The 57671-nt window shown below is 37.5% G+C and carries 54 protein-coding genes (2 of these 54 cut by a window edge); 35 read left to right on the forward strand and 19 right to left on the reverse strand.

What is annotated here, in order from left to right; genetic code table 11:
• Nucleotides 1-14, forward strand: the 3' portion of a protein-coding gene (locus BD809_RS15950) for a hypothetical protein (RefSeq protein ID WP_262712876.1). It extends 109 nt beyond the left edge of the window; 14 of the gene's 123 nt are visible here — the last part of the coding sequence; its start codon lies beyond the left edge, outside the window; its stop codon occupies nucleotides 12-14.
• A gap of 308 nt (nucleotides 15-322) precedes the next feature.
• Here BD809_RS15950 and BD809_RS04440 read toward each other — a convergent pair whose 3' ends face one another.
• The 5 genes from BD809_RS04440 to BD809_RS04460 are packed head-to-tail and all read right to left on the reverse strand — an operon-like array spanning nucleotide 323 to nucleotide 9193.
• On the reverse strand, nucleotides 323-979 hold the full coding sequence (locus BD809_RS04440; RefSeq protein WP_148781736.1) for a hypothetical protein: 657 nt from the start codon (nucleotides 977-979) through the stop codon (nucleotides 323-325).
• Nucleotides 979-1335, reverse strand: a complete 357-nt coding sequence (locus BD809_RS04445; protein ID WP_148781737.1) for a hypothetical protein — start codon at nucleotides 1333-1335, stop codon at nucleotides 979-981. Before BD809_RS04445 ends, BD809_RS04440 begins: the two co-directional genes overlap by 1 nt.
• Nucleotides 1336-1348: 13 nt before the next feature.
• Nucleotides 1349-4888 (reverse strand): DUF6443 domain-containing protein, encoded by a 3540-nt coding sequence (locus BD809_RS04450; protein ID WP_148781738.1) that lies wholly within the window; start codon nucleotides 4886-4888, stop codon nucleotides 1349-1351.
• Nucleotides 4889-4907: 19 nt separating this feature from the next.
• Nucleotides 4908-7040 (reverse strand): PKD domain-containing protein, encoded by a 2133-nt coding sequence (locus BD809_RS04455; RefSeq protein WP_148781739.1) that lies wholly within the window; start codon nucleotides 7038-7040, stop codon nucleotides 4908-4910.
• 29 nt (nucleotides 7041-7069) lie between these two features.
• The gene (locus BD809_RS04460; RefSeq protein ID WP_148781740.1) at nucleotides 7070-9193 is read right to left on the reverse strand and encodes a hypothetical protein; all 2124 of its coding nucleotides are present in this window, start codon (nucleotides 9191-9193) and stop codon (nucleotides 7070-7072) included.
• Between the two features lie 487 nt (nucleotides 9194-9680).
• Between BD809_RS04460 and serS the strand changes: the two genes are divergently transcribed.
• The 6 genes from serS to mgtE all read left to right on the forward strand — a co-directional run bounded on the left by serS (nucleotide 9681) and on the right by mgtE (nucleotide 16695).
• Nucleotides 9681-10952, forward strand: coding sequence for a serine--tRNA ligase (gene serS / locus BD809_RS04465; RefSeq protein ID WP_148781741.1), 1272 nt, complete (start codon nucleotides 9681-9683; stop codon nucleotides 10950-10952).
• A gap of 151 nt (nucleotides 10953-11103) precedes the next feature.
• The gene (locus tag BD809_RS04470; RefSeq protein WP_211356692.1) at nucleotides 11104-11466 is read left to right on the forward strand and encodes an endonuclease domain-containing protein; all 363 of its coding nucleotides are present in this window, start codon (nucleotides 11104-11106) and stop codon (nucleotides 11464-11466) included.
• A 435-nt stretch (nucleotides 11467-11901) separates the two neighbouring features.
• Nucleotides 11902-13692 carry a tetratricopeptide repeat protein gene (locus BD809_RS04475; RefSeq protein WP_148781742.1) on the forward strand — a complete coding sequence of 597 codons (1791 nt, stop codon included), beginning with the start codon at nucleotides 11902-11904 and terminating at the stop codon, nucleotides 13690-13692.
• A 292-nt stretch (nucleotides 13693-13984) separates the two neighbouring features.
• Nucleotides 13985-14302, forward strand: coding sequence for a DUF4286 family protein (locus tag BD809_RS04480; protein ID WP_148781743.1), 318 nt, complete (start codon nucleotides 13985-13987; stop codon nucleotides 14300-14302).
• Between the two features lie 25 nt (nucleotides 14303-14327).
• Nucleotides 14328-15203, forward strand: a complete 876-nt coding sequence (gene rsmA / locus BD809_RS04485) for a 16S rRNA (adenine(1518)-N(6)/adenine(1519)-N(6))-dimethyltransferase RsmA (RefSeq protein WP_148781744.1) — start codon at nucleotides 14328-14330, stop codon at nucleotides 15201-15203.
• 136 nt (nucleotides 15204-15339) lie between these two features.
• Complete coding sequence (mgtE, locus tag BD809_RS04490) at nucleotides 15340-16695, forward strand: magnesium transporter (protein ID WP_148781745.1); 1356 nt, start codon at nucleotides 15340-15342, stop codon at nucleotides 16693-16695.
• A 177-nt stretch (nucleotides 16696-16872) separates the two neighbouring features.
• On the opposite strand, the gene BD809_RS04495 is transcribed toward mgtE, so the two are convergent.
• Nucleotides 16873-17052 (reverse strand): hypothetical protein, encoded by a 180-nt coding sequence (locus BD809_RS04495; protein ID WP_148781746.1) that lies wholly within the window; start codon nucleotides 17050-17052, stop codon nucleotides 16873-16875.
• A 55-nt stretch (nucleotides 17053-17107) separates the two neighbouring features.
• On the opposite strand from BD809_RS04495, the gene BD809_RS04500 reads away from it, so the two are divergent.
• Both BD809_RS04500 and BD809_RS04505 read left to right on the forward strand, forming a co-directional pair.
• On the forward strand, nucleotides 17108-17497 hold the full coding sequence (locus BD809_RS04500; protein ID WP_148781747.1) for an acyl-CoA thioesterase: 390 nt from the start codon (nucleotides 17108-17110) through the stop codon (nucleotides 17495-17497).
• A gap of 13 nt (nucleotides 17498-17510) precedes the next feature.
• A complete protein-coding gene (locus BD809_RS04505) occupies nucleotides 17511-17876 on the forward strand; it encodes a cupin domain-containing protein (protein ID WP_148781748.1) in 366 nt (121 codons plus the stop codon).
• A gap of 138 nt (nucleotides 17877-18014) precedes the next feature.
• Here the strand turns inward: BD809_RS04505 and BD809_RS04510 are convergent, their stop codons facing one another.
• Nucleotides 18015-18467 carry an SRPBCC family protein gene (locus BD809_RS04510; RefSeq protein ID WP_148781749.1) on the reverse strand — a complete coding sequence of 151 codons (453 nt, stop codon included), beginning with the start codon at nucleotides 18465-18467 and terminating at the stop codon, nucleotides 18015-18017.
• 85 nt (nucleotides 18468-18552) lie between these two features.
• Here BD809_RS04510 and BD809_RS04515 point away from each other — a divergent pair, with 85 nt between their 5' ends.
• The 5 genes from BD809_RS04515 (at nucleotide 18553) to BD809_RS04535 (ending at nucleotide 21500) form a co-directional block, all read left to right on the forward strand.
• Nucleotides 18553-18957 carry a winged helix-turn-helix transcriptional regulator gene (locus BD809_RS04515; protein ID WP_148781750.1) on the forward strand — a complete coding sequence of 135 codons (405 nt, stop codon included), beginning with the start codon at nucleotides 18553-18555 and terminating at the stop codon, nucleotides 18955-18957.
• Between the two features lie 82 nt (nucleotides 18958-19039).
• Complete coding sequence (locus tag BD809_RS04520) at nucleotides 19040-19981, forward strand: 2-hydroxyacid dehydrogenase (RefSeq protein ID WP_148781751.1); 942 nt, start codon at nucleotides 19040-19042, stop codon at nucleotides 19979-19981.
• On the forward strand, nucleotides 19975-20604 hold the full coding sequence (locus BD809_RS04525; protein WP_148781752.1) for an HD domain-containing protein: 630 nt from the start codon (nucleotides 19975-19977) through the stop codon (nucleotides 20602-20604). The genes BD809_RS04520 and BD809_RS04525 overlap by 7 nt, the downstream gene beginning before the upstream one ends.
• A 31-nt stretch (nucleotides 20605-20635) precedes the next feature.
• Nucleotides 20636-21094: a DUF1801 domain-containing protein gene (locus BD809_RS04530; RefSeq protein WP_148781753.1), complete on the forward strand. Its 459-nt coding sequence runs from the start codon at nucleotides 20636-20638 to the stop codon at nucleotides 21092-21094.
• Between the two features lie 19 nt (nucleotides 21095-21113).
• Entirely contained in the window at nucleotides 21114-21500 is a 387-nt protein-coding gene (locus BD809_RS04535; RefSeq protein WP_148781754.1) for a VOC family protein, read from the forward strand.
• Nucleotides 21501-21551: 51 nt separating this feature from the next.
• Here BD809_RS04535 and BD809_RS04540 read toward each other — a convergent pair whose 3' ends face one another.
• A complete protein-coding gene (locus BD809_RS04540; protein WP_148781755.1) occupies nucleotides 21552-21941 on the reverse strand; it encodes a DUF805 domain-containing protein in 390 nt (129 codons plus the stop codon).
• A 138-nt stretch (nucleotides 21942-22079) separates the two neighbouring features.
• Here BD809_RS04540 and BD809_RS04545 point away from each other — a divergent pair, with 138 nt between their 5' ends.
• The 4 genes from BD809_RS04545 (at nucleotide 22080) to BD809_RS04560 (ending at nucleotide 23811) form a co-directional block, all read left to right on the forward strand.
• Nucleotides 22080-22427 (forward strand): TM2 domain-containing protein, encoded by a 348-nt coding sequence (locus BD809_RS04545; RefSeq protein WP_148781756.1) that lies wholly within the window; start codon nucleotides 22080-22082, stop codon nucleotides 22425-22427.
• 83 nt (nucleotides 22428-22510) lie between these two features.
• Entirely contained in the window at nucleotides 22511-22834 is a 324-nt protein-coding gene (locus BD809_RS04550; protein ID WP_148781757.1) for an ArsR/SmtB family transcription factor, read from the forward strand.
• A 19-nt stretch (nucleotides 22835-22853) separates the two neighbouring features.
• A complete protein-coding gene (locus BD809_RS04555) occupies nucleotides 22854-23336 on the forward strand; it encodes a DUF6428 family protein (protein ID WP_148781758.1) in 483 nt (160 codons plus the stop codon).
• Between the two features lie 10 nt (nucleotides 23337-23346).
• The gene (locus BD809_RS04560; RefSeq protein WP_317130850.1) at nucleotides 23347-23811 is read left to right on the forward strand and encodes a GNAT family N-acetyltransferase; all 465 of its coding nucleotides are present in this window, start codon (nucleotides 23347-23349) and stop codon (nucleotides 23809-23811) included.
• 464 nt (nucleotides 23812-24275) lie between these two features.
• On the opposite strand, the gene BD809_RS04565 is transcribed toward BD809_RS04560, so the two are convergent.
• From BD809_RS04565 to BD809_RS04575, 3 genes are read right to left on the reverse strand one after another with little or no spacing between them, the layout of a single operon-like run.
• A complete protein-coding gene (locus BD809_RS04565; RefSeq protein WP_148781759.1) occupies nucleotides 24276-26084 on the reverse strand; it encodes a GNAT family N-acyltransferase in 1809 nt (602 codons plus the stop codon).
• A gap of 53 nt (nucleotides 26085-26137) precedes the next feature.
• The gene (locus BD809_RS04570) at nucleotides 26138-27391 is read right to left on the reverse strand and encodes an aspartate kinase (protein ID WP_148781760.1); all 1254 of its coding nucleotides are present in this window, start codon (nucleotides 27389-27391) and stop codon (nucleotides 26138-26140) included.
• 9 nt (nucleotides 27392-27400) lie between these two features.
• Nucleotides 27401-27889: a GNAT family N-acetyltransferase gene (locus BD809_RS04575; RefSeq protein ID WP_148781761.1), complete on the reverse strand. Its 489-nt coding sequence runs from the start codon at nucleotides 27887-27889 to the stop codon at nucleotides 27401-27403.
• Nucleotides 27890-28052: 163 nt separating this feature from the next.
• On the opposite strand from BD809_RS04575, the gene fbp reads away from it, so the two are divergent.
• From fbp to BD809_RS04600, 5 genes are all read left to right on the forward strand, one after another.
• Nucleotides 28053-29054, forward strand: coding sequence for a class 1 fructose-bisphosphatase (gene fbp / locus BD809_RS04580; RefSeq protein ID WP_148781762.1), 1002 nt, complete (start codon nucleotides 28053-28055; stop codon nucleotides 29052-29054).
• Nucleotides 29055-29201: 147 nt separating this feature from the next.
• Nucleotides 29202-29561: a fructose 1,6-bisphosphatase gene (locus BD809_RS04585; protein WP_148781763.1), complete on the forward strand. Its 360-nt coding sequence runs from the start codon at nucleotides 29202-29204 to the stop codon at nucleotides 29559-29561.
• 19 nt (nucleotides 29562-29580) lie between these two features.
• The gene (locus BD809_RS04590) at nucleotides 29581-30405 is read left to right on the forward strand and encodes a cell envelope biogenesis protein OmpA (RefSeq protein WP_148781764.1); all 825 of its coding nucleotides are present in this window, start codon (nucleotides 29581-29583) and stop codon (nucleotides 30403-30405) included.
• Nucleotides 30392-30883, forward strand: coding sequence for a Rab family GTPase (locus tag BD809_RS04595; RefSeq protein ID WP_148781765.1), 492 nt, complete (start codon nucleotides 30392-30394; stop codon nucleotides 30881-30883). Before BD809_RS04590 ends, BD809_RS04595 begins: the two co-directional genes overlap by 14 nt.
• A gap of 3 nt (nucleotides 30884-30886) precedes the next feature.
• On the forward strand, nucleotides 30887-32431 hold the full coding sequence (locus BD809_RS04600; RefSeq protein ID WP_148781766.1) for a response regulator: 1545 nt from the start codon (nucleotides 30887-30889) through the stop codon (nucleotides 32429-32431).
• 38 nt (nucleotides 32432-32469) lie between these two features.
• On the opposite strand, the gene BD809_RS04605 is transcribed toward BD809_RS04600, so the two are convergent.
• A complete protein-coding gene (locus tag BD809_RS04605) occupies nucleotides 32470-32901 on the reverse strand; it encodes a tellurite resistance TerB family protein (protein WP_148781767.1) in 432 nt (143 codons plus the stop codon).
• 273 nt (nucleotides 32902-33174) lie between these two features.
• Between BD809_RS04605 and BD809_RS04610 the strand changes: the two genes are divergently transcribed.
• From BD809_RS04610 to BD809_RS04640, 7 genes are all read left to right on the forward strand, one after another.
• Nucleotides 33175-34200, forward strand: coding sequence for a ligase-associated DNA damage response exonuclease (locus tag BD809_RS04610; RefSeq protein ID WP_148781768.1), 1026 nt, complete (start codon nucleotides 33175-33177; stop codon nucleotides 34198-34200).
• Nucleotides 34197-35804, forward strand: coding sequence for an ATP-dependent DNA ligase (locus BD809_RS04615; protein WP_148781769.1), 1608 nt, complete (start codon nucleotides 34197-34199; stop codon nucleotides 35802-35804). Before BD809_RS04610 ends, BD809_RS04615 begins: the two co-directional genes overlap by 4 nt.
• Nucleotides 35801-38278 (forward strand): ligase-associated DNA damage response DEXH box helicase, encoded by a 2478-nt coding sequence (locus BD809_RS04620; protein ID WP_148781770.1) that lies wholly within the window; start codon nucleotides 35801-35803, stop codon nucleotides 38276-38278. The genes BD809_RS04615 and BD809_RS04620 overlap by 4 nt, the downstream gene beginning before the upstream one ends.
• Before the next feature lie 34 nt (nucleotides 38279-38312).
• Nucleotides 38313-38546: a hypothetical protein gene (locus tag BD809_RS04625; protein WP_148781771.1), complete on the forward strand. Its 234-nt coding sequence runs from the start codon at nucleotides 38313-38315 to the stop codon at nucleotides 38544-38546.
• The gene (locus BD809_RS04630; RefSeq protein WP_148781772.1) at nucleotides 38531-38824 is read left to right on the forward strand and encodes a type II toxin-antitoxin system RelE/ParE family toxin; all 294 of its coding nucleotides are present in this window, start codon (nucleotides 38531-38533) and stop codon (nucleotides 38822-38824) included. The genes BD809_RS04625 and BD809_RS04630 overlap by 16 nt, the downstream gene beginning before the upstream one ends.
• Nucleotides 38825-38832: 8 nt before the next feature.
• Nucleotides 38833-39471, forward strand: a complete 639-nt coding sequence (gene pdeM, locus BD809_RS04635; RefSeq protein WP_148781773.1) for a ligase-associated DNA damage response endonuclease PdeM — start codon at nucleotides 38833-38835, stop codon at nucleotides 39469-39471.
• A gap of 91 nt (nucleotides 39472-39562) precedes the next feature.
• Entirely contained in the window at nucleotides 39563-40360 is a 798-nt protein-coding gene (locus BD809_RS04640; protein ID WP_148781774.1) for a tryptophan-rich sensory protein, read from the forward strand.
• A gap of 321 nt (nucleotides 40361-40681) precedes the next feature.
• On the opposite strand, the gene BD809_RS04645 is transcribed toward BD809_RS04640, so the two are convergent.
• Nucleotides 40682-42031, reverse strand: a complete 1350-nt coding sequence (locus BD809_RS04645) for a dihydrolipoyl dehydrogenase family protein (RefSeq protein WP_148781775.1) — start codon at nucleotides 42029-42031, stop codon at nucleotides 40682-40684.
• Nucleotides 42032-42893: 862 nt separating this feature from the next.
• Between BD809_RS04645 and mfd the strand changes: the two genes are divergently transcribed.
• Entirely contained in the window at nucleotides 42894-46253 is a 3360-nt protein-coding gene (gene mfd, locus BD809_RS04650; protein WP_148781776.1) for a transcription-repair coupling factor, read from the forward strand.
• Between the two features lie 104 nt (nucleotides 46254-46357).
• Nucleotides 46358-47266 carry a helix-turn-helix domain-containing protein gene (locus tag BD809_RS04655; protein WP_211356693.1) on the forward strand — a complete coding sequence of 303 codons (909 nt, stop codon included), beginning with the start codon at nucleotides 46358-46360 and terminating at the stop codon, nucleotides 47264-47266.
• Here the strand turns inward: BD809_RS04655 and BD809_RS04660 are convergent.
• Both BD809_RS04660 and BD809_RS04665 read right to left on the reverse strand, forming a co-directional pair.
• Nucleotides 47263-47622 carry a YraN family protein gene (locus BD809_RS04660; RefSeq protein ID WP_148781777.1) on the reverse strand — a complete coding sequence of 120 codons (360 nt, stop codon included), beginning with the start codon at nucleotides 47620-47622 and terminating at the stop codon, nucleotides 47263-47265. The two genes, BD809_RS04655 and BD809_RS04660, sit on opposite strands and share 4 nt — an antisense overlap.
• A 2-nt stretch (nucleotides 47623-47624) precedes the next feature.
• On the reverse strand, nucleotides 47625-48521 hold the full coding sequence (locus BD809_RS04665; protein WP_148781778.1) for a S66 peptidase family protein: 897 nt from the start codon (nucleotides 48519-48521) through the stop codon (nucleotides 47625-47627).
• A gap of 102 nt (nucleotides 48522-48623) precedes the next feature.
• On the opposite strand from BD809_RS04665, the gene BD809_RS04670 reads away from it, so the two are divergent.
• The 3 genes from BD809_RS04670 (at nucleotide 48624) to metG (ending at nucleotide 53912) form a co-directional block, all read left to right on the forward strand.
• Nucleotides 48624-50117 (forward strand): DUF1800 domain-containing protein, encoded by a 1494-nt coding sequence (locus BD809_RS04670; protein WP_148781779.1) that lies wholly within the window; start codon nucleotides 48624-48626, stop codon nucleotides 50115-50117.
• Between the two features lie 12 nt (nucleotides 50118-50129).
• Nucleotides 50130-51746, forward strand: coding sequence for a DUF1501 domain-containing protein (locus BD809_RS04675; RefSeq protein WP_148781780.1), 1617 nt, complete (start codon nucleotides 50130-50132; stop codon nucleotides 51744-51746).
• Between the two features lie 99 nt (nucleotides 51747-51845).
• The gene (gene metG / locus BD809_RS04680) at nucleotides 51846-53912 is read left to right on the forward strand and encodes a methionine--tRNA ligase (protein ID WP_148781781.1); all 2067 of its coding nucleotides are present in this window, start codon (nucleotides 51846-51848) and stop codon (nucleotides 53910-53912) included.
• A 60-nt stretch (nucleotides 53913-53972) separates the two neighbouring features.
• Here the strand turns inward: metG and BD809_RS04685 are convergent, their stop codons facing one another.
• From BD809_RS04685 to BD809_RS04700, 4 genes are all read right to left on the reverse strand, one after another.
• Nucleotides 53973-54884, reverse strand: coding sequence for a bifunctional metallophosphatase/5'-nucleotidase (locus tag BD809_RS04685; protein WP_148781782.1), 912 nt, complete (start codon nucleotides 54882-54884; stop codon nucleotides 53973-53975).
• Complete coding sequence (locus BD809_RS04690) at nucleotides 54874-55632, reverse strand: 5'-nucleotidase C-terminal domain-containing protein (protein ID WP_148781783.1); 759 nt, start codon at nucleotides 55630-55632, stop codon at nucleotides 54874-54876. Before BD809_RS04690 ends, BD809_RS04685 begins: the two co-directional genes overlap by 11 nt.
• Before the next feature lie 30 nt (nucleotides 55633-55662).
• On the reverse strand, nucleotides 55663-56739 hold the full coding sequence (locus BD809_RS04695; protein ID WP_148781784.1) for an isoaspartyl peptidase/L-asparaginase family protein: 1077 nt from the start codon (nucleotides 56737-56739) through the stop codon (nucleotides 55663-55665).
• Between the two features lie 102 nt (nucleotides 56740-56841).
• A protein-coding gene (locus BD809_RS04700) for a toll/interleukin-1 receptor domain-containing protein (protein WP_148781785.1) crosses the window boundary here: on the reverse strand, nucleotides 56842-57671 show its 3' portion. The gene runs 145 nt beyond the window's last position; 830 of the gene's 975 nt are visible here — the last part of the coding sequence; its start codon lies off the right edge, out of view — the gene reads right to left on this strand; it ends in the stop codon at nucleotides 56842-56844.

Below are 57671 nucleotides of genomic sequence, written 5' to 3' on the forward strand. Positions count from 1 at the left end.
AATCTATTCTATAAAACAAAAAACCAGCTACAAATCATTGTAACTGGTGCTTGTCTTTTATTTCTTACTCGTACCCGTCAAGCTTTGACGGCACCCGTCACAGACGAGCGCTAGCGGGGTGGTCCATCGCTCCAAAAAGGGTAGCCTTGGTATTGACATGTCCTTTTCTATGAAGGGACAGGATATTACCCATCCTATCATAGGTAAGATTGCTCAGGTTATAGTTCCCACTACTGCTGTTGCCTGCGGTGATGCGATTGAGCGGATGTAATAATGCTTCTCTTCTCTGATTTCATGGCGCAATTCCCCGCGATCGGGCTAGTTATATTTTTGTTAGCTGTTTCTCCATTACTATACCATTAGAAAATTTAAACACTACGACTATAACATTGCTAGTGTTTTTTTTGGCTCTAACTTCTATTATCTCATCTGGTTTATAATAGTCATTAAAAAAAGAATCATTTGATTCAACAAATCTAAGCTTTGTACTATTTTCATTCATTATTAAATTAAAAGAAACCATATTTCCCGATGAAGTCAATTTTTCTCTCCATCTTGACTCATTTACTGTTACTACTATTGAGTCATCAATAAAATCTTTATAGTAAAAATTATTATCCTCAAAATCTTGGAAATATTTAAAAAAATTATCTTTAGATTCATACGATTGCTTGTTAGATACTTTTAAATCAGAATTAGTTTTTTGTTTACTAATTAAACTTATATATTCAAAACAATTTTTCTGTAGATAAGTATCAGACTTGCTAGCATATACACCTTGTATTGAATCGTTTTTTAATGCGGATAACCCCTTGGATAAAACATATCCACACTGATCAATTCTAACAACATCTTGCTTATCTGCATTCTCTCTTAAACAATCGCATAGAACATCCCCAATAACTTTTACTTTATAAAAATCCTGAGGATGGACTGATAAGCAAAAAAAGAATATTAAGATTGTAAAAAACCTATTCATTATAATAACTTTAAAAAAAGGATTGCTGAAAAAATAGTATAGACTAATGATATAAAACAAACAATAAACTGCTTTTTTTGACCTAAACTTCTATAACCTATAATCATCTTTTCTTTTAAAGATTTATTCGTAAAATATTTGTAAAAAGCAAAGAATGAGATAATAAATGAAATAACCATAATATATCTATTCACACTAAGCACTTTAATACCTAATAGTTCAAGAACTATTCCAAGATTTAATAAAAAAACAATAGTAAAAATTATTGTCGCTCTTGAATCTTCATTTGTTAGTTTGAAACCTGTATAGCTTGTGAAAACTAATAAACAAGCATAATATTTATAAATCAAATTCATAAAGTATTGATTATTATTTAGGGACACCTGTTACATTCAACCAAAATTTTGCAAATGAATCTCCTTTAGCCCTATCGCTTGCCGATTGAAGTCTTTCACCATGTGATCTTGAATCTGTATTTCTTTGGTTTCTCATAGTAAAATTTTTATAAATATATGCATTTCTTTGATCCCCAGAGCTCGAATATGACTTATTCAAATTATTAGAATTAGTAACTCCGTCCTCTTCTTTACCATTATTTATTACCATTTCTGTAGCTGGTCCAACTGGACCTGTAGCATTAGCTATTGTTTCAGTAGCAGCATCCTGAACTAATTGTTCGGATACTCCATTTTCTGCAAATTCCATTGTTAACTTTACCCCTACTAGAATATCACTAATAACCCCTGCATTCTTGGCAATATTTTTTGAAGTTTTGGTGTCAATAGAATTACTTGAGGTTTCAACGATATCAGCTGCATCATCATTAAATACGGGCTCAACATCTTCTTTAAATAATGAAGCTATTTTATGCGCTGCCGAATTTAATTTTTGATTTATTTGATTTATCTCACTTTCAACTGCTCGAGCTATTCCTGTGCCTATACCGCTTATTGGATTATTATCACAGCAAGTTCCTTCTTTCACAAATGGTTTCATCCCATCAGGATCGATAAATCGTAATGGATTATCAAAAGCATAGTTATAAGGTGAGTGCCGACGCATTTGTTCTGCCAGTGGATCCAGATTCATCCATCTTCCTAATTCTGGATTATAATTTCTAGCAGAGAAGTCCAACCATCCTAAACCAAGTTCGTCCTGTTCTTCCTTCCTATTAAATCCATACCTATGTGGAATTCCTGATATCGCAGAGCTAGGGTGATCTACGCCAAGTTGTTGTTGCATTCCAAAGGGATAATAATGCTTCTCTTCTCTGATCTCATGTCCCAGATCCCCATCTCCATCAACGTCTACGTTATTTCTAAGTAGGTCAATCATACCGTCCCTATCCTTGTCTGAATACGATAATCGGATATTCCCTAAATGATCTTTGTACTGATAGATATAGTCATACCCGCCCAGTGCGTTGGGTTCAATATAGCCTTCGGGTTGATTAAAAAACTGCAAGGTGTCTCTTTCATAAATATAATTCCCAGCATATTCAGTTGTTAAAGAACTTCCCTCGGTACTGATCTTTTTTAGTTTAGCTCCGGTGGCATCGTAAATATAACTAATATTTCCGGTATGAGCAGCACTGTTTACAGTAACGGTTTCGGGTAAATTTAAATGATTATAGGTAATACCGGTAATCCCTTTATTGGCATCACTAGTCATATTCCCATTAGCATCATATGCGTAGTCATCTCCTGTACTATTGCCATCTTTAAATCCAAAGGTCGTGTTTCCGCTATCGGTAACCGCCAGTAGTTTATTACCTGTATCATAGCGATAGTTTAGGTAATCCATCGCTCCAAAGAGGGTCGCCTCTGTATTGAGATGCCCTTTTCTGTGAAGGGACAGGATATTGCCCATGGTATCATAGGTAAGATTGCTCAGGTCATAGTTACCGCTACTGCTGTTGGCTGCGGTGATACGATTGAGCGGATCATACTGGTAGCCATAAGCGCGCGTGATCTGATCACTTGCCGTTTGCCAAAGGGTCTCGCTGATGTTTCCATTGTAGAGCGCAGTGGCTCCCAGAGTGGTTTGTGTTGGGGTATTATAATTAATCCCAAAACCAAAAAGGTCATTGCCGAGGCTATTGGCATTATTAATGCCGGTAAGCCAGCCGCGTATGTTATAGCGGTAATCGACTTCTTGCAGGCCTTTTGTAGGTTGTAGACTGTCATAGATGCCACCCACATATTTCTTTTGCAATTGTCCCAGTGCCTCATAGGTAGTGTAGGCGATCTGTTCTACGGTACCGCCATCGAGTTGTTGGTTGTGACTCAGCAATCTTCCCATATGATCGTATGTAAAAGAATCGATGGTTACTATAGCAGCATTGCTGCCTTTGGTATGGGTGGTTTTACTTTTTTCTACCTTCCCTACAAAATCCAGCTTATTTTCTATGACATCGGTAGCCTCTAAATACTCATTCTGACTGGCGATATAAATGGGTCGTGCTTTTTTATCGTAATACGTTACGGTAGTGGTCCAAAAAGAGGTGCCTAATACTTTGACCCGGCTTCCTGTAGCGAGTGTCTTCGTGCGATCGCTTACGGGCTGGCCATAGACACTTACGGGTGGTGCAAAAGGAGCTGTCGGAGTAGGTCCTAAAAAGTCATAATTGTCATAGTAATTCACCGTCAGGACTTCACCGCTTTGTACTTTGGGATAGCCACCATCGTCATAATAGAGGGTGGTACCGCCAACAAGTGCCGGGGCTGCACGTGATACCCATAAAGGCTGGCTGTATGCATTGGCTTCGGTCTGGATTTCTTTTCTGGTTTTATTGGGAATAGTGAGTTTCCCGGTAAAGGCGACTCTGCCAAAGGCATCATACTTCGTAAACAACCAGGCAGATCCTGCCCTTAGTAATGTATCCTGAGTTAAGATGGGTTGGTCGAGCTTGCTATAGACGATATACTCCCATCCCTTGCCAGGAATCTTTTTCTCGATTAGGCGGTTTCGGTAATCGTAATGGTACTGGTAACAGAGCTCGGATAATTCTGTGGCACTTACACCATCACTTGTGGTAACTTTGGGTGGAATGACATAAGTAAGATTTCCAAAAACATCATATACATAATAGGTATCAAGGGTTTGAGAGGTGCTACCGGTTGCTAATGGTGAGGAAGCGTCAAAGGTTCTTTTTAAAACGACTCTCCCCTGCTTGTCTTTAAATTCTTCGGTGGTATGAAGCTGCCCATCGGTGGGCGTCCAGTTTTCATCTTTCGTGATGGTAATATGTAATTCGCTTGACCCATAAAATCCTGCTTTTATAAGTGTCGGCACCTCTGTGTTACTTGTATCCAAGAACTGTACTTTAAAACGTATAATACTGTCTGAAACTTTATTGGTCTTCCAATCAAATTTGATGGTATGATCGCTATCACTGGCAGGATTGGCTTTCCAGGCGGCTCCCGGAGCCCCTTGTTCTAAGACTCTATTCAGTGGTGAGGGTTCAAAAATACTTTCTGAATAAGCATTCACTTCCGCTGGATTTGTAATCCCCGGAAAATCCTCGGGATAGGTATTTAAGTAATAGCTGTTAATATCGTTGTTGATATTCACCGTTTTATAACTACCTGCCGGAGTGCTTGAAACAAAGGGCAGGTATTGCTTGTCTTGTCTGCCATAGCTGTCGTAAGGTATATGCGTTACGATATCTCTTTCATTTGAAGAACCTTTGATAGCGATTTGCTGCTTGGCTCTGCCCAGTCCGTCATAGTAGGTAATGCTTTCTATGACTTCTGTGACTACACCAAAGCATTGTGTTACTTCTAATTCTGCTTTAGTTACTCCTTGTTGTGGTACGATAGTATGTACATAGTTTTTATCAGTCAAATCTACTTGCCCCGAAAGGTGCAAGGATAAAGCTAAGAAACAATATAATATATAATTTTTCATTTTTGGGTTTTAAAATTGTTTACCAAGGGGTTGCTGGATCGTCGCCACCTTGTGGGATATTCACAATAACAGGCATAGCTTTTAAGACGCTTTGACCGGTCTTATCATCACGAATGGTTGCTGTAATTTCGTACTCTCCGTTGGTGTTAGTAGAAAACGTAAAGGATGTCCCAGTACTATTTGAGGTGGTCACATTGGAGGTAGGACTTATTTGTCTAATTGTCCATTGTACTGGAGCTATAGTACCTGAACCACCAGTTGTTGATAGCATAAAGGTTATACTTCTAACAGTCTCATTTATGTTACCACTTACCGGCGATGCTGAAACATACATAGGATTGTATACATATACCTTAGCTGTACCATTATCTAAAACGGAGTGACTCGTTATCTTTAAATCTATGACTTTAAAGCGTACCGTATAGGTACCTGTAGTACTGAATTTATATGAAAAAGTAGTTCCGGAGGCACTTTGTTTTACATTATTAATATACCATTCGTAGCTGCGACTTCCAGAGCCTCCTGATATTCCTGAGGTAGTAAAACTAACGGTAGCTCCTTTTACTATATGCCGTTTGAAAACAGTAACTATAGGTGCCGTTAAAGGTGCATATGAGTAAACAACCACTGTATTACTTTGAACAAACTTGCCTGTTATTTTGTCTATAATTTTAACAAAAACTGCATGTGTTCCTTGGGTGGTATTGGTATAGTTATAAGTACCCTGATCCGTCTGTTTAGTACCATTACGATACCAATCGTATCTAAAATCCCCCGAACCACCAACAACGCCAGATAATGTAAAAGGTACACTAGATCCATTTAAAACATTATTGCTGTTTACCGCAAGGGTAGGTTGAGTTAAAGGAGGATACTTAACATCAACTAGCTGTTTTTTGGTTACTGATTTATTTGCCTCCTTATCATAAATTGATACTTTAACCGTGTATGTCCCCTCGGTTTGAAAAGTTTTATTGAATGTAGCATTTGTACCACAACTTTCTTGAAGATCATTTACATACCAAGTATATACCAAATTAGACGATGTTACTGTACTTGATGTTACTGCAGAAAAAGAGATGCCTTTTCCCGGAGTGATACCCTCTGGACTATTTACATGTATTGATAGATTAAAAGTAGAGGTCGTTTCTCCCTGATAATTATAATTTATCTTTTTAAGTACCTGCCTATACTCATCCAGCACATAACGTAATCGATTAAAATCATCATATTCATAATAATGAATAGTTCCATTGGAGTCCGTCATGCTGGTAACGCCAATGTGTGGGTCGTAGGTAGAAGACACGACTTGGGATGATGAAAAATAAGGGTCTTCTCGTAATTCCTGCAATAAATTACGTAATGTTTCTTCTGTTGTTTTAGAATTCTCGGTGTTAGAGATATTTTTTATTGAATCGATTCGATTAAGAACAGATAACGGCATCGTATCATAACTCGCATTGTCTATTTTGGCAATTGGCAAAGTGTTTTTATATCCCCAGATAAAAATACTATGAGGACTATTTGCTTTTGAAAATTCTAAAGGATTGCCCAAAGAATCGTATTTGTGGTATATTAGACGGTTTTCTAATAGATCCGTCCCTTTAGCACTTTTAATTATCTCTGGCATAACAATTCCATTGTTCAAAACCTTGTACTTTGTTCTGTGAGAAAATGTCTTCTCTGAAGCATCAATACTCAGGTTCTTATTTTGATCTGTATAATTTTCTATGAGCCCTGGTTTTGCCAGTATATTAGCATTGATTAAAATAGTGTTATTCTCATCTGTAGGATATACTAAATGCTGAAACTTAGTGCCTCCAAGAGAATCAATAGACTTAATCTCTGAAGGGTAGTCTAAAAGGGGTTTATAATCATAGATGGTGGTACTTTTAATTTCACGACCATTATGATAGTTTGCTTGCTCCTCCTTTGTCTTATGAAAAAATTCAGAACGATGGAATATAGTTTCTTGCTGGAAATCATAGGTTCGTATAGTTACATCAGGAACACATCCAGAGAAGATATGATATCTAAATTCATGTTGTTGTGCTCTAAAACCGATAGCCAGCATATTATTGCTTAATGCATCATTGAGTGAATAAGGGTATTCTATCGTTTTTTCGAGCTTATTTTCATGAACTTTTATCAACGCATCATTTTCGTTTTTGAAATCTTCTTCTAAATGCTTTCGAAAGCGCCAACCTTTAACATCCTTGTAGGTAAAAAGAGCCCACTTCCAGAACCTCCTCCACTAAAATATTGCACTTGTTTTCCATTGCGATCATTGCCATTACTCAAAATCTCAACTCTACTATAAAAGACTGAATTTCCCTGAAAACTGGAAAAAGGTAAGTTACTGGAAGCATGTATGGTGGTGAATTTACAATTTTTGCAACCAGTATAAATCTGAGTAGCTCTCAAATAGGATTGATTACTTAATAGACCGCTACTTTTACCATCTTTTTTAAGATATTTATATCCTTTATAAATGGAGTCCTGCGCAGTGCTATAATCAACACTACTGGCAATTCGTATGCCTCCGATTGGGGAAAATAAAATAGTTCCTAGTGGCTTTCTCGCCACATAATTGATAAAAGCATATGCTCTGGCGCGTGTATTACTAGTGGAAGTGGTATTCAAGGTGATTGTAACTTTTGGATCACCTACACCGGTATAGGAAAAAATCCCTAAGCCATGTTCTTCTTTTTTAGCCACTTCATTCGGATTTGAATTAGACCCTTCCCCTCCTTGTTCTAAGGATACAAATAGATCGCGGTTATTTTGAGTTGAAGAATAATTATTTATACCTCCTGAAACTGCAACAGAAGCTTCAATAAGACCATTATTGCCATAACATCCGGCAAATAGTTGAACCGAAAATACATTAATATCCGAGGGTATGGCCACGGTACGTTCTAAGAAATTTGATATCTCTGAATAATCATCTGAGTCTAGCTCAATCATAATTGAAGCATCAAACTCAGGCGGAGAATCATCGGTGCCATTATCTATATTTGAGGTCTCAAATGGTACTTGATTCTGTTCATAATTGATCTTGGTATAGCCTTTGGTTGGATCCACTATTTTATTTAAAGCTCCAATACGAGCATGTTTAAAAGAAATAGAACGATCTCCTTCCAATAGACCCTTGTTGTTCTTCCCGTTATAAAACCCCCAATGATCTTGAGACCGGTAATCTAATACTTCCGGAAGTGTTCCATAATATTCAAAATTAAAATAAGGCAATATAGAATTACCTTTGGATTTTGTGATAGCTTGTAGTGTCTTTTTTGCTGAGGGAATTGTATTTGAATATTTATAATTAAACTGACTTATTGTATCACTAAGGGTGTTTAGAAGTTCTACTTTTTCTAACATAGATCCGTTGCTATCTGTTTTATTGAAAAAGCGTAATTCTCCATCGGGAAAAACTATCTTTTTTAGTAGCTTAGGCTGTGTAAGAGCATCAGATTGATCACTTGTGATTGAAGGATTTGCAAGTCCCTCACACGAAGATCCCGATCTAGTGGTTTTTGTCTCACGATAGCCGGTTTTGTGGTAAGTATAGTTATCATAAAAAAAAGAAATTTCCTTTGACGAGTTCGGGAATCGTATCTTACTAAGGTACCAATTCGATGTATAATTAATTAGGGATGTTGACATACTGCCTTCCTGAGTAGTATATTCAATATCTTCAAATTCATATATTATACCTAAGTCATTGTCAACAGTGATTTTTCCTGAGAAATTATTATCGAAAGTTACTTTATAGTTTTTCTGTGGCATAAAAACCGGTATTGCTCTAGCATTTAGATAAAAGGATCCCTCTGTATCTCCTGCTTTTATCATAAATTTATCCGGTTCGGTATCCCATTGACCATTGGCAGCATTTCTAAACAGTTGCTCTATCAAATTATTAGAAAGTTGTTGCTTGTAAAAAGGTTCTACATACTCAAATCCAATGCCACTAGGGGTATTCATATCTTGACCGATATAACCAAAGGAGGCTGATTCATCGGGTTTACCGTTGATTTGTCTGGTGATAAGTCCAGTTCCATTCAATGTCCAACCCAAGCCTACTGATCCAACATCCTCTTCGGTCACAAGACCTGAGTAGTTGTAGGATAAGGAGATTGGATATTCAAAATCTCCCACCTTGATGGTATAAATCGGAACAGAATAATCAATTTTTCCTGCAGCTAGGTTAACAGGAATATCTCCATATTTCATCAAGTTTGCTACTTCGGGGGCTACCGGATAAATATCTGGAAATGATAAGGAAGTCTCTTCCTGACTACTCATTTTAAAAAAATGAAATAGTAAAAGAATGAGTAATATTCTTATACGATATATTTAAGTTGGACGTTAATTTATCTTACAAACATAAAGTTAAAATTTTATTAAAAAGACTCAGGTGCTAGGGGGAATTTCCCCCTTATGTTTGATTTTTCGATGAAATGTCTAGTACTTTGGATGAACTGCTCAAAGCATACCAAGTGTTTTTTTAATATTTTACTATTTCACTATTGATTGCAGTAGTTTATTTCACATTTTTGGATAGTACCGAAGATTTGAGAATTCATTTATAATCATTTTATATGCGATATTATCTTTTTCTTTTTGGTTTCTTAAACCCCCACTTTTCTTTACATTTGCTTTTTTCATCGCGATAGGGATAGCAACAGCATCCTTTTTATGATATGATTTGGGCTATTTAGCTACTTATCTGTCCTAAAAAGATACCGTGGATAGCCCGGCATACCCGGTATGATCGCCCAAAAATTATAGCATGTTACTAGTACAGAATATCATAACACATAAAGAGGCTTACATAAAGGGGTTAGCTAAACGTAACTTTGATGCAGCTCCTGTATTTGATCAGATCATTGCATTGGATGAAAAACGTCGTGCTACTCAGGCACAATTAGATAACACTTTAGCTGATTCAAATAAATTATCTAAGGAGATCGGTATTTTATTTAAAAACGGAGAACAACAAAAAGCGAACTTACTCAAAGAAAAAACTTCTCAGCTTAAAGAGTCTTCCAAAGAACTGGCGGTAACGCTGCAAAAAACTCAGGACGAATTAGTACAGTTGTTGTATACGATACCAAATGTCCCGCATGCGTCTGTACCCGACGGACAAACCGAAGCGGATAATGAGGAGGTTTTTACCGCCGGAGAAGTGCCAAAACTAGCAGAGGGTGCTTTACCCCACTGGGAATTAGCAAAAAAATATGATATCATTGATTTTGAATTGGGGGTTAAGATTACAGGTGCGGGATTTCCGGTATATAAAGGGAAAGGTGCCCGTTTACAACGCGCGTTAATTAACTATTTTTTAGATAAGAATATTGCTGCAGGCTACAAAGAAGTACAGGTTCCGCATTTGGTAAATGAGTTGTCGGGGTATGGCACAGGTCAGTTACCGGATAAAGAAGGTCAAATGTATCACGTTACCGGAGATGACCTATATCTTATTCCGACTGCTGAAGTACCTATTACGAACATTTTTAGAGATGAATTGTTACAGGCAGCTGATTTACCGATTCAATATACAGGATATACACCGTGTTTTCGTCGTGAAGCCGGATCGTACGGCGCGCATGTACGTGGACTCAACCGTTTACATCAATTTGATAAGGTTGAAATTGTACGTGTCGAAAAACCGGAGCATTCCTATGAAGCCCTTGAAGGCATGATGGAACATATAAAAGAAATTTTGAACGAATTACAATTACCGTACCGCGTACTCCGTTTATGCGGAGGAGATACAGGGTTTGTTGCCGCCCTTACGTATGATTTTGAAGTGTTTTCAACCGCTCAGGATCGTTGGTTAGAAATCAGTTCTGTATCCAACTTTGAATCCTATCAGGCAAATCGCTTAAAATTACGTTTTAAAGATGCTGAAGGTAAAAATCAATTGGCACACACGCTTAACGGAAGCTCTTTGGCATTACCTCGAGTACTCGCCGGAATTTTAGAAAATTACCAAACTGAGAAAGGCATTAAGATTCCTGAGGTGCTCGTACCATATTGCGGATTTGATTATATTGACTAAGGGGAGTAAGAAAACATCCACCCCTTGTTTTACGCTTCAGCTCGGCTATAGTAACTGTTATGTCGTCTTTTAAGGAAAGGAATAGTTTTGAAAAGCCTGGCTTCTCAGCCGGGTTAGGGAGATGTATAATACATTTCTAGCAATGTAAGCCATGCCAATACATAATATTTTGCCATATACACCAGAAGCAAGAGCATTGTCAAAAATACTCCGATCCAATATGACGTCTTGCGAAATGCTTTTATGGAAACGGATACGTAAAGGACAACTTCACGTTTTATTCTTTCGACAATTTCCAATACTAGATTATGTTGTGGACTTTTATGCAAAAGAGATCGGTCTTGCTATTGAGGTTGACGGAACCTCACATGACCATATGTTAGAAGATAGTCACCGGCAACAGAGAATTGAAAAGTTAGGAGTTCAATTTATTCGGTTTACTAATAAAGAAATATTAGAAAACCTTGATGGCGTAGTAGATGAGCTAACAGATATGATAAATAACTATTCCTAAACAAACATCAGAAATATAACATCTATCCCATTTCCTGCGCTCCAGCTCGGCTATAGTAAATGATATCTCGTCTTCAAAGGAAGGAAATAGTATTGAAAAGCCCCGATTCTCAGCGGGGTTGGGGAGATGTAAAACAATATTATCCAGTCAACTAGGTGATACACTATTTTTTCAACGCTAGCTCAGTTTAACTTATTTTAACCAAATCAAATGGAAATAACACATCCATCCCATTTCCTACGCTCCAGCTCGCCCATAGCTTTCGCTATGTCGTCTTCAAAGGAAGGGAACTGAATAGTTCTAATAATATAAATTCATATATTATTTGAAAGCCCCGATTCTCAGCCAAGTTGGGAGATGTATCTGTATTTATTCAAACGGAAGAGTTTGCCTCCTCCCTACTTTGTTCTATCTTTACATAAAACCTTTTGTCGTATGCACCGTGTGATTTTTTGTTTACTGTTTTTACTCAGCTCGATCATTTGGGGCCAGTCAGAGCAATTGGCTAAAAACTATCTGCAACAAGGCGAGTATGAAAAGGCACTGAGCATTTACAAGCAATTATATCAACAAAACTCTTCGAGAATCACCTATGTGTTAGGTCTTGTAGAATCTCATCAACAACTCGAACAATTCGATGCGGCTGAAAAACTCATTCGCACCACCATAGCGCGTTCTCAAAATCCATCACAACTTTATGTCGAATTAGGCCATCACTTTGAGATGCAACACCGTATAGAAGAAGCTAACAAATTATACGATCAAGCCCTAGACGTTTCTAATTACCAAAATATAAATCGCGTATATACACTGGCTCAAACCTTTGAGAAATATAGCCTTTTGAACCGAGCGGCAATCACCTACGAAAAAGGCATGGCGGCTAATCCGGGTGCTAACTTTAACATTCAACTGGCTAAAATATATGGAGAGCAAGGGCAGTTAGAAAAAATGTTTAACAGCTACCTTACCCTCATTCAATTGCAGCCAAATTACCGCAATATTGTACGGCGCAATTTCAGTGCATATATTACAGAGGATTCAACTAATGAAGCTAATCAGGTTTTTAGAAAATTACTGATTAAGAAATTACAGCAAAATCCCGATATTATTTATAATGAAATGCTGAGTTGGTTATTTGTGCAGCAAAAGGAATTTAAAAAAGCTTTTGCACAAGAAAAAGCCATATTTAAACGCAAAGATGAAGGATTACAGGGAATTATTGACTTAGCACGCATCGCTATTGCCGAAAAAGATATCAAATCAGCAACTACAATTCTCGATTATATCTTAGATAATCCGGCTGCATCAAGCGATTTAAAACTTACTGCCCATAAAATTATTCTAAAATCAAAAATTGACGGGGCTACAACATCCGAATACAATGACATTGATAAACAATATACTTCGGTTTTTGAGACCTATGGTAAAGGTCGAGAAACTATAGGATTGCAGATTGACTATGCACATTTTATGGCTTTTTATCAAGATGAAAAAGTAAAAGCTTTTAAATTTTTAAAAGATTTATTAGAAACTGAGCGCCTGTCCAGATTTCAAACCTCTCGTATAAAAATGGAAATGGCAGATATTTTAATCCTGGATCAAAAGTTTAATCAGGCTTTAATCTATTACACCCAAGTTCAAAACGCGTTAAAAAATAATTTCTTAGCTCAGGATGCGCGTTTCAAAGTAGCACAGACGAGTTATTATAAAGGAGATTTCAAATGGGCACAAACGCAATTAGATGTTTTAAAATCTTCTACCTCTCAACTTATTGCTAACGATGCCATGGAACTCAGCTTAATTATAAGTGACAATTCCCTCGAGGATTCTACCCAAACCGCCCTGAAAATTTTTGCCAAAGCTGATCTGTTACGCTATCAAAATAAAACGGAAGCTGCTATTGCGATGTACGAAAAAATCCTGACAGATCACAAAGGAGAAAAAATAGAAGACGAAGCTTTTATGCGTCAGGCGCAATTGTTCGAAAAGACATCACAATATGATAAAGCAAAAACAAACTATCTTAAAATTATAGAGTTTTATGGTGATGATATTCTGGCAGATGATGCCCTGTATGCATTAGCGAACCTATATGTCGAAGTATATAACGAACCGGATAAAGCCAAAGAACTTTATGAAAAACTTATCTTTAATCACGCCGATAGTATCTTTTTTGTAGATGCTCGTAAAAAATATCGTGAACTACGAGGTGATGCAATAAAATAGTCAGATACCAAAGTGGAACAGAAAATTTGAGAATTATAACAAGCTTTGAATATTCTATTGAATATTCCTTGCCCTTTTAAGGGAAAGGTAGCTGAACAAATTGAAGTAGGAAAGGGTGTTTTTTTGAATACTGAATCTAAAATGTAAAAGTGCTGAATATTTTTATCAATTCCTCACGAACCTTTTCTGACTTATTAGTGAGACCAGGTTAACCCGTCGCGAACGCAGAGAATTTATGTATCTTTGCCTCAATTCGTCAAGTTTTACTTCAAATGTTTCTAAAATACAAATAATGCACATTTATAATGTTACTATAAATATTGAAGAATCCATACAAGAAGCCTGGTTAGCTTGGATGCAGGATACGCACATTCCTGAAATGTTGGCTACCGGAAAATTTCAGAATGCTTTAATGACCAAAGTGTTGGTCGAAGAAGATATGGGAGGCATTACTTACTCAGTTCAATATACTACGGTAGATAAAGACGCTTTACAGCGCTACTATACCGAAGATGCCGAACGCTTGCGAGCTACAACAAATCGTTTTGCCGGAAAAATGGTGGCCTTCAGAACGGAGCTAGAAATCATTAATCAGCAAACCAAACCATAAGGTTAGCGCCCCAGTTGAACGACGTATGAGCAAAAAACAAGCTTCTAATAAGAATAGAAAATTTACTAAAACCGAAAAAAGATCTTCTTCAAAAACAGCCGTAACTGCCAAAAAGCATCTAGGGCAACACTTTTTAGAAGATGAGGAGATCGCTGAAGCCATTGGAAACACCCTTACCCTTTCGGGATACACTAATTGTATCGAAATTGGGCCGGGCATGGGAGTGCTTACAAAGTATTTATTGCAAAAAGACATGCATATAATTGTCATGGATCTGGACACAGAATCTGTTGAGTACCTCAATACCTCATTTGCTTTAGAGTTTGCCAAATACATTTCGGGTAAAAATTCCTTTCAGGTTATTGAAGCAGATTTTCTCAAATATGATTTGGACTTACTTTTTTCAGGAGAAGAATTCGCAATTACCGGAAACTTCCCGTATAATATCTCAAGCCAAATTGTGTTTAGAACTCTTGCTAATAAAGAACGTATTCCTGAGTTTACAGGCATGTTCCAAAAGGAAGTTGCACAGCGAATTTGTGCCGGTCCCGGCAGTAAAACCTACGGAATTCTATCTGTGCTCACGCAAGCCTTTTATGATGCAGAATATTTATTTACGGTACCTCCTACCGTTTTTAATCCTCCCCCAAAAGTAGACAGTGGTGTGCTGCGCTTGCGACGTAAGGATGATTTTACACTACCTTGTGATGAAAAATTGCTATATACCGTTGTAAAAACAGCGTTTAATCAGCGTCGTAAAACACTAAGGAACAGCCTAAAAAGTATTCTTCCGGAACAAATTGATACTACTGAGTCTTTATTCTCAAAACGACCTGAGCAATTGGAAGTTTCGGAGTTTATAACCTTGACACAAGCGGTAGAGAAACATCAAAAAAACTAGCTAAATTGTCTGTTTAATTTTTCATTCTAAAAATGATTTTAAGGCACAGCACAAGGGTTTAACACAATCTTAAAACCTTAATCATTACTTTGATTATCTTTGTGTGCATTTTAATTCACCACTCAAACACACGTCTATGCAATTTCAGATTACGCAAGAGCTTATTGATAACGTCGAACTTCTTATAGAAGAAAAAAATGACGCCCAATTAAAGCATTTGCTTGACGAAATTCACTTTGCCGATCTTGCAGAGATTGTAGACGAGTTAAATCTCTACGAAGCAACCTATCTGATTAAATTATTAGATAGTGAAAAAACATCAGAAACGTTGATGGAGCTCGAAGAAGACGTGCGCGAACGTATTCTTGATAAACTTTCTGCCAAAGAAATTGCCGAGGAATTAGAAGAAATGGATACCGATGATGCTGCCGATATTATCTCGGAGTTACCAGAGGATCGTGTAGAGAATGTTATTGCCCAAATTGAGGACAACCAACACGCAGATAATATCGTAGAGCTTTTGGCCTACGGAGAGGATACTGCGGGGGGACTTATGGCAAAGGAATTGGTACGTGTCAAAGAAACCTGGACCGTAGCAGGTTGTGTTCGTGAGATGCGACGACAGGCAGAAAACGTCACAAGGGTGCATTCGATCTATGTTATCGATAAAGAAGGAAAACTAAAGGGTAGGCTATCCTTAAAAGATTTACTAACAGCCTCCACCAAAACACATATCAGCGAAGTTTATATTCCTAAAGTAGACTATGTAACTGTAGATACTGAAGGGGACGAAGTTGCCCGAATCATGCAAAAATATGATTTAGAAGCAATTCCTGTAATTGATAATAATGGTGTACTCGTAGGTAGAATTACTATTGACGATATTGTAGACTATATTAAAGAAGAAGCCGAAAAAGATTATCAAATGGCTGCAGGTATCTCGCAAGATGTAGAAGCTGATGACAGCATCTGGCAACTCACTCGTGCAAGGTTACCTTGGTTAATCTTAGGGCTGCTTGGTGGATTAGGCAGTGTTTTTATCATGGAAAGTTTTGAAGAAATTATGGTAAATCCTGCCTATAGAACGTTATTTTTCTATACACCACTAATTGCCGCCATGGCTGGTAATGTTGGGGTACAATCATCAGCTATCATTGTACAAGGTCTAGCTAATAATAATGTCAAAGGAAGCATACTCCAACGGCTTTTAAAAGAAATAGGCTTGAGTTTGATCAACGGCCTTGCATTGGCAGCAATTATTATAATTTTCGGCCTCATAATGGGACAAGAGTTTACGTTTAGCATTACCATTGCCTTAGCCCTTATGAGTGTCATCATTGTAGCCGCGCTGGTAGGTACCTTTGTGCCTATAATTTTGGATAAACGAGGCATAGATCCGGCGATCGCAACAGGACCTTTTATCACAACCAGCAACGATATTTTTGGTATTTTTCTTTTCTTCTATATTGCAAAAATGATGTTAGGATTTTAGGCGGACTGCAAGCACCGGGCTTTACACTATAGTTTACCAGACCTCCCAAAAAAGTCTGTAAAAGCTGTCGTTTCAATCCCTGTCCGAAAAACGAAAAAACCGAATTATTCATTAATTTAATAATCAAACAATCCGGTTCTTCTAAATTAGTTAACTAACTGTGTAAACTACCATTATCTAACATGTATACACCTGAGGGCAACCGATGTATTGACTACAATAAGCAGGGCCCGTCACTGATCCATCGCAAGAACAACCACATTTAGAAAGGTCTACTCCGGCACCCCCGGTAATAAATCGTTGACCTTCTCTGGATAATACTTTTGCTCCTTTGATACTTAAAAAATTAGTTTTCATGTGTGATATTATTTAAGGTTAATTAGTTAAATTTAAAGAAAAAATTGCACACTACATGACACAACCATTTGAAATTGAAATTATTGTACCTACCTCTGCAATAGATGATATGAATCACGTTAACAACGTGGTCTATTTGCGATGGATACAAGATGTCGCTCAACAACATTGGCAACATAAAACAGACCTTAGTATGAGAGAACACTTTGTCTGGGTGGTCATGAATCATTATATAGAATACCACGCACCTGCATTTGCAGAGCAACGCCTAAAACTAAAAACCTGGATTGACCATCATCAAGGCGCCAAAAGTGAACGAAGAACAGAAATAATTAATGTTGAAACAAATCAACTAGTAGTAACAGCCAAAACTAACTGGTGCTTATTGCAAACCAAAAATCTACGTCCAACGAGAATCACAGAAGAAATAAGCAACTTATTCTAAAAAACCCAGCACTATGCAAGTAATTAATATTAATGAGAAATTTTCGAAATTTTCACAGCAATGGCATCCGCATCGTATCGCCACTGTAGATGATAATCATGTTTTTTTGGCTAGACTATGCGGAGATTTTGTTTGGCACACTCATGAGAATGAGGATGAGCTTTTTCATGTAATCAGTGGCACATTGATCATGCAATTCAGAGATAAGACTGTCGAGGTGCAGCCGGGAGAGATTATCGTGGTGCCAAAAGGAGTGGAACATTGCCCTACAACAAAAAACAATGAAGAGGTGCGCGTATTACTTTTTGAAAAAGCCAGCACAAAGCATACCGGCGAATTACAAACTGAGCGCACTGTTACCAACTACGTGGATATATAAACAAACTAATACCTTAGCCTAAAGAATATATCCTTGTGATACTTATAAATTTTCTATGAAATTTTATTTATCATCCTAGAAGTATGGAAGTAATTTTCTGCGACGGTTTAGAGCGTATATTTGAAACAATAACTCAAACTACTTAACATACGGCTCTCCCTGTCCTGTCTCAAGATATCTTTTTAAGCTATCCATAATGTAAAAGTCCCATCCTCTGGAACATATGTCATAGCAAACTCCATCGGGAGTTAACCCCTCATGCTCCAGTGTGAGATGAACCTTATTACCGTTATTACCGATGGTCCAATACAGCATCGTACCCATCCATTCCTCATCCATGCCTTCCACATGGTGATCCTGCTGCGAATCCACACATTGCCAAGTTATCTGTTCAAAAGGGATCAACTCTACAACTTTAAAACTCCAAAACGAATCCGTGCCAAATGACACTTTAAAGACTTTACCTTCCTCATCGGGATTGGTATCACACGTACCCCACCAATCCTCAATATTTTTCGTAAGGGACTTAAATACTTTTTTTCTATGTGAACGCAACGGTACAGAGCATGTATAATGCTGTATTGTTTTCATAATAAAACCGATTTTATAATTAAACCAGTTGTAAATTACATAAACATCTAGTATTTTGCAAAAAAATATTTTGAACACTATGCAAATGTCAAAATTCCAATGTCCTCAATATTTGGCTCTCAGTATTTTTGGAGATAAGTGGACGCTTTTAATTATTAGAGATATGCTCATTGAAGGAAAACGTTATTTCAGAGAGTTTTTGCAGTCCGAAGAAAAAATAGCCTCCAACATCTTAGCTAGCAGGCTCAAATTCTTAGAAAAAGAAGGCATTATCCACAAGAAAAAAGATCCGGATCATAAGCAAAAAATAATCTACTTGCTTACTCCTAAAGGCATAGATTTGCTACCAATTCTTTTAGAAAATGCCAGATGGAGCCTCAAATATATGCCAGTAGCCAAAGAAGAGGCCAAAAAAGCTAAAGCCTTTCTTTCTATCTCCTCAGAAAAAATGAAATCTGTCCTAAGGGAATTAAGTGATATACACCATTAATGAAGTAACCATAGGCAATTCTTTTACATACTCATTATGATGTTTTATTCCGTATTTTTGAAATACAAACACGCATTAAAACATGAAAATACTGCACCTGGATAGCAATCACCCTTTGCTCATTACTCAGCTCAACGAGTTGGGTTTTCAAAATGATGAAGAGTATACCGCATCAAAAACAGAGATCGAACATATAATAGCAAACTATGACGGTATTGTGATACGCAGTCGATTTGATATTGACGCCAGTTTTTTAGATAAGGCAACGAATCTAAAATTTATAGCGCGTGTAGGTGCCGGTCTGGAGAGTATTGACGTGGCGTATGCAAAAACTAAAGGAGTCAAACTTTTTTCGGCCCCCGAGGGCAACCGGAATGCAGTAGGCGAACATACGCTAGGAATGATCCTGTCTCTATTTAATAAATTTTTAGGAGCAGATCAGGAAATTAGACAGGGGCAATGGAATCGTGAAAAAAATCGCGGAATCGAACTTGACGGCAAAACTGTGGCTATTATCGGATATGGTAATATGGGACGGGCTTTTGCCAGAAAACTTAGAGGCTTTGATGTCGAAGTAATTTGTTATGACATTAAGGATGATATCGAGGACAGTAATGCTACGCAAGTGGAGCTTGAGGAATTATTTGCAAAAACTGATGTACTTAGCCTCCATACGCCCTGGACACCACTAACAGATAAGATGATTAATTCTCAGTTTATTTCAAAATTCAAAAAACCTTTTTGGTTGATCAACACCGCACGAGGCAAAAGCGTAGTAACCAAAGATCTTGTGGCAGCCCTTAAATCGGGCAAAATCTTAGGCGCAGGCCTCGATGTTCTGGAATATGAAAAATTATCCTTTGAGACACTCTTTACCGAATCAAAGAAAATGCCCACCGCGCTGAATGAATTATTACAATTAAAAAATGTTATCTTAAGCCCTCATATAGCGGGCTGGACCGTCGAATCCAAAGAAAAACTTTCACTAACCATCGTCAATAAAATAAAGGCATCATTTTGTTAGAAGAAATTTTTATACAATTAGTTTCAAAGTATCGCTCTAACAGGAAAGCGAACACGGCTTTATGGGAAAATATTGCAAAAAAATATAATTCAAAATTGCGTTATTATCACAATATTCGTCACTTAGAACAAATTAACAGTCAGTTGCTATTAGTAAAAGACAAAATAAACAATTGGGATGTGGTTTTGTTTTCATTATTCTACCATGATTATGTATATAGTGTGCTTATCACCAATAACGAAGGAAAAAGTGCCCGGGAAGCCGTTAAAGTTATGACAGAGCTCGACGTCGCAAACAAAGATATTAAAGCCTGTAGAGCAATGATTTTGGCTACCAAAGGACACTATGTGTCCGAAACGAGTGATGTTAATTATTTTACCGATGCCGACCTCTCTATTTTAGGGCAACCTTGGGAACGCTATGATACGTATCGTAAAAACGTACGGAAGGAATATAATATATATCCCAATAGTGTGTACAATAAAGGACGTGTCAAAGTATTAAATGAGCTTGCCAATATGCCTCGACTGTATAAAATGGAACCTTTCTTTTCTATGTATGAAACACAAGCAAAAGAAAACATGAGGAAAGAAATCGAACTACTGTCTAACAGTTTACCGTAAGTAACTATATTCATGATAACTCTCGATTGATATGAAATATAAATCAGATTCTCCTGAAGCGTATATTGATCTCTTACCAAAAGAACGTCAAGCACCCATGCAAAAATTAAGACAAACTATAAAGGATGCACTTCCTATCGGTTTTGAAGAAGTCATGAGTTATAATATGATTGGATTTGTAGTCCCTCATTCAATCTATCCGGACGGATATCATTGCAATACCGAATTACCGCTTCCTTTTATCAATATTGCTTCACAAAAAAACTTTATTGCATTATATCATAATGCTATGTATGCAGATCCAATTTTACACGATTGGTTTATAAAAGAATATCCAAAGCATGTAAAAACTAAACTGGACATGGGTAAAAGTTGTGTTCGCTTCAAAAAACCGGAAACCATTCCATACGATCTAATACAAGAGTTATGTTCAAAAATTACTCCAAGCGAATGGATTTCATTGTATGAAAAAGCTATAAAAAAGAAATAATCATTTACAATAAACAGCTATGAAAAAACGAGTCACAGGTATAGGCGGTTTCTTTTTTAAAACCAAAGATCCAAAAGCAACCAAAGCATGGTATGGTAAACACTTAGGGTTACCTGTAGATGAATATGGAGCCTCCTTTTGGTGGAAAGACGATAAGGGTAACGATTGTTCAACAAATTGGAGTCCTTTCGATAAAGACACTTCTTATTTCGAACCAAGTCAGAAAGAATTCATGATGAATTTTAGAGTTGAAAATTTGGTCGAGCTTCTGGAAACCTTAAAAAAAGAGGGGGTAATGGTGGTTGGTAAAATTGAAGAATATGACTACGGGAAATTTGGTTGGATACTCGATCCTGAAGGCAATAAAATAGAACTCTGGGAGCCTGTTGACAGTGCTTTTAAATAAAAAAAGACTGTTCGATTGCACGAACAGTCCTTTTATATTTTTTTAAAAAAATTACGCCGGATCCGGTAAACTTTTAGGATCAGGACCATACTGATTGTCTCCCTGATCTCCTTCAGTAGCATAAAGTACTAACAACCAAATAGACCCGATAAAAGGAATCAAACCTATTAACAGCATCCATCCGCTTTTTCCGGTGTCATGTAAGCGTCTTACGGTTACAGCTAGCGACGGAATTAAAGCCAGCAAAGCATATACCATATAGCAACCCATAAACAAAAGGGATAATGCCTGTATATCCATAGCTGCAAAAACCCCTGCCAGTATTGCCAAACCAAAAACAATAAGACAGTTAAATAAGCAAAACATCCAATATTCTGTTCTGCGGGCTCTTCCTTCAAAATTTGCGAAATTTTCTTTAATTACTTTTAAATACCAATTCATAAAGTTAATGGTTAAGATTAGACCTCTCAAATATATAAAAAATTAACATCATGTTAACTTTTAAAAAATCGTATGATTTTCTGAAGTTTATTTATTCTTTAAAATTTCCTACCTTTAAATAATCTAATTATACACACCATGACTGACGACAAAAAAAACTTTGGAGATGATATCGAAAAAGGCGCAAAAGAGGTATTCGAAAGTGCTAAAAGAGCTGCGAATGAATTTTCGAACGAAGCAAAAAATACATTTGGCTCTGAGGAGAATAAAAAACTAATAGCAGGAATCCTAGCGATAGTACTTGGATGGACAGGCGTCCATAAATTTCTTCTCGGGTACACCAAAGAAGGTATAATTCAAATACTATTATCCTTTTTATGCGGTATTGGAGGTATTATTGGCTTAATTGAAGGTATAATCTATCTTACAAAATCTGACGAAGAGTTTTATCAAACGTATCAGATAGGCCGTAAACCCTGGTTCTAAACATAAAAAAACCGAAATAAAATACTTCGGTTTTTTTATTTCAAATTAATATCGTAATATTGCGATATTAAGATGATAAACAAATGGGAGTTACAAAATCACAAATTTTCGATAAGGAGCAAAACGAGCTTGCTCAACTTTTTAAAGTCTTAGGCCACCCTGCACGTATTGCCATATTACAATATATAAGTACTCAAAATGCCTGTATCTGTAATGATATTGTCGAAGAAATTGGTCTCGCTCAGGCCACAGTATCTCAGCATCTCAAAGAGTTGAAAAGTCTGGGGCTACTCCAAGGTGAAATCGAAGGAAAAAAAATGTGCTATTGTATCAACCTTGAAGTTTGGAATGACATTCAATTAAGACTTAATTCCTTTTTTATCACTACCAAAACGAACTGTTGTTAATTATTTAAATTATAGTATTATGAACACTTCAGATTTTTTAAGCTTATTAGCTGAACATCAGGAAAAAGAACTTTTATTCGAATACACCGAAGGGACGCTGGTGGGAACTAATTATCACATTACAGAGGTAAAGCATGTTATGGTTGATTCTGTTGATTGTGGAGCAGGAACTGATGCCTGGACAGAAACCGTCGTACAACTTTGGGAAAGTCCTTCAGAATTAGGAAAACCTGATTATATGACCGCCTTCAAAGCATTGGGCATTCTAAAAAAAGTTGGAACTATTAAACCATACATCCTAGAGGCGGAACTCAAAATTGAGTATGGAAATGCCAGATTTCATGCAACACAATTATACGTAAATTCTTTTGAGGTGAAGGAGAAACAACTGCTTCTGAAACTCTCCACGGTTCCAACTGATTGCAAAGCTAAAGAAGCGTGTGGTATCATAGAAAATACTATTCCTGAAGCTGCATGTTCTCCGGAGTCAGGTTGTTGTTAATTCCCATATCATGATGAACTTCTTGATACAACCTTTTGATCAAAACGACTGGCAAGATATTTCTAAAATATATAAAGAAGGAATCCGGACCGGGATAGCTACTTTTGAAACTGAAATTCCGACTTGGAAGCAATGGGATCAAAATCATTTGTCTTTCTGTCGTTTTAAAGCAATACACAATGAGCAAATATGGGGGTGGATTGCCTTATCTCCAAAATCAAAACGCGCGGTTTATAAAGGGGTTGCAGAAGTCAGTGTATATGTGGGTGCACAAGCACAAAATCGAAGGGTTGGTCGTTCTTTATTGAATCACCTCATTTCTGTCAGTGAGTCACACGGTATCTGGAGTTTACAGGCAAGCATATTTCCAGAAAATAAGGCTAGTCAGCATCTACACGCGAGCGCCGGTTTTAGAGTGATCGGAATTCGGAAAAAATCCCCAAATATCAAGGGAGTTGGAAGGATAATATTTTAATGGAACGTAGAAGCTCAAAAATTCACTGAATTAATTCACACAACAAAAATACTTTAGTGTATCGTGCAGGTAACTCCTGTAGAGGCTAGGTAACTGAGGGCTATTTGAGACATTTGCTGCGGAAACAACTGTTGTTCATAGCGCCGGTGTCAAAACTGGTGGGGTAAACCTAAGGCTGCCGCTATGGTAAAAAAAGATACTATAGGTAGCTCACGGTAAACGTTGCATCATCACGAAGAGTATCTAAATAAATCTTTTGATAATATTCTCACCACTTTTAAATATTCTAAAGAATACTGTTCTTTGTATCAGGAAAGGTTGCCCATCTGCATCATAAGTTTTTTGATCTATTCAAAGCTCAAGGAAACGACAATGAAATTCATGAAGCTTTTGTAAAAGCTAGAAATGAGATTAAAGCATAGTGCAAAGATTTCATTAAAAATGCTCATTTATTTGAACACCTCCTATTTATCTCCATTTTTGAAGTATTTTTCTTCGAGTTCTTCCTGAAATTCTTCCATAACAGGCTTAACAGTACTTTCAGGTAAATCGGCGATGCGTATATACATCAAACCATCTACTGCATTGTTGAACAAAGGATCTACATTAAAAGCAACTACTTTTGCATTTTGCTTAATATATTTTTTTATCAATACAGGAATACGAAGGCTTCCCGGCTCAACTTCGTCGATAATTTTATCAAACTTATTTAAGTCACTTCTACTTTCATCAAAAACAAAGTCCTTATCTGCATCCTTTAGTTTTACCTTAAATTCTTTTTTAGGACGCACATATTGTGCAACATAGGGATCATAATAATGCGATTTCATAAACTCAATCATCAGAGATTTTGAAAAGTTACTGAACTTATTACTGATACTTACGCCTCCTATCAAATACTTGTGCTCAGGAAAACGCAAAGTACAATGAACAATTCCTTTCCATAGCAAGAACAGTGGCATAGGTCGCAACTGGTATTCCTTGATAATAAAAGCTCTACCCATCTCAATAGACTGACTCATCATTTTATAAAGCTCCGGTTCAAAACGAAACAGTTTTTGTAGATAAAAACCATCTATTCCATAGCTTGCAAAAATATCAGATCCCATACCCATACGATACGCTCCTGCAATTTTTTGCTCTTTATTATCCCACAAAAACATATGATGGTAATACTCATCAAACGGATCCAGGTCAATTGATTCGTTAGTCCCTTCACCTATTGCTCTAAAAGTAATTTCGCGTAAACGCCCAATCTCGTGTAAAACAGCCGGAATAAACTCCTTTTGAGCCAAGAACACTTCGTAATTTTTACTGATTAGCAATCGTTTGTCATTATCACGACAATATTGTAATTCAGATTCAATTTTTTCAGTTTCTCCTTGTCCTGCTATTTCTTTGGGCAATCGTGGTAGTTTCAGGTTTTGGGGAATTGATTCTCTGAGCGTTTTTTTCTGGTAGGGATTTGCCAACATATACGTTTTTTTACGCAAAAAATTGGTCAAATCTTCTAACTCAGGATATTCGTTTTGGTCATTTACCGAGATAGCATGACCAATTCTAACTTTAATAACTCTTTTTTCCTGTGAGAAAAGTTCACTAGGTAATTTTGCCGTTCTCAAAGTTCCATGAATCGCGGATAGTTTATAAAACAAACGGCTATTACGTGCATGAAAATATACAGGAACAACTGGAACTTTAGCTTTTTGAACCAATTTCATCACTGCGGGTTCCCATGGCCGATCTACAATACTTCTTCCGTCTTTATGTGTTGACACTTCCCCAGCGGGGAAAATACCTAATGGCTGTCCTGATTTTACATGCAAAATGGCATCTCTTAAACCGGAATAACTTGACTTTGCCTCTTTTCGATCCTCAAATGGATTTACAGGCATGATATATCGCTTAAGGGGAATAAAATTATGAAGTAAAAAATTAGCAATTATTCTATAGTCAGATCGATGCTCTAACATTAACTTGAGCAAAAGAATTCCATCCAATCCTCCAAGTGGATGATTTGACAACGTAATAAACGCCCCATCCTTTGGTATTCTTTTTAAGTCTTCTTCCGGGATGTCGTATGTAACATTGTATAATTTTAAAACAGCTTTCAAAAAAGCTTCTCCTTTGAGATGACTTATAGCAGCATATTGTCTGTTTACTTTGGATAACCGAGTAACTTTTAGGATAATCCATCCTATAAACGTCCCGATAAAACCCAGTTTATCCAATTGAAGCCCTTTGGCTACTTCTTTTGAGGTGATTATCGCCATTAATACTTTTTTCTGCAAAGGACAAATATAGGGAAATCATTCTATTGCCTTACCTACTGTTTAGCAACCATTTGATAGGTTTCCTTTGTCAATTGTTTTAGTAAAATATCCTTATTTTGTTCTAATCGAGTAATCGCATCTTGATCAAAATGTCGAATAGTGTATAATGCTACCTCTTTTTGGTAGCTCACCTTAAATTTTGCTTGCAATTGCTGAAGTAAAACTTCAAAAGAATTAAATTTATTATCCAAACATACCGAAAAACTTATTGCAGAGTTCTGAATCAAGTCCACTTTAAGCTGATGGGTGTGCAAAAGATTAAAAAGTTCACTTATATTATCTTCAACAATAAAACTGAAATCTCTAGCGGATAAGGATAATAAGATTTGATTTTTCTTTACAATATAACAGGGAACCATAGGGTCTAGCGGCGCTCCTTTTTTGACCGTAGTTCCGCTCCCGTTTGGTTTGAGAAATGATTTGACATATAACGGAATCTCTTTGCGCTGTAATGGTTGCAGTGTTTTGGGATGAATTACAGAAGCGCCATAAAAAGCTAATTCTATAGCCTCTTCATAGGATATATGAGAAAGTAGCCGAGTCGTTTCAAACACTCTGGGGTCTGCATTAAGTACTCCTGGTACATCTTTCCAAATGGTTACATTATCTGCACCAAGACAGTATGCCAGAATACTTGCCGTATAATCACTGCCTTCTCTGCCGAGTGTCGTAGTAAAATTGTTGGCGTCAGATGCTATAAACCCTTGCGTCAGATAACAGGTGTCTGGTGTCAATAGGGTATTAATCTTATCCTGCGTTTCTTGCCATTGCACTCCTGCATCCCGATACACCGAATCAGTCTTGATGAGTTCTCTCGCATCAATCCATTTGTTCGTATAACCGCTATAGTTCAAATATGCGCTTAGAATAGTTGAAGAAAGCAACTCTCCATATCCAATAATTTGATCGTAGATAAAATCATACTGTGTTGATTTATTCCTGGAAAGTGTCATCTGCATATCTTCAAATAAACTTTCAATTCCCGCTATTACTGAATTTCCATTTTGCTCAAAAAGATCGTCAATAATGCCAATATGATATCTTTTGAGATCATGAATCAGGGTTGCAAGTACCTTATCATGGTCCAGATATGCTTTCAGAATCAACTCGATCGCATTGGTAGTCTTTCCCATAGCAGAAATGACTATAACCAAAGGTTCGCCATTAAACATTGCTAATACTTTTACCACATTCTTTACCCCTTCTGCATCTTTGGTCGATGCTCCGCCAAACTTGAAGACTTTCATACCTAGAATTTAATCTGCAAATTTTTTAGACACAAACGCCTGCAAGCCTTTTTTATCCATTTGAGCTAAGTACCAATCTTTGAGCAATACAGCACCACTTTTTTTGTAAAAATCGATAGCCGTTTTGTTCCAGTCCAATACTACCCACTCTACTCTGCGTACGCCCTTAAAATCAGCAAATCGCATCACTTCGGTATACAATGCGCTACCTATGCCAGTGCCTCGCATTGACGAAGTTACAATAAGATCCTCAAGATGAATTGAGCGCCCTTGCCAAGTAGAAAACCTGTAATAAAAGATGGCTGTTCCCACAATTTCGCCCTTCACTTCAGCTACAATACATTGAAAAAGCGGATGCTCTCCAAATCCTTCAGCTACTAATTCTTTTTCATCGATCTCTACAGCATTCGGTTCTTTTTCAAATGCAGCTAATTCACGAATTAGTTCCAAAACTTGACCCATATCTTCTGGAGTTGCATTGCGAATTGTAAAATCCATAGTCTAAATTTTTTCAAAGCTATAAAAACTTGGGTAATTATAAGCGCTTTGATCCACCTGATGTTATAAAACATAGCAGATTAAAAATTTAGTGTTTAATTTAGATTTCGAAAACGTTGTAGTTAGTCAAAAAATAATACTTTTGCCAAAAAGCAACACAACCATGTCCAGAAACAATCAAACGCTAGGAGAATTTATAATTGAAAACCAAAATGATTTTCCCTATGCAAGTGGTGAACTATCTCGACTCATAAACTCCATTCGACTGGCCGCAAAAATGGTAAATCACGAAGTGAACAAGGCTGGATTAGTTGATATTACCGGGGCGATCGGAGAGACTAATGTACAGGGAGAGGATCAACAAAAACTAGATGTGCTGGCAAATGAAACATTTATCAACACCCTAACTAACCGAGAGATTGTTTGTGGTATTGCTTCTGAAGAAAACGATGATTTTATTACTATTAAGGGTCAAAAAAATGATCACCGTAATAATTATGTGGTGCTTATGGATCCACTTGATGGAAGCTCCAATATTGACGTCAATGTATCAGTAGGTACTATTTTTTCGGTGTACAGGAGAATTACACCTACAGGAACGCCTGTAACATTAGAAGATTTCTTGCAACCCGGAAATTTACAGGTAGCAGCAGGGTACATCATTTATGGTACTTCGACAATGCTTGTCTACACTACCGGTCACGGTGTCAATGGATTCACCTTAAACCCGGCACTTGGAACATATTATCTATCTCATCCCAATATGAGATTTCCTGAAGACGGACAAATTTATTCGGTTAATGAGGGTAATTATGTGCATTTTCCACAAGGAATAAAAGATTACATCAAATATTGTCAGGAAGAAAAGGATGATCGTCCTTACACTTCGCGTTATATAGGTTCGCTTGTGAGTGATATTCATCGCAATATGATTAAAGGAGGTATTTATATGTACCCGAGCACCTCTAAATCGCCTAAAGGAAAACTCAGACTCTTATACGAATGTAATCCGATGGCGTTTATTGCTGAGCAAGCAGGTGGTAAAGCAAGTGATGGTGTAAGACGTATTATGGACATTAAGCCAACCGAACTTCATGAACGTACTCCTTTTGTTTGTGGAAGTAAAAATATGGTAGACAAAGTAGAGTCCTTTATGAAAAAGTAAATTGAGCTTTACTTTTTTATATGGATTGCAACTTATTTTCAAAAGCATCTAGTAATTATACAAGTGTTTATCTATTCACGCCTTGTTTTTAAAATTTTATAGCTAATTTTACAAGAAGCGTATTGAAAAACCTAAAAACCATCACACATGGCTAAAGAAAATAAAGCTATCGAATCTCCCCAGAATGAAACTGATGCTGCGACTTCAAAAATTGAAGCTATAAAAAATCTCATCTTCGGGGAGAATATTGTAGCTTATGACTCTGAGTTTGATGCAGTAAAAAAAGACATACTTACTAAAAGGAAAGAGTTAGAGGATCTAGTTCAGGATACTCGCAAAGAGCTACTACAGGCTATTGATAACTTGAGTACTGATGTCAATATCAGAATTACAGATCTCGAAGATACACTCGCCGACAATATAGCTACTTTGGAGTCCAAAAAAGTGGATAAAAAAACACTTGGTGATTTGTTGATTGCTATGGGAGAGAAAATTAATCAAAAATAATATAACTTTATCCGCTAATATGGACGAGCAGGATAAATTAATACTCTTAAAAAAACTTCTTCTCACAGAGGAGAATGAGTTTGCTCAGTCTATAGCCAAAAAAGTAGAGGAGCTCAATACGATTGTCCACAAAAAAAACGAACTTTCTAACAAAGTAGATCCAATCATAGATGATAAGTTGGAAGAATTTGTAAAAGAAATTCCAAAAACTCTGGGGCCAACCATAACCGAAGCGCTTAAGGAAGAAATAAAAAATTCACAAGACGCCGTGGTGGATGCCCTTTTTCCTATTATCGGAAAAATGATTAAGAAATATATTGCTCACGAAATGAAATTACTGAGCGAGAATATTAGCAACAGAACCAAAAGCGCATTTTCATTTAAAAAATGGCTCCGAAATACGAAAGCAAAAGCTAGCGGAGTCAAATCCGGAGATATGGCGATTTCTGATTACGGTAAGCCCAAACTCATACAGATGTTTGTTATTGAAAAGGAATCTGGTTTACTAATAGCAGAATACAGTCCGTTATCACAGGGAACAATAGACAAAGAAATGATTGCCGGTATGCTTACCGCAATCAAAAGTTTCGTTGAAGATGCTTTTCAGGGAGGTGATCAAAACCTGGAAATGATAGAATACGAACTTCACACCATTCATATCCAAAATTTCTACTCTTACTATATAGCAGCTGTAATTGCCGGCTCATATAGTATGATGTTCAAAGAAATTCTCGAAGATCAAATACTGGATTTCGCACAACATCACATCTCCAGAAAAGATTTAGAAGACAGTACACTCTTTACCAAAAAACTAAAAAAACATTTTGCAGATGACATCGTCTAAAAAAGTAGTGCTCCTAGGGCATTTCGGAGTAGGTAAAACCTCGTTATTTCGACGGTTTATTGACAATGCTTTCTCAGAAGACTATAAAGTAACATTGGGAGTCCAGATTAAGAAAAAAGTGGTCGAATTGCCTAATGGAAAAGAGCTTTCTATGATTATTTGGGATACCGAAGGTCATACAGATATCGAAGATACCCGCAAATCTTATTTATTAGGCTCTCATGCTTTTATTTATGTTTTTGATAGCACTAGAGAAGAGACATACAAAAATATAAACGAAGATTTAGCGTACCTGACTAACATCCATTCTAAGGTATTGATCAAAGTAATCGGTAACAAAATTGACCTGATCAAAGAAAAGACAGCAAAAGATCAACTCAAAGCATTAAATATTAATGTTGATTGCTTTACAAGTGCCAAAACAAATAAGAATGTTCATGAATTTTTCTTAGATCTTGCTAACGAACTAACGTCTTAACATATGAAATCACAGGAAGAAGCTAGACCTTTTCATCAAAAAACACAGCATATTTCTATACAGTATGACGGGACAATTACCTTTACTGAAGGTGCACTGTTCAAACTCAAAAAAGGTATGTCGCTTTTTGAAATGCATCCTTTTTTTGAAATTATACCCAGTCTAATTGACGAGCACAAGAATACAAAGACCTCTGTAGATCATAATTTTGCGTGTATCCACTTAAACGATGACGATATAGAAAGAATCTGTGATGTTACCTTAACTATATCTTCGTATGGTATTGAAGTTCTGATTTTTGATTATACTCAAAAATACAGCGAACTGCATACGGTAGCACAACAAAAAAATGAATCTATTCTACTAGCGCGCGCACTGGAATTGAGAAATAAGTATCTTTTAGAAAAAGAAGAGTTTAAAAATAGCTTCATTGCAAATATTAATCACGAAATCAGAACACCTCTTACCGCTATTCTGGGTTTTGTCGAAATATTAGAGAAAACCAAATTGGATTTTGAGCAAGAAGAATTAGCTCGAATTATTAAACGAGAAAGCCTTCACCTCAATGCATTGATTGATGACATGATCGATATTTCGAACATTGAATCAGGCAAGCTTCGAGTAACCGAAGAACGTTTTTCTATAAAAGAATTGCTAAAAGGATTTGAAAAGACCTATAATAAAGTAGCTGAGAACAAAGGTCTTGCCTTTACAATGACTTATGAGGATTCAATAGCTGACTATGTAATTGGCGATACTACCAGAGTCTATCAAATTTTAAACAACCTGCTCAACAATGCTTTTAAATTTACAGAAACTGGAAAAGTGACCTTGACCGCTTCTAAAAATTATCAACGAGGTAATAAAACTAGTATAAGTTTTAAGATTGAAGATACAGGTTTAGGTATCATTCCGGAGAATTTAGATGCTGTTTTTGACCGTTTCTCACGGTTTAATCAAGATAAAAAAATTGCGGGTACCGGTTTGGGGTTAGCCATTGTAAAAAATCTAATTGATCTATTACAAGGTGATATAAAAGTGACCAGTGAAGTAGACAAAGGTTCTATATTTTCACTCAAATTACCATTTGGCATTGAGATCGGTTCAAAAAGTCCGGAGCGCAAGAAAAAAACTTACACATTACCTAAACGAGATAAAAAATTTAGAATATTAGTGGTAGAAGACGAAGAATCCACACAGTATCTGGTAATGAAATTACTTATCAAAGAGGGTGATTTTTTTGTGGATGTAGCGATGAATGGAGAAATGGCTATTAATTTTGTCGAAAAAAGAGCCTATGATCTTATTTTGATGGATCTACAATTGCCTACCATAGACGGTTATAAAATAACCAAACAGATACGCACTAAATATGGAGACAAAGTAATTGCAGAAGTTCCAATCATTGGGTTTACTGCTAATTCTAAAGAGGGCGAACGGGAACGTTGTCTTAAAGCCGGGATGGATGATTTTATCACGAAACCTTTTGAACAACAAGATCTACTCTATAAAATCACAAAACAGATCGCAAAAAAAGCCGCCCAATAGGCAGCTTATCATTATAAATTTTATATACCGTAATCGTATTAACGATTCATTGTTTTAATTTCTTCGGTAAAGGTATCGTTGTCAACTCCCTGTTCTACCAGACTAAGAGCCTTATCTACAACATACTTTACATTATCTGACTTAAAACCAAGTCCAACACATAATTTCTCTAACAATACTACCTGATTTTCACCTTTGATATGATCAGCATATACCATACGCGCTAAATCATATAAACGCTCTAAACGCACATCATAACTTGATGGTGGATTAATAGGGTGCTTCGCATAATCTTTTAATATTTCACGATAATCATTTTCAGAAATGTCCAGATTTCTAGCTAATCTATCCAAAAAGGCTTTTTCATCATCAGTTATTACATTATCGCTCATGGCGACTCTTACGATAGAAGCAAAATGATCCTGATTTCTTTTCTGAAATCCGCTATCAAATAAATCAGATATAGACATTGTAGTAGTTGTTTAATTTTCCGCAAATATAAGTAAACTACCCACCTTTTAAAATTTAATTATTTTGTTTTTATACGAACTAGAATGAATATATAAACTTAGCGCCATTACAACCTCATGTTACAGCTTGAGGCTGCCCTGAATTCAACAACATATAAAGAAGTATTAAAGTTGTTTAAAAATCTCTTTTTCAGGTTAATCTTTTGCTAAACACTTTCTCTAACCCTTACACATTCAGTATTTTCAATATTCAATCAACACTAAGGTGTTCCTATGAAAAAACCCTTACTTCAATTTACCGAAAAAGGCATCTATTGTGATGCTGCAAAGGTCTATTTGGATCCCTGGAAACCCGTGGATCATGCAATTATTTCTCATGGTCATGCAGACCACAGTCGCTGGGGTCATAAAAAATATATTACCCACCACACCAACGTGCCCATCATAAAGCACAGACTTGGTGATATCAATGTAAGCGGAAGAGCTTTTAACGAGCCTTTTATGATTAACAATGTAAAATTCAGCCTACATCCGGCGGGTCATATTATCGGAAGCTCGCAAATACGGGTTGAGCATCAGGGAGAAGTTTGGGTTTTTACCGGAGATTATAAAACTGAAGATGATGGTATTGCAGTTCCTTTTGAACCGATAAGGTGTCATACCTTTATCACCGAATGCACATTTGGACTTCCTGCATTTAAGTGGACGCCCCAAGATGAAGTTATGCATAACATCAATACCTGGTGGTTACAAAACCAAGCCGAAGGTAAAACCTCCATCCTTTTTGGCTATTCACTTGGGAAGGCTCAGCGGCTATTAAAATACCTAGATCCGTCAATTGGTAAAATATATACCCACGGGGCGATAGAAAACATGACTGAAGTGATTCGACCCATGATTGATTTTCCTGTAACGACCCGTATAACCCGTGAAACTAAAAAAGAAGAACTCTTAGGAAATATCGTTTTAGCGCCACCAAGTGCCCATGGGAGTACGTGGATTCGAAAAATGGTTCCTTATGTCACTGCATCAGCGAGTGGCTGGATGGCTTTTCGCGGAGCTCGCAGAAGACGTGCCATTGACAAAGGTTTTGTATTATCCGATCATTGTGATTGGCATAGTCTGTTAACTGCTATAGAAGCTACGGGAGCTACCAAAGTAATTACCACGCATGGGTATACAGATATATTCTCGCGATATTTAAGAACTATCGGATATGACGCTCGAACAGAAAAAACACAATACGAAGGCGAATTGGCTGAAATGGAGAGCAAATCTGAAACCGAAGCTGCCGTATGAAAAACTTTGCCGATCTAATCAAAACGCTCGATAGTACGAACAAAACAACTTTAAAAGTAGCCGCTTTAGCTAATTACTTTAAAAAAGCTTCTGATCAAGATAAAGTTTGGACTATAGCTATTCTATCGCATCGTCGTCCACCCAGACCGGTAAACACTACCTTGTTGCGAGCTTGGGCCTCAGAATTAGCCAACATTCCGCTGTGGTTATTTGAAGAATCCTATCATATTGTTGGCGACTTGGCCGAGACCATTGCACTGGTGATTCCGCCCTCCACACAAACCTCAGAAAAAAGTCTTACACAGTTTCTTGAAGAAATTTTAGCGCTAAAAAAGAAAAGCGAAGAAGAAAAGAAGGAATATCTTTTTGATAACTGGACAAACCTAAATTATTACGAACGCTTTGTCTTTACAAAACTCATTACCGGCAGCTTTAGAATTGGCGTAAGTCAGAAACTGATGACACGAGCACTATCGCAAGCAACTGCCATAGACGAGGATATCCTGGCGTACAAATTGATGGGAAGCTGGGATCCCAATACTATTAGCTATCATGATTTAATTTTAGAAGAAAAAGATGCCGATTTCCTTTCTAAACCGTACCCGTTTTACCTTGCTTATGCTGTTGAAGATAAAGCAAAAAACCTTGGGCCAATTTCCGATTGGTATGGAGAGCATAAATGGGACGGTATCCGCTCTCAGGTGATTATTAGGAATGGGGAACTCTTTGTTTGGAGTCGCGGTGAAGAATTAGTAACTGATAAATATCCGGAATTTGAATCCTTTGTAGGGGTGATTCCTGATGGCACCGTATTGGATGGCGAAATATTACCGTTTCCGGAAGGGAACATAGGAACTTTTAATGATTTACAGACACGAATTGGCAGAAAGACAGTATCCAAAGCACTTTTGGCAAAAACTCCGGTAATTCTAAAGGCCTACGATATATTGGAATGGGAGGGGAAGGATATCAGACAACAGTCGTTTGAAGCGCGTAGAACTATCTTAGAATCATTGTATAAAAAAGTGAAAATAATCGAGTCTGAGAATAGTGCTATTCCTCTACATTTATCACAAACGATATCTTTTGACTCATGGGAAGCGGCAGCCTCAGAACGCGAACGCTCTCGAGAGGTAAAATCTGAAGGTTTAATGCTAAAACGAAAAGATTCTCCTTATTTAGTTGGCCGAAAAAAAGGGGATTGGTGGAAATGGAAGGTGGATCCACTAACCATTGATGCGGTACTTACCTACGCTATGCGTGGCCATGGTCGTCGATCCAACCTGTTCACCGACTACACCTTTGGTCTTTGGAATGAAGACAAAACAGAGTTGGTAACGTTTGCCAAAGCCTATTCAGGTCTTACAGATGCAGAATTCAGGAAGGTAGATCGTTTTATAAAATCCAATACCATAGAACGCTTTGGTCCGGTGCGCAGTGTTACTCCGCAACTCGTATTCGAAATCGCATTTGAAGGAATTGCATTATCAAAACGACATAAAAGTGGTGTAGCTACCCGATTTCCTCGAATTCTAAGGTGGCGACAGGATAAGAAAATCGAAGAAGCCAATAGTTTGGAGGATCTTAAAGAATTGATTATATGAATCGTAAAGAACTCCTTACTATTGCAGAAACTTGGTTTTCTGATCAGGGATGGGAACCTTTTCCCTTTCAAAAACAAAGCTGGAACGCTTTTTTGAGTGGTAAACATGGATTATTAAACGCACCCACCGGCAGTGGTAAAACTTATGCACTCTGGTTTCCTGTTGTTCTTAACTACATCAAAAATAATCCAGACTATAAAAAAAACCATCCCAAAGGCCTTAAAGCTATTTGGATCACGCCGCTGCGGGCACTTTCTCAAGAAATCAAACAAGCGGCAGAACGTGTAGCTCAAGATTTAGGCACACAACTCACCGTAGGTATCCGCTCCGGAGACACCTCCCAAAAAGAACGGGCTGCACAAAAACGAAAGATGCCCGATTTATTGATTACAACTCCAGAAAGTTTACAACTTTTGCTAGCCTCCAAAGGGTATGATAAAACTTTTAAAGATTGCTCAGCGATTATTATTGACGAATGGCATGAACTTCTAGGAACCAAAAGAGGGGTTCAAATAGAATTAGCTTTATCCCGGCTAAAAGCAATTACCTCAACCATGAGAATTTGGGGGATTTCGGCCACCATTGGTAATCTCGAACAGGCTAAAGAAGTATTGCTAGGTTATAATACACCTGCTTTGGAGAATTCTGTGCTTATCCGCGCAAATTTAAAAAAGAAAATTGTTGTAAAAAGTATCATTCCCAAAGAAATGGAAACCTTTCCCTGGCGAGGGCATCTGGGAATTCATTTGCTGGATGATGTGATCCCGATTATTAAGAATAGTCGCACCACCCTACTCTTTACGAATACGCGAAGTCAATGCGAAATCTGGTTTCAGAGAATTTTAGAAAAATATCCGGAGTTTGCCGGAGAGATGGCGATGCACCATGGGAGTATCAATAAAGAAACACGACTCTGGGTAGAGTCCGCGATACGTAATGAAACACTTAAAGCCGTCGTCTGTACCTCCAGTCTTGATTTGGGCGTAGACTTTGCACCGGTAGAAACCATTGTTCAAATTGGAGGTCCCAAAGGGGTCGCTCGTTTTTTACAACGGGCAGGACGTAGTGGCCACCAACCGGGTAAAGTTAGTTTGATCTATTTTTTACCAACCCATGCTATTGAACTAATTGAGGCTTCTGCTTTACAAAAAGCCGTTAAACAAAACGCCGTCGAAGATCGTATTCCACATCTTAACAGTTTTGATGTACTGATTCAGTATTTGGTTACACTGGCCGTTTCTGATGGCTTTTATCCTAAAGAAATTTTTGAAGAAGTCCGCCAAACGTTCTGTTTCCAGATGCTCACGGAGGATCAGTGGGGATGGGTACTCAATTTTATAACACTGGGGAGTCAGTCCTTACAAACGTATGATGAATATAAGCGTGTCGAAGTGGAGGAGGACGGAAAATTTAAAGTGAATAACCGTGGCGTAGCCATGCGGCATCGTTTGCAGATAGGCACTATTGTTGGTGATGCAGCGCTGACTGTCAAATATCAGACCGGTGGCTATATTGGTACGATAGAAGAGTTTTTTATCTCTAAGCTCACGCGCGGAGATGTTTTTACCTTCGCCGGGCGTAATCTTGAGTTCATTCGCATTAAAAATATGCAAGTGCATGTTCGCAATTCAACCAAAAAAACAAATCGTGTCCCCAGTTGGTCGGGGGGGCGTATGACCTTTTCGGCACAAATGAGTGAATTGTTACGTGAGGAATTATATCGCGTGAGTTCAGAAGCAGCGGGTGAAACCCTCCCCTTGTCCAAAGAGCTCAAAGCGTTGGCGCCAGTATTTGAAAGACAACGTAGAGAAAGTATCATCCCCGGACCGGGACAATTTTTGAGTGAAACCTTTAAAACCAGAGAGGGCTATCATCATATTTTTTATCCTTTTGAGGGACGTTTTGTTCACGAAGCCATGGGAAGTCTCCTCGCGTATCGTATAAGCTTACTGTTTCCGGTTACTTTTTCTATCGCATTCAACGACTATGGATTCGAGTTACTATCAGACCAACCGGTGGATATGCAGGAGGTGATTGATAACAACCTGTTCTCTTCAGAATATTTAAAGCAAGATCTGCAAAAAAGTCTCAACGCAACGGAAATGGCACGACGTAAATTTAGAGATATCGCTGTGATTGCCGGCTTGGTGTTTACGGGCTATCCCAATAAAATGATCAAAATGAAACATTTACAATCCAATTCTCAATTATTGTTTGATGTCTTCAGAGATTATGAAGCTGATAATATGTTGTTTCAGCAAGCTTTTGTAGAAACTTTTGAACATCAGTTAGAAGAAGGTCGCCTGCATCTGGCTATGGAGCGTATACAATCACAAGATATTGTTTGGAAAGCGTGCAAGAAAGCGACTCCTTTTTCCTTTCCGATTATTACAGATCGCTTACGCGAAAAATTATCCAGTGAAAAACTGGCGGATCGTATCAAAAAGATGACTGCAATCCTGCTGAAAAAGTAACTTTTCAATTTGTATCTTTGTAAAAAGTGTATTGATGAATATTTCTGAACTTCAAAATGATATTATTAAGCGTGTTCTAAGTCTGCAAGATGAGCAGACCTTGACCATGCTCAAAAAGATTTTGTCTAATTCTGCAGGAGAAACACCCTATACTTTATCTGATTTTGAAAATCAATTAGTGTCAGACAGTGTTTCAGCGTACAAAGCGGGAAATGTAGTGGATAATGATCAAGTCTTTAAAGATAATGATGCATGGCTAGAAAAGTAGTCTGGACATCAAAAGCGATCTCCATTTTTTACGAGATTTTGGCTTTCTATGTGCGCAGGAATCAATCCAAGACGTACAGCCGTAAACTTAATAAAGAGATCAATATTCTCGTTAAACAATTAGTAGAATTCCCTTACTTGGGAAGGGCGACAAATATTCCTGCTATACACGTACGAATTATTAAACATTATAAAATATTTTATCAAATTACTCCTTCAGAAATTATCATTCACTTAGTTTGGGATACCAGACAAGATCCATCTAAATTTCCCCATTAATTTTTATAATGCCAGATTCCCATAAAATTTTAAATAACACCTTTAGCTTTCATCCTTGTGGCGGATTATATTGGCATGAAACCGATATGTTACTTATTGCGGATGTGCATTTGGGTAAAGTTTCCCATTTCAGAAAGCATGGGAGTGCTGTGCCTCAAAAAGCTATCCAGAAGAATTTTGATCGTCTCGATGCTATTATTAAACAGTTTGATCCCGCAGTAATTACTTTTATGGGGGATTTATTTCATAGCAGCCTGAATAATGAATGGCATTTATTTGAAGGTTGGGTAGCAAAACATAGCAATCGTAAGATTATACTAATCGCTGGAAATCACGATATCATTTCGCCACTTAAGTACGAAACCTTACAGATTCACATCAGTGATGAATGGGCCATTGGTAATTTTTTGTTGACGCACCATCCCGAAACACGGGAGGGTTTCTTCAACTTATGTGGTCATATACATCCCGGTGTCAAATTGCAAGGGTTGGGTCGGCAAGTACTCAAACTCCCTTGTTATTTTAAAACGGCAGATCAAATGATTCTTCCTGCCTTTGGTGAATTTACAGGGCTTTATGTCCTCAATCCTGAAGAAACCGATGAGGTTTTTGCATTGACCAAAGACGATGTTATAAAGGTTAACTAGTGACCGATGTTAAACTCCTCACAATTCCTACTTCTGGATTGTGAATTAAAAAAGCTTCCTTAACTTTCTGTATTCTTATATATAGTATACTATGCAGAAAAAATTATCCATTCTTAATCTTATTTCAGTAGTACTCATTATTGCAGTGAACTATGCAGCACAGGTTTTAAGACTTAATAATACTACTATTGGAGAGCTTAGTCAACAATATGAAAATTTATTTACACCGGCAGGATACGCTTTTTCTATCTGGGGATTGATTTTCATCAGTTTATTAGCCTATGCTCTATTCCAGATACGCAGAGCATTTTTCAGTACAAAAAAGTCGGGCTTTATTATAGCTACAGGCTATTGGTTTTTTATTGCGAACCTGCTTAATGTAGCTTGGGTACTAGCTTTTACCTATGAATATACCGGAGTATCGGTTTTGATTATGTTTGGATTGCTTTTCTCGTTGCTTAAGATCATCCTTAGAACCAATATGGAGCGTTGGGATGCTCCCATTGAGATCATTGCACTCGTCTGGTGGCCAATTTGTTTGTATAGCGGCTGGATTGCCGTTGCTTCTATCGCCAATACCGCGGCGTATCTAGTTAAAATCGGTTGGAATGGTTTCGGCTTATCAGAAGTAACCTGGACGCTAATCATGATTATAGTCGCGGTATTGATCAACTTGTTTATGATTGTAACTCGTAATATGAGAGAGTTTGCGTTGGTGGATGTATGGGCATTGGTTGCAATTTATATGAAACAACACGAAGCCTATCCTTCTATTGGTACTGTAGCGCTTATTGGGACAATTGTATTAGCGTTGGCTGCTGCACTACATGGTATTAAAAATCATGAGACCAATCCCGGTAAAAAATTAATGGAGCGGTTGAAGGAATAGTATTCTAATCTTTGATATATTCAACAAACGATTATATTCACCTAAGCGTTACAATGTCACCTCGAGCGGAGTCGAGAGGTTGTTCACTAGTATTATGTCATGAATCCTGTTTCCTTGATTCCTGTTTCATTTCTGATCTACCAAGCAATACTTTTACACTTAACATTAATCATTTTGTGTTTTACATTCAAAAACACCCTTTCCGACTTCACTTCGTTCAGCCACCTTTCCCTTAAAAGGGCAAGAAGTTTTTATAGCAGAATATTTGAGAATGGTTATACCACTCGTCCCTAGTGGCTTCTAACTACGAGCTAAAGAACCTTACACCATATATTGAATATCTCCTCCCCAGCTTGGGTAAGTAAAAATCATCTCCTTTAATTTGGTCGTAGTAGTCCCTTGCTGAATCGCCATCATAAACAGGTTGATAACTTCGCCGGCTTCAGGACCGAGTAAATGGGCGCCGAGAATTTTGTCGGTATCGGTATCCACAATGGTTTTGTAGGCATAAAACTGTTCGTTGACACGTTTGGCATTATAAAACTTGGCTGCACTGCGATTAAGTACGGTCACATTGCTGTACTGTTTACGTGCTTCAGCTTCTGATAGCCCTACCGAGGCAATGTTAGGTAGTGTGAAAGCTACTGATGGTGTTATGGGAAAACGGGCTTTGGTCGAATTACCGTCCAAAATATTCTGTGCCACCACATCACCCTCATTTCCTGAGAAAGGTGTCAACGGCACTGCATGATCAGAAACATCACCGCAGGCATATACATTTTCATTGCTAGTGTTTTGTAAATAGGTGTCAACTTCGATTCCGTTATCATTATACGATACATTGCCTTTTTCCAATTCCAGTTCGCTGATAGAAGGAATTCTTCCCGTGGTATTAAATACAAGTTCGGCTCTAACGCTAGCTTCTTTGCCATCAACCGTATAGTGTACTCTTTTATTTTTTTGCAGTGCTTCAATGCGTTTTACGTTGGCATTAAAGATAAATTTGATTCCGATTTCCTCAGATACTTTGACCAGATAATCTACCATATCGTTGTCAAAAACCGACAACGGACGTGGGCCACGATCGATCACCGTTACCTCGACCCCAAACCGCGATGCCATATGCGCAAATTCCATCCCAATATAACCAGCTCCTATAAAAATCATACTATCGGGTAAACTATCCTGATTCAGGAAATCATCACTCAAAAGGGCAAGATCACCGCCCTCGATATCAAGAGGTCTTGGTATTAACCCTGTGGCAATCACTATTTTTTGTGCAGTCACTGTTTTCCCTTCTACAGACAAGGTCGTCTCGTTGATGAACTTGGGAGATTGATGAAAGAGCGTGATATTTTTATCTTTAAGATCATTTTCGGTTGCAGCAGGTACAGCGTCGGTAAATGTGCATTTAAATCGTTGCAGATCTTCCCAAGAGAGTGTCGGTAGCGTTACAACACCTTTATCCCTTAGTTTTGTAGCCGATCGCATGATCTCGGTAATCCCTAAAATTACTTTTTTAGGATCACAGCCGCGATTGGCGCAAGTTCCGCCATATTCTCTCCGATCCGCGATAGCGACTTTGAGTCCCTGATCAGCACAAGTTTCGGCCACTACCTGCCCTGCAATTCCACTACCTATTACAAAAACGTCAAACGCTTCATTTTTCATATACTCTGCATCTTATTTTGATTCAATATCTGCATTTATTACGAAGTATAATGGGGCTTTAAGCATACTTTAGCATTTGATAAGGTGAGTTTTCAGCTTCCCTGTGTTTAACTTGAAGTATTGGTCAATAACTACTGGGCATTGACATGGTTTTTTATTTGATACATCAATATTTTTGGTATTCAAAAACACCCTTTCCGACCGCGCTGCGCTTGGCCACCTTTCCCTGTAAAGGGCAAGGAGTTTTTTTTTCATCAACCCTTACTAGTTTTTTAAAGCACTAATTTTTTACTATTCTTTCTTTCAATATTAACTCCTCTCCTTGGAAGGGAGAGGTGAATTTGGAGGTACGATAAATTCGGAGAAGGTGCGTTATACAATGGTTATTTTTAATCTGTTTTTTGATTCCTGCTTCATATAAGTACCACCCCTGCAATACTTTAAAATTTTATATTTAAACTTTTTCATTTTACATTTAGTATTGGGTATTCGGTATTCGATATTCAAAAAACACCCTTTCCGACTTCACTTCGTTCAGCCACCTTTCCCTGTAGAGGGCAAGGAGTAGTTTAGTAGAACAATGGAGATTGCCTATATGTTATATATTCCTTGAAATGTGGAGGTCTCGACTCCGCTCGACCTGAGAGTATTCTAGAAACTAAATATTACAGTGTCACCTCGAGCGGAGTCGAGAGGTTGTTAAAAGCGTTATCTCTTGAATCCTGTCTCTCTGGTTCTTGTCTCCTCCTCCACAGCAAAGATTTACAGTTCGATAAACAGATGTTAAGAATACGTTTAATGGGATATTTCTTTTCTTGCAAAGTTGTAAAGAGTGTTATATTTGCTTTTAAAACCCGAATACGTGAGTAAAATTTCGATCACGCAACTCTATGCACAGTCTCAGCAACAGCTTAAACTGCAAAAGGCGCTATCCGATTCTCAAGTCAATATCCATTTGCAAGGTCTTATCGGTTCATCCCTTTCTTTTACCATTGCTAATGCATTTAAAGAATCAGAGCAGCCGTTTCTTTGTGTTTTTAATGATAAAGAAGAAGCTGCGTATTACCTTAATGATCTCGAACAACTATTAGGAGATCAAAATGTACTTTTTTATCCTGGGAGTTACCGCCGACCTTATCAAATTGAAGAAACTGATAATGCCAACGTGCTCCTGCGCGCCGAGGTGCTTAACCGAATCAATTCGCGTAAAAAACCGGCGCTGATCGTCACCTATCCCGATGCGTTATTCGAAAAAGTTGTTACCAGGAAAGAGCTTGAAAAAAATACGCTGAAAATAAAAATTGGAGATACGCTTTCGCTGGATTTTGTTAACGAAATTTTATTCGAATATAAATTTAAACGTGTAGATTTTGTGACCGAACCGGGTGAATTTTCGGTACGTGGGGGTATTGTCGATGTGTTTTCATTTAGTAATGATGAACCCTACCGTATTGAGTTTTTTGGAGACGAAGTAGATACGATTCGGACCTTTGATGTAGAAACTCAGCTATCGACAGAACAGGCTAAAAAAATTACCATCATTCCGAATGTCGAAAATAAATCGATGCAGGATACCCGTGAAAGTTTTTTAAAGTATATCGCATCAAAAACGGTCATCTTTGCCAAAGACCTTGAATTACTTTCTGCTCGAATTGATAAAAATTTTAGCCAGGCAATCGAAGCGTTTAAAAAAATGTCTGACGAAATTAAACGAGGTACTCCCGAAGAGCTTTTCTGTTCTTCTGAAATGATACGAAAACAGTTGCTGGATTTTACGTTGGTCGAATTAGACAAACGACCGCTGACAAAAGCTGATTATGTTATAAAACACGCTATTAGACCTCAGCCATCATTTAATAAGCAGTTTGATTTATTGATTCAGGATCTTAATGAAAATCATGAAAATGGATATAAAAACTACATTTTCTGCGTTAGTAAACAACAGGCCAAACGGTTTCATGATATTTTTGATGATTCTGATCTGAATGTCAAGCAGTACGAAACGATCGTGTTCTCTGCGTACCAAGGTTTTATAGACGACAATGCCAATATTGTTTGTTATACGGATCATCAAATCTTTGAACGTTATCATAAATTCAACTTAAAAAACGGCTACGCTAAAAAGCAGGCGATTACACTTAAGGAATTGACGAATCTGGAAGTGGGGGACTATGTAACCCATATCGATCATGGTATCGGTAAGTTTGGCGGACTTCAAAAAATCGATGTTGAGGGTAAAAAACAGGAAGCCATCAAGCTGATTTACGGTGAGCGTGATATTCTATATCTAAGTATCCACTCACTCCATAAAATATCAAAATTTAACGGCAAAGATGGTAAACCACCTCAGGTTTATAAATTAGGGTCTAAAGCCTGGAAAACGTTAAAGCAAAAAACCAAAGCCCGGGTAAAGCATATTGCATTTAATTTAATTCAGCTCTACGCCAAACGCCGTACGCAAAAAGGTTTTCAATACGCGCCGGATAGTTATATGCAACATGAGTTGGAAGCATCTTTTATCTACGAAGACACTCCGGATCAAAGTACCGCTACAGAAGCGGTAAAAGCGGATATGGAAAGTGAACGCCCTATGGATCGCTTAGTCTGTGGAGATGTTGGTTTCGGTAAAACTGAAGTTGCCATTCGTGCAGCCTTTAAAGCAGTCGATAACGGTAAACAAGTGGCGGTGTTAGTTCCAACGACGGTACTTGCCTTTCAGCATGCCAAAACCTTTAGAGAACGGCTAAAAGATTTTCCGGTAACGGTAGATTATGTCAATCGCTTTAAAACAGCCAAGCAAAAGAAAACTACGCTCGAAGAGCTTGCCAATGGTAAAATAGATATCATCATTGGAACGCATCAACTGGTGAATAAAAACGTGAAGTTTAAAGATCTTGGATTACTTGTTATTGATGAGGAACAAAAATTTGGAGTAGCCGTAAAAGATAAATTGAAAACAATTAAAGAAAACGTAGATACCTTAACACTCACAGCAACGCCGATACCACGTACTTTGCAGTTTAGTTTAATGGCAGCACGAGATTTATCGACCATTACTACGCCGCCTCCCAATCGCTATCCTATTGAGACCAATGTAATTCGATTTACAGAAGAAACGATTCGGGATGCTATTAGTTATGAGATTCAGCGTGGCGGACAAGTTTTTTTTATCCATAACCGTATCGAAAACATAAAAGAAGTTGCAGGCATGATACAACGCCTTGTTCCTGATGCCAAAGTCGCAGTGGGTCACGGACAAATGGAGGGTAAAAAACTAGAGGGTTTGATGCTTTCGTTTATGGATGGTGAGTTTGATGTGTTAGTCTCTACCACTATTGTTGAAAGTGGTTTGGATGTACCTAATGCCAATACGATCTTTATTAACAATGCCAATAACTTTGGCTTGTCTGATCTGCATCAGATGCGTGGTCGTGTGGGTCGAAGTAATAAGAAGGCTTTTTGCTATTTTATCACGCCACCCTACTCTGCCATGACCGATGATGCGCGTAAGCGTATTACCGCCCTCGAACAGTTTTCTGAATTAGGTAGCGGAATCAAGATTGCTATGAAAGATCTCGAGATTCGAGGTGCGGGCGATTTGTTAGGTGGTGAACAAAGTGGATTTATTAACGAAATTGGATTTGATACGTATCAAAAGATTTTAAATGAAGCTATCGAGGAACTGAAAGAAAATGAATTTGCCGAGTTGTATCAAGACGAGAAAAAGGATAAGGTATATCTTAAAGATACGCAGATAGATACTGACTTTGAATTGTTATTCCCTGACGATTACATTAACAATATCACAGAACGACTTAATTTGTATACCGAACTGAATAGCATCAAATCTGAAGCAGCGCTCCAAGCATTCGAAAGTCGATTAGTGGATCGTTTTGGAGAATTACCGGATACAGCAACTGATTTATTAAACTCTGTCAGGATTAAATGGATAGCCACTGCAATAGGATTAGAGAAGGTTATCATGAAACAAGGTAAACTTATAGGCTACTTTATAAGTGATCAGCAATCTGGTTTTTATCAAAGTCCAACCTTTACCAAAGTACTACAGTTTGTGCAGACCCATCCACATCATGTGAAGATGAAAGAAAAGAAAACCAGAAATGGTCTTCGACTGTTACTTACTTTTGAAAAAATAACTACGGTGGATCGTGCACTTAAAGTTTTGGAACCGTTGGATTTTAAAACCGCGATCACATCGTAAACACCGTTAACCCCATAAACAAAGAAGTGTCGTTTGAATGTCGGGTCTAAAACCGACAAGTTTTTTTGGATTTTGAATCATGAACAATACTATTGCTTAACAAAATGAATACAGCGTCTCATCCATCTAACAACCATCATATTTTGGATAATGAACGCTTGTTAAGTACTCTATTTATCATGAAACAGCCAGCATTAGGACAAAAAATTTCGGAACTTCGTAAACGCAAAGGATTTACCCAAGAAGAACTCGTAGACAAATGTAACATCAGTGTACGCACTATCCAGCGTATAGAAGCCGGAGAGGTTACTCCGCGTAGTTATACTATTAAGACTATATTATCAGCCTTGGATTACGATTTGGAATCGATAGCACAAGAAGACTCTCCTTTGACAAGTGGATTCAAAAAACTGATACTTTTGGAAATTGATGATTCAAAAAAAGCATCCTTTCTAATAAATCATTTAAGAATAGCTTGGATAAGCGGTATCGTATATTTTTTATTGGGCTTCGCCGAACTGTATATAGAATATTATCGTTACAATGACGATCAATTAGTGGTCACTGAAAGCATGTATATTGTAATAAAACTTCTCACCTTATTATCGTTGGTTTTATTCACGAGAGGATTTGTCGTTACCGGTAAAATTTTAAACAATTATCTGTTGCGTATAACAGCCTTTATTTTTATCTGTATCGGCGTACTTTTTTATTTATACGATATTGTTTCGCTGTACACAATGCGTTTAGATTATCAATTTATTTTAGGTGCCGAAGCGATTACGTACGGGGTAATTGGAATTTTATTTGGTATAGCAGTATTGCGACTTAAGGATAGCTTAGGAACCATTTCCTTGGTCACCGGAGTATTTGAGTTAATCACCTACGGCTTCATGGTCACTGTGTTATTATCCATAGTAGGAATGTTTATGCTTACGCCCACTATTATTCTTGAAATTATCTTACTGTATAAGGTAACCGAAATGGTCAAAGAGAAAGTAAGGAATTTTTAAAAATGATAAAAAGCATCTTCCAGATGTTCGATGTTGGTACCCGCTTTGTTTTTAATAATAGAAACAATATCAAAACGAACCTCCATATCCAAATCATTAGCATTGATATAATGATCTATGGCTTTTACTAACGATTGTATTTGTTTTGGTTTTACAAATTCATGGGGGTTACCAAACTCGGGTGTACTCCGAGTTTTAACCTCTACTACCACTACTGTGTTTTCACTTTGAGCTATAATATCAATCTCAGCTTTTTGATATCGGTAATTGGTTTCCAAAACTACGTAACCCTTCTTTTGCAGAAATGCAACAGCCATCTTTTCTCCTTCTTTTCCTAATTCATTATGACCTGCCATAGTTACACATACTTTAGGGTTACTTCTGTACTTGAAGCTTTTAGGGTAGCTTCTGCACCGAACAACAGCGTTCGGTTATCCTCTATATGCCCAAAAGGAAAATCAAAAACTACAGGGAAATCGTAATCCCTTACTGCATCAAGGATAATTTGTTTCGCATCTTTTCCAAACGGAATGGTATTGTCATGCATTTTGGTCATTCCACCAACAATGAGTCCGGATAAACCCTCAAACATCCCGCTTCGTTTTAAGCCTTGTAACATGCGATCTACGTGATACAAATATTCATCCAGATCTTCAATACATAATATTTTCCCTTTTGTGTTCATTACCGAAACTGATCCACTTAAAGAATATAAAATAGACAAGTTTCCTCCTATCAATCGACCAGTAGCTTCTCCAATTCTATTTTCTTTTGAAGCAGCTATCTTGCATTCAGAATACTTTCCAAATATCATATCTTGAAAGCTTTGATAAGCTTCTTTGGTAGTGTTCATATAATCCATTACTAGGGGCGAATGAAGTGTAGCGTATCCCAACGTATGCAAGTGAGAATGTATAATTGTAACATCAGAATAGCCTGCTATCCATTTAGGTTGTTTGCTAAAATTGGTGAAATCAAGAGCATCGATAATACGAACAGTACCATAGCCTCCACGGGCACACCAGATCATTTTGATTTCGGGATTGTCCAGCATGTTTTGGAAATCCTGAATTCGATCCTCATCTGATCCTGCAAATTGATTACATTCCAAGTCAATCGTTGGACCAAGTATAGGCTGTAAGCCCCAAGATTCTAGCTGCCCTAAAGCGGGCTCAATATCCCGTTTGTCGATCTTTCTTGCCGTTGAAAGGATACCCACTTTATCTCCTTTCTTTAAAAAATCTGGTAAAATCATTTAATTTTAGTTATTTTAGGATACTAATTAACAAAGAGTTTCGTTCATAGCAATTATATAATTGCAATTTTATACTAACCTACAACCCCAAAGCTGTAGCTCATGATCAATGATATCACCTGTAATCTGGCCAGTTTGGATCCTTATATTCCTACTGCTTCAAATCCTTGGAATGTCCAAAAAATTCACCATTTATATCGCAGAATTGCTTTTGGTGCTTCAAAATCAGAAGTAACTGCCGCGTTATCACAAAACGATCCATCCGCGTTGGTGGATCAATTAATAGATGATGCTATAAGCCTTTTACCTACAACTGCTCCTGCCTGGGGATACTGGGTAAACGAAGATTTTGAAAATGCACCGGAGAAAACCGGATTCTACCGAAAAGAAGGAAAAAAGACTATGGTACGCGAGATCCTCCAAAATAAAGTGCGTGAACGAATGACACTTTTTTGGAGTAATCATTTTGTTACTGAAGATGATGTGATCGGAAGTCCCGCCTACCAGTATCAATATTATAACTTGCTACAATATCATGCTGTTCGTAATTTTCGGGATTTTGTATATGATATTGGGATTTCGGCTCCAATGCTGGTTTACCTTAACGGAGACGAAAACACTAAAGGGAGGCCGAATGAAAATTATGCCAGAGAATTGTATGAGTTATTTACGCTTGGCGTAGATAATGGTTACACAGAAGATGATATCATTCAAACTGCAAAAGCCCTAACAGGTTGGGTAGAAAAAAATGATGTAGGTGGAGGACCCATTACTTTTAATGCAGCTAAATTTAGTAACGATACAAAAACGATTTTTGGTCAAACAGGTAATTGGGGATATGATGATGTAATTACTATTTTATTCACGCAACGAACAGAATTAATTGCCAAATTTATTTGTGGCAAATTGTATCGCTATTTTGTAAGTCCAACCTCTAGTGAGGTCATTGTTGATGCTATGGCACAAACATTAATCGCCTCTAATTTTGATATTGCACCGGTCCTGAGAGAGCTTTTTAAAAGTGAACATTTCTTTAATGAGGAAGCAATAGGAGTCATCATAAAAAGTCCCTGTGACTTACATCCATCGTTTTACAATGAAGTTAGTTTTACATTAACTACCCAAACAGATTTGGAGGATTATTATGTAAACACGTTTAAGGTTTTAGGACAAGATGTGCTCAATCCCTACGATGTTGCCGGTTGGCAAGGAGATGAGGATTGGATTAGTCCCGATCTACTCATTGGACGATGGGAAAGCATTCGATATGTTAGTAATAGAGCGTGGAATCATGATCAAAACCAGTTTAGTGATTTCTTAATTGGACTGCCTATTGGAGCACTCGCTGATGGAACGTTAACGGCAAGCACCGACGACGTAGAATTAGTAGTACGAACCATTACTAATTATTTTTTTAGTCGTGGTATTACCGATCCTGTAATATTTATCGAAGCCTTAGGTATTTTTAAGGGCGACAGTGTTCCTGAAAATTACTACGAAGATGGTACCTGGACATTAAGCTACCCCGATGTTGCTAATCAGTTCTATACCCTACTTGATTATATTTCAGAGATTCCAGAATTTCAATTAAAATAACCTACTCCCACCATGTGCACATCCAACTATAACCCAAATATTAGAAAAAAAGGAACTTGCAATCCAGAAGATCATAAACCCTGGAATCGTAGATCTTTTTTGCAAGCTTTAGGTTTGGCCGGAGGCGGATCTATTATGATGGCTAATACAGCCATGTCTGTTTCTAAACCCTCACCTTTAACAATGGCACTGAGCCAAGTAGAAAACGATAATATTCTTATTCTTTGCCGCCTTAGTGGTGGGAACGACGGGTTTAACACCATCATTCCAGTATATGACTATGACGTGTATGCAAATGCACGTCCATTGATTAAAATCCCACCCAGTGAATTTATCAACTTGGAGAAAGATAAATTTGCCATGCCTAAACCCATGAATAAATTAGAAAGTCTATGGGGAGATGGTCAGATGAAAGTTGTACATGGCGTAGGGTATGAGGATCCCTCGCTATCTCATTTTCAAGGATCAGATATTTGGGCCAACACTAATTTTGTTAATGAAGATGATCGTAGTGGTTGGATGGGACGCTATTTTCAAGATATATATCCCGATTACATCTTTAATCCACCACCAAGTCCGCCATCTATTCAAATTGGAAGTATTGGTAATTTAATCTTTAAAGGACCTGAAAATGATTTTTCATTTGCTGTATCAAGTCCGACACGCTTGCTTCAGATTGCAGAAAATGGCACCTCTTATGGATTTGATCAATTATCAAACTGTACACATGGTGAGAAAGCAAAATATCTAAGAGAAATAACGAACACAACTTTCAGTTATGCAGAAGTTATAGGTCAAGCTTACGAAAGCTCTGTAGATTTTGGTGGCTATGCGGATGATAGCCTCGGAAGACAATTCAATGTGATCTCACGCCTGATTAAAGGTAATTTGGGAACAAAAGTTTACATGGTTACACTCGGTGGTTTTGACACACATAACAATCAAGTACTTCGTCATCAAGAATTAATGTCCCAGTTTTCTGAAGCTGTAAGTAATTTCTATACAGATTTGAGAGCAGCAGGATGGGATGATAAAGTGCTTACTATGACTATTTCTGAGTTCGGCCGTCGTTTTAATGAAAACGGTTCCTTAGGAACGGATCATGGTACAGCTGCAGCCATGATGTTTTTTGGAACAGGTCTTAATGGCAATGGTTTTGTCGGTGAGCATCCGGATCTTACAAATCTTACCCGCGGAGGTAATGTTACAAATACAACCGATTTTAGGCAAGTGTATGCCACTGTAATGAAGGAATGGTTATGTATTGATCCCGCCGTTGCAGGCAAAGCAATCATGGGGGGCGAATTTGAATCGTTAGACTTAGGGTTCAACTGTTCCGGAACTACCCGAAGTCCTTCAGAAAGTGACGGATTTGATCATTTTGTTACTTACGAAGCAGATAGTCAAACCGTAATTAATTTTACAGCTTTAGAAGCAGGACATATAGATGTGGTCCTCTACAATATCGTCGGACAAAAAGTGGCTACCTTAAAAAATGAAATTGTTACCCGAGGGCGACATAAAATAAATGTGAAAGAAGTTGTTGACACACAATTGAGTACCGGACAATATGTGTATCGCATACAAACCATTAGTTCTAGTTACAGTAAAGCATTATTGATTAATTAATCATCTAATCTACTTTCTGGAAGCACTCGCAACAAAACCTATGTTTAGCTGCTAATCATACAGCATTGTTTAGTACCTTTGTGCCTTATTTTTTAAATTATGAGCGCACCAAAGAGATACACAATTACCGCAGCATTACCGTACACTAATGGACCGATTCATATCGGGCATCTGGCCGGAGTTTATGTTCCCGCAGATATCTATTCCCGATACTTACGAATGAATGGAAATGATGTAGCTTTTATCTGTGGTAGCGATGAGCATGGTGCTGCTATCCCAATGCGTGCGAAAAAAGAAGGTGTATCCCCGCAAGTTATTATTGACAAATATCATTCAATCATAAAACAGTCATTCCAAGACTTTGGGATATCATTTGATAATTATTCCCGCACTTCGGCAGAGATTCACCACGAAACAGCTTCAGATTTTTTTAAAAAATTATACGCCGATGGTAAATTTATCGAAGAAACTTCTGAGCAATTATATGATCCTGAAGCTGATCAGTTTTTAGCAGATCGTTTTGTTACAGGAACCTGTCCAAAGTGTGGTCATGACGAAGCATATGGCGATCAATGTGAAAAATGCGGTAGTTCACTCAATGCTACAGATCTTATTGATCCAAAATCGACCATATCCGGTGCTGTTCCGGTACTTAAGGAAACAAAGCACTGGTTTTTACCCTTAGATCAATATGAAGATTTCTTAAAAAAATGGGTGCTAGAAGGCCATAAGAAAGATTGGAAAACCAACGTATATGGTCAAATCAAATCTTGGGTAGATGATGGACTACGCCCCAGAGCGGTGACACGTGATTTGGATTGGGGTATCCCGGTTCCTGTGGAGGGAGCTGAAGGAAAAGTGCTCTATGTTTGGTTTGATGCCCCTATAGGATATATTTCCTCTACCAAAGAATGGGCGGCCCGTGAGGGTAAGGACTGGGAACCTTACTGGAAAGATAAAGACACCAAATTAGTACACTTTATTGGTAAGGATAATATCGTATTTCATTGTATTATCTTTCCGAGTATGTTAAAAGCCGAAGGGAGTTATATTTTACCCGATAACGTACCGGCTAATGAGTTTTTAAACCTTGAGGGTAATAAACTTTCAACCTCAAAAAACTGGGCGGTATGGTTGCACGAGTATTTAGCAGATTTTCCTGAGAAACAAGATGTATTGCGATATGCCTTGACGGCGAATGCACCGGAAACAAAGGATAACGATTTTACATGGAAGGATTTTCAAGCTCGCAATAATAATGAACTGGTAGCGATCTTTGGCAACTTTATCAACCGTGTGGTGGTATTAACTAATAAGTACTATGGAGGAGTCGTACCTGAACCTAGTGAGTTGTCTGAGATTGATAATCAAACTTTAGCTGAGCTACAGGCTTATCCTGCGGTAATTTCAAGTTCTATTGAACGCTACCGTTTTAGAGAAGCGAGTCAGGAGCTAATGAATGTCGCCCGATTAGGAAATAAGTATCTGGCAGATGAGGAACCATGGAAACTTATAAAAAGTGATGAAGCACGAACAAAAACCATAATGTATGTAGCGCTGCAAATTGCTTCAGCGTTAGCTACATTATCAGAGCCATTTTTACCTTTCACTTCAGAAAAATTAAAAAATATACTGCAATTGTCCGGTATCTCTGGAGAAAATTCCTGGGATGATATTTCTTCTAAAGAAATTTTACTTCGCTCAGGACATACGATCGGTAAAGGTGAATTGCTTTTTGCAAAAATTGAAGATCAAGAAATACAACAACAATTGAATAAGTTAGAAGCTACAAAGAAAGCTAATGAAGCTGAAAATAAAGTCATAGCTCCCCAAAAGGAAATCACCACATTTGAAGATTTCACAAAGCTTGATATGCGTGTTGGTACTATTGTCGAAGCAGAAAAAATGCCTAAAGCCAAAAAGCTTTTAGTTCTAAAAGTTGATACCGGTTTAGATACAAGAACAATCGTCTCGGGTATTGCTGAGCATTTTACCCCTGAGGATATTATTGGAAAAAAAGTAACTGTACTTATCAATCTTGCACCAAGAAAACTACGTGGGGTAGAAAGTGAGGGCATGATACTTATGACAGAGACTCCTGAGGGCAAGCTGGTTTTTATCAATCCTGATGAAGCCAATGTCAATCCTGGTGCTACAATTAATTAAGAGCTGTATAACCAAATAAAAAATGCCACTTAAACAGTAAATTTAAGTGGCATTTTTTATTTAAACTACGATAGTTCTGCCTGTGGAAGAAACTTTTTCTTTACTATCAAAATAAAAATCTATCTGTCCCATATACACCCCACTTTTACCGCATTGATTAATCAACACCGGTTGACCGGCAGCGTTCCGTATTTGAACAGGAGTCGGTAGTACAGTATGCGTATGACCTCCTATGATTAGATCTATGTTTTGTGTTGCTTTTGCCAAAACCAAATCAGATACCTTATCGCTTTTGTAAGAATACCCTAAATGAGAAAGACAAATAATTAAGTCACAACCTTGTTCATGCTTCAAAACAGAGACGATATCCTGAGAAATTTCGATAGGATCGAGATACCTTGTCTCTTTATATAGTTTTTTGCTTACCAATCCTTCAAGTTCCACTCCGAGACCAAAAATCCCTATTTTGATTCCTTCTTTTTCAATAATTCGGTAGGGTTTAACAAATTCTACTAAATCTGTTTTTGCGAAATCATAGTTCGCTGAAACAAAGTCAAACGTAGCGTGTGACATCTGAGCTAGTAGTCCGCTAATCCCATTATCAAAATCATGATTTCCTATGGTGGCAACATCATATTTTAATTTTGACATCAACTTAAACTCTAATTCACCTCCGTAAAAATTAAAATAAGGAGTCCCTTGAAAAATATCCCCTGCGTCGAGAAGCAACGTATTCGGATTTTCTTTACGTACCTGATCGATTAAGGATGCTCTGCGTGCAAAACCACCTAAACCAGGATATTTATAATGGTTAGTTGGTAGTGGATCGATTTGACTATGCACATCGTTCGTATGCAGGATTGTAATTTTTTTAGTTTTGGAAGCTTCGCAGGAACTTAATCCCAATCCGCCAATACTGGCTAACGCCGAAGCAGCGGCCATTTGTTTTACAAAAACTCTTCTATTCTGCATACTGTATTCTTTTATCCAAACCGGTAATCAAAGTATCTTTTTTAGTGAAGTAATCTATTAATACATTGCGCAATTTATACTCTGTACTAAAAAAAGTATCTGCTTCTTTGAAAAATCTCATATTATCACCTCCATCCTTCAAATAATCCGAAGTTAGCACATTGTATTTTCTATCCTCTTTCAAAGATTCGTTATTAACTAAAAGTTCTTTAATGCGTTTTGAATCTTTATCAAATACTAACTTTAAATTCGATGTAGGGTGCGCACTTTCTTTTACCATGACATATTTGATCAGTTCCATTACTCCTTTGTAATCTAGCTGAACCACTACAAGTTCATTTTCAAAGGGCATAACCTCAAAAGCCGTTCTCGCAGTAACGTTACCTTTGAGAATCGGTGCACGTAATCCGCCATGATTGAGCAATACAAAATCAATTTTGTCATTATATCTCTTTTTAAATACAGGCTGAACTTGCTCAAGCGAGAGATCGGCAATCAAGTTACCTAAACTACTCTCCAATTCACCATCAAATTTCGTTATATCCGTAGTGGCTATACTTAGCGAAGCATCCAATGTAGCATTTAGATGTTTGCGGTAGGGTTTGATAAATGAATCAACCTCTATATCGGTCACCAAGGTACTATCCACCCGATGTTGAATTCCATGAACCTTGCTTACTACGGACTTGTTTTGTGTACAAGATAAGCTCGTTAAAGCTAAAAGCCCAACGTAAAAAATATGTCTCATTAACTATTTAAAAATTAGTGATAGCCTCGACTATTCGTTTTCTTTATAAATTCCCACGGTTAATTCTCCGCTCGCATTCATTGCAGCTCTATACATTCCAGCGGTATTAAACTCCATCGCCACGTTCCCTTTATTATCGATAGCAATGATACCGCCATCACCACCCAAATCAGCAACTTTTTTTTGTATAACCAGCTCTGACGCCTCATTTAATGATAATCCTTTGTACTCCATCAATGCAGAAATATCATGTGCTACCATTGCACGGATAAAATACTCTCCCCAACCCGTACTGGAAACTGCACAGGTCGCATTATTGGCGTACGTACCGGCTCCGATAATAGGTGCATCACCAATTCGGTTCCATTTTTTATTGGTCATTCCACCCGTAGAAGTCCCCGCAGCTAAATTGCCCTGCTTATCCAAAGCCGCACATCCTACGGTTCCAAATTTTGAATCCTTGATATCAATATCGTAAAAGGCTGTGGTCTTGTTAGCTTCCTTGTTTTTAATTTTTTCTTTTACGCGTTCCAGTGATTTCATACGCTCTTCTGTATAAAAATATTTTGGATCCACAATTTCCAAAGTCCGTTCCTTAGCAAATTGTTCTGCTCCTTTACCTGAAAGCATCACATGTGGCGAATTTTTCATTACTTCGATAGCTAGATTAATTGGATTTTTCACAGTAGTTACTCCGGCCACTGCCCCTGCGTCCAAAGTACTTCCGTCCATGATTGATGCGTCAAGTTCATTAATGCCATCATTTGTAAAAACAGCCCCTTTTCCGGCATTAAATAACGGTGAGTCTTCCAGGACGTTAATAGTTTTTTGAACAGCTTCCATACTTGTTCCGCCATTCTTTAAAATGCTATGTCCAACTTTGATTGCCTCTTCTAATTTTGTTTTATAGGCAGCTTCTTTTTCTGCAGTCATATTTTCTTTTAAGATAGTACCTGCACCACCATGCAGTACAATCCCAAAGTTATCAGCAGTTGCAGTTACTTCTTCCTTTTTTTCAGAGGTTTTTATTGCCTGTTCTTTATTTTTTTGCTCATTCTGACAAGACAAAATTAAAAAACTAAAAACGTAGATTATGATCTTTTTCATCTTATTAATTGGTATTAAATTGTAGTTCAGTAATGAAAATGATACGTTATTTAAATGCTACTTTCCTAACCATAAAAGATTTCTCAGAACACCTATCGGATGTTATACTCTGCTATAATCAATCAGCGCAATTCTTCCTTTAAAATAACGAAAGGTTAAATGTAAAGAATTTCCCTCATTATCTTCTAACCTTATGGCCTTATTTAACTTGAAAACAAAAGGTTGTTCTACGCCACCCTCAATAGCAATATTGTCTGCAAACAACTGTAAAGAGCCCTCGGTATTGATCAAAGGCTGGATAGAAGAAGCCATTCCCGGTAAACTTCCTGATTTATAAAATGTCATCGAAGCGATGGTTGTTGAGTTTTGAACTTCAACTTTAATATCTACTTTTGGATCAACATTATATAATATCTCACTAGGATACAGAGAATGTGCAATAAGAACCGTATAACTGTCCTTTGTACGTATGATAAAATGAGCCAATCCTTTATCGTCCGTATGACTTTCAAGGTATGTAGCGTTGTTAGCTACTAATACAATATGACATCCTCTTAAAGGCGATCCCTTAGTATCCACTGTCTTGATAGTAAATATAAAGGGTTTAGGATTAATAAAGGTTGTTAGTCTGGACCATTTCTTACTTAAGAACGTTTGGTCTTTTGAAATTTTTTTCTCTATTAAATCTACTAACTGATCCGGTGTTTTATTACGTAAATCAATATAACCTACCGTATTAAGTATTCCCGGAATTGCTGTACTATCAAATCTTGCCGGTAGTATATACTCTCTACTCTCTTGAAATGCCCTTGCCTGCATAGACACTCTCTCATGATTAGTCCATAGCTTTTCATTATACGCCTTTGATATAAAGAGCACTGTAAAACGTGCTTTGTTTTGATAAATTTCTGAAAGGTAAGTATACAGGTTTT

The sequence above is a fragment of the Aquimarina intermedia genome, from assembly GCF_008124785.1.
In the GTDB taxonomy this organism is placed as follows: Bacteria; Bacteroidota; Bacteroidia; order Flavobacteriales; family Flavobacteriaceae; genus Aquimarina; species Aquimarina intermedia.

What these genes read in the sequence shown, in the direction of transcription:
- BD809_RS04440 (WP_148781736.1), bottom strand. Translation starts at nt 979, where the DNA reads ATGAATAGGTTTTTTACAATCTTAATATTCTTTTTTTGCTTATCAGTC.
- BD809_RS04445 (WP_148781737.1), bottom strand. Translation starts at nt 1,335, where the DNA reads ATGAATTTGATTTATAAATATTATGCTTGTTTATTAGTTTTCACAAGC.
- BD809_RS04450 (WP_148781738.1), bottom strand. Translation starts at nt 4,888, where the DNA reads ATGAAAAATTATATATTATATTGTTTCTTAGCTTTATCCTTGCACCTT.
- BD809_RS04460 (WP_148781740.1), bottom strand. Translation starts at nt 9,193, where the DNA reads ATGAGTAGTCAGGAAGAGACTTCCTTATCATTTCCAGATATTTATCCG.
- serS (WP_148781741.1), top strand. Translation starts at nt 9,681, where the DNA reads ATGTTACTAGTACAGAATATCATAACACATAAAGAGGCTTACATAAAG.
- BD809_RS04470 (WP_211356692.1), top strand. Translation starts at nt 11,104, where the DNA reads ATGCCAATACATAATATTTTGCCATATACACCAGAAGCAAGAGCATTG.
- BD809_RS04475 (WP_148781742.1), top strand. Translation starts at nt 11,902, where the DNA reads ATGCACCGTGTGATTTTTTGTTTACTGTTTTTACTCAGCTCGATCATT.
- BD809_RS04480 (WP_148781743.1), top strand. Translation starts at nt 13,985, where the DNA reads ATGCACATTTATAATGTTACTATAAATATTGAAGAATCCATACAAGAA.
- rsmA (WP_148781744.1), top strand. Translation starts at nt 14,328, where the DNA reads ATGAGCAAAAAACAAGCTTCTAATAAGAATAGAAAATTTACTAAAACC.
- mgtE (WP_148781745.1), top strand. Translation starts at nt 15,340, where the DNA reads ATGCAATTTCAGATTACGCAAGAGCTTATTGATAACGTCGAACTTCTT.
- BD809_RS04495 (WP_148781746.1), bottom strand. Translation starts at nt 17,052, where the DNA reads ATGAAAACTAATTTTTTAAGTATCAAAGGAGCAAAAGTATTATCCAGA.
- BD809_RS04500 (WP_148781747.1), top strand. Translation starts at nt 17,108, where the DNA reads ATGACACAACCATTTGAAATTGAAATTATTGTACCTACCTCTGCAATA.
- BD809_RS04505 (WP_148781748.1), top strand. Translation starts at nt 17,511, where the DNA reads ATGCAAGTAATTAATATTAATGAGAAATTTTCGAAATTTTCACAGCAA.
- BD809_RS04510 (WP_148781749.1), bottom strand. Translation starts at nt 18,467, where the DNA reads ATGAAAACAATACAGCATTATACATGCTCTGTACCGTTGCGTTCACAT.
- BD809_RS04515 (WP_148781750.1), top strand. Translation starts at nt 18,553, where the DNA reads ATGTCAAAATTCCAATGTCCTCAATATTTGGCTCTCAGTATTTTTGGA.
- BD809_RS04520 (WP_148781751.1), top strand. Translation starts at nt 19,040, where the DNA reads ATGAAAATACTGCACCTGGATAGCAATCACCCTTTGCTCATTACTCAG.
- BD809_RS04530 (WP_148781753.1), top strand. Translation starts at nt 20,636, where the DNA reads ATGAAATATAAATCAGATTCTCCTGAAGCGTATATTGATCTCTTACCA.
- BD809_RS04535 (WP_148781754.1), top strand. Translation starts at nt 21,114, where the DNA reads ATGAAAAAACGAGTCACAGGTATAGGCGGTTTCTTTTTTAAAACCAAA.
- BD809_RS04540 (WP_148781755.1), bottom strand. Translation starts at nt 21,941, where the DNA reads ATGAATTGGTATTTAAAAGTAATTAAAGAAAATTTCGCAAATTTTGAA.
- BD809_RS04545 (WP_148781756.1), top strand. Translation starts at nt 22,080, where the DNA reads ATGACTGACGACAAAAAAAACTTTGGAGATGATATCGAAAAAGGCGCA.
- BD809_RS04550 (WP_148781757.1), top strand. Translation starts at nt 22,511, where the DNA reads ATGGGAGTTACAAAATCACAAATTTTCGATAAGGAGCAAAACGAGCTT.
- BD809_RS04555 (WP_148781758.1), top strand. Translation starts at nt 22,854, where the DNA reads ATGAACACTTCAGATTTTTTAAGCTTATTAGCTGAACATCAGGAAAAA.
- BD809_RS04560 (WP_317130850.1), top strand. Translation starts at nt 23,347, where the DNA reads ATGATGAACTTCTTGATACAACCTTTTGATCAAAACGACTGGCAAGAT.
- BD809_RS04565 (WP_148781759.1), bottom strand. Translation starts at nt 26,084, where the DNA reads ATGGCGATAATCACCTCAAAAGAAGTAGCCAAAGGGCTTCAATTGGAT.
- BD809_RS04570 (WP_148781760.1), bottom strand. Translation starts at nt 27,391, where the DNA reads ATGAAAGTCTTCAAGTTTGGCGGAGCATCGACCAAAGATGCAGAAGGG.
- BD809_RS04575 (WP_148781761.1), bottom strand. Translation starts at nt 27,889, where the DNA reads ATGGATTTTACAATTCGCAATGCAACTCCAGAAGATATGGGTCAAGTT.
- fbp (WP_148781762.1), top strand. Translation starts at nt 28,053, where the DNA reads ATGTCCAGAAACAATCAAACGCTAGGAGAATTTATAATTGAAAACCAA.
- BD809_RS04585 (WP_148781763.1), top strand. Translation starts at nt 29,202, where the DNA reads ATGGCTAAAGAAAATAAAGCTATCGAATCTCCCCAGAATGAAACTGAT.
- BD809_RS04590 (WP_148781764.1), top strand. Translation starts at nt 29,581, where the DNA reads ATGGACGAGCAGGATAAATTAATACTCTTAAAAAAACTTCTTCTCACA.
- BD809_RS04595 (WP_148781765.1), top strand. Translation starts at nt 30,392, where the DNA reads ATGACATCGTCTAAAAAAGTAGTGCTCCTAGGGCATTTCGGAGTAGGT.
- BD809_RS04600 (WP_148781766.1), top strand. Translation starts at nt 30,887, where the DNA reads ATGAAATCACAGGAAGAAGCTAGACCTTTTCATCAAAAAACACAGCAT.
- BD809_RS04605 (WP_148781767.1), bottom strand. Translation starts at nt 32,901, where the DNA reads ATGTCTATATCTGATTTATTTGATAGCGGATTTCAGAAAAGAAATCAG.
- BD809_RS04610 (WP_148781768.1), top strand. Translation starts at nt 33,175, where the DNA reads ATGAAAAAACCCTTACTTCAATTTACCGAAAAAGGCATCTATTGTGAT.
- BD809_RS04615 (WP_148781769.1), top strand. Translation starts at nt 34,197, where the DNA reads ATGAAAAACTTTGCCGATCTAATCAAAACGCTCGATAGTACGAACAAA.
- BD809_RS04620 (WP_148781770.1), top strand. Translation starts at nt 35,801, where the DNA reads ATGAATCGTAAAGAACTCCTTACTATTGCAGAAACTTGGTTTTCTGAT.
- BD809_RS04625 (WP_148781771.1), top strand. Translation starts at nt 38,313, where the DNA reads ATGAATATTTCTGAACTTCAAAATGATATTATTAAGCGTGTTCTAAGT.
- BD809_RS04630 (WP_148781772.1), top strand. Translation starts at nt 38,531, where the DNA reads ATGGCTAGAAAAGTAGTCTGGACATCAAAAGCGATCTCCATTTTTTAC.
- pdeM (WP_148781773.1), top strand. Translation starts at nt 38,833, where the DNA reads ATGCCAGATTCCCATAAAATTTTAAATAACACCTTTAGCTTTCATCCT.
- BD809_RS04640 (WP_148781774.1), top strand. Translation starts at nt 39,563, where the DNA reads ATGCAGAAAAAATTATCCATTCTTAATCTTATTTCAGTAGTACTCATT.
- BD809_RS04645 (WP_148781775.1), bottom strand. Translation starts at nt 42,031, where the DNA reads ATGAAAAATGAAGCGTTTGACGTTTTTGTAATAGGTAGTGGAATTGCA.
- BD809_RS04655 (WP_211356693.1), top strand. Translation starts at nt 46,358, where the DNA reads ATGAATACAGCGTCTCATCCATCTAACAACCATCATATTTTGGATAAT.
- BD809_RS04660 (WP_148781777.1), bottom strand. Translation starts at nt 47,622, where the DNA reads ATGGCAGGTCATAATGAATTAGGAAAAGAAGGAGAAAAGATGGCTGTT.
- BD809_RS04665 (WP_148781778.1), bottom strand. Translation starts at nt 48,521, where the DNA reads ATGATTTTACCAGATTTTTTAAAGAAAGGAGATAAAGTGGGTATCCTT.
- BD809_RS04670 (WP_148781779.1), top strand. Translation starts at nt 48,624, where the DNA reads ATGATCAATGATATCACCTGTAATCTGGCCAGTTTGGATCCTTATATT.
- BD809_RS04675 (WP_148781780.1), top strand. Translation starts at nt 50,130, where the DNA reads ATGTGCACATCCAACTATAACCCAAATATTAGAAAAAAAGGAACTTGC.
- metG (WP_148781781.1), top strand. Translation starts at nt 51,846, where the DNA reads ATGAGCGCACCAAAGAGATACACAATTACCGCAGCATTACCGTACACT.
- BD809_RS04685 (WP_148781782.1), bottom strand. Translation starts at nt 54,884, where the DNA reads ATGCAGAATAGAAGAGTTTTTGTAAAACAAATGGCCGCTGCTTCGGCG.
- BD809_RS04690 (WP_148781783.1), bottom strand. Translation starts at nt 55,632, where the DNA reads ATGAGACATATTTTTTACGTTGGGCTTTTAGCTTTAACGAGCTTATCT.
- BD809_RS04695 (WP_148781784.1), bottom strand. Translation starts at nt 56,739, where the DNA reads ATGAAAAAGATCATAATCTACGTTTTTAGTTTTTTAATTTTGTCTTGT.